At 73.2% G+C, this 54,752-nt stretch carries 58 protein-coding genes and 2 pseudogenes (2 of these 60 running past the window's edge); 34 read left to right on the forward strand and 26 right to left on the reverse strand.

Features of this window, described 5'->3' with window-relative positions; genetic code table 11:
* Positions 1 to 49, reverse strand: the beginning of a protein-coding gene (locus OOJ98_RS00500) for an exopolysaccharide biosynthesis polyprenyl glycosylphosphotransferase (RefSeq protein ID WP_267052609.1). Its footprint begins 1,385 nt before the window's first position; only the first 49 of its 1,434 coding nucleotides appear in the window; its start codon is at positions 47 to 49; the stop codon falls past the left edge of the window.
* Positions 50 to 96: 47 nt separating this feature from the next.
* A complete protein-coding gene (locus OOJ98_RS00505; RefSeq protein WP_267052610.1) occupies positions 97 to 1,263 on the reverse strand; it encodes a glycosyltransferase in 1,167 nt (388 codons plus the stop codon).
* A 587-nt stretch (positions 1,264 to 1,850) separates the two neighbouring features.
* Here OOJ98_RS00505 and OOJ98_RS00510 point away from each other — a divergent pair.
* From OOJ98_RS00510 to OOJ98_RS00545, 8 genes are all read left to right on the forward strand, one after another.
* Positions 1,851 to 2,090: a chaplin gene (locus OOJ98_RS00510; RefSeq protein WP_267052611.1), complete on the forward strand. Its 240-nt coding sequence runs from the start codon at positions 1,851 to 1,853 to the stop codon at positions 2,088 to 2,090.
* Positions 2,091 to 2,313: 223 nt separating this feature from the next.
* Positions 2,314 to 2,976 (forward strand): hypothetical protein, encoded by a 663-nt coding sequence (locus OOJ98_RS00515; protein WP_267052612.1) that lies wholly within the window; start codon positions 2,314 to 2,316, stop codon positions 2,974 to 2,976.
* Between the two features lie 315 nt (positions 2,977 to 3,291).
* A complete protein-coding gene (locus OOJ98_RS00520) occupies positions 3,292 to 3,591 on the forward strand; it encodes a hypothetical protein (protein ID WP_267052613.1) in 300 nt (99 codons plus the stop codon).
* Positions 3,592 to 3,818: 227 nt separating this feature from the next.
* Complete coding sequence (locus OOJ98_RS00525; RefSeq protein ID WP_267052614.1) at positions 3,819 to 4,061, forward strand: chaplin; 243 nt, start codon at positions 3,819 to 3,821, stop codon at positions 4,059 to 4,061.
* A gap of 191 nt (positions 4,062 to 4,252) precedes the next feature.
* Positions 4,253 to 4,753 (forward strand): DUF5949 family protein, encoded by a 501-nt coding sequence (locus tag OOJ98_RS00530; RefSeq protein ID WP_267052615.1) that lies wholly within the window; start codon positions 4,253 to 4,255, stop codon positions 4,751 to 4,753.
* Between the two features lie 36 nt (positions 4,754 to 4,789).
* Entirely contained in the window at positions 4,790 to 5,440 is a 651-nt protein-coding gene (locus tag OOJ98_RS00535) for a vitamin K epoxide reductase family protein (RefSeq protein ID WP_267052616.1), read from the forward strand.
* Between the two features lie 344 nt (positions 5,441 to 5,784).
* On the forward strand, positions 5,785 to 6,333 hold the full coding sequence (locus OOJ98_RS00540; RefSeq protein ID WP_267052617.1) for a tyrosinase family oxidase copper chaperone: 549 nt from the start codon (positions 5,785 to 5,787) through the stop codon (positions 6,331 to 6,333).
* A complete protein-coding gene (locus tag OOJ98_RS00545; protein WP_267052618.1) occupies positions 6,317 to 7,186 on the forward strand; it encodes a tyrosinase family protein in 870 nt (289 codons plus the stop codon). The genes OOJ98_RS00540 and OOJ98_RS00545 overlap by 17 nt, the downstream gene beginning before the upstream one ends.
* Positions 7,187 to 7,288: 102 nt before the next feature.
* Here OOJ98_RS00545 and OOJ98_RS00550 read toward each other — a convergent pair whose 3' ends face one another.
* From OOJ98_RS00550 to OOJ98_RS00575, 6 genes and pseudogenes are all read right to left on the reverse strand, one after another.
* The gene (locus OOJ98_RS00550; RefSeq protein WP_267052619.1) at positions 7,289 to 7,564 is read right to left on the reverse strand and encodes a chaplin; all 276 of its coding nucleotides are present in this window, start codon (positions 7,562 to 7,564) and stop codon (positions 7,289 to 7,291) included.
* Positions 7,565 to 7,701: 137 nt separating this feature from the next.
* Entirely contained in the window at positions 7,702 to 8,007 is a 306-nt protein-coding gene (locus OOJ98_RS00555) for a hypothetical protein (RefSeq protein WP_267052620.1), read from the reverse strand.
* 176 nt (positions 8,008 to 8,183) lie between these two features.
* Positions 8,184 to 9,008, reverse strand: a pseudogene (locus OOJ98_RS00560) (glycoside hydrolase family 26 protein); the annotation flags it as partial.
* Between the two features lie 200 nt (positions 9,009 to 9,208).
* Positions 9,209 to 9,445, reverse strand: coding sequence for a hypothetical protein (locus OOJ98_RS00565; RefSeq protein WP_267052621.1), 237 nt, complete (start codon positions 9,443 to 9,445; stop codon positions 9,209 to 9,211).
* 59 nt (positions 9,446 to 9,504) lie between these two features.
* Positions 9,505 to 10,785: a cytochrome P450 gene (locus tag OOJ98_RS00570; protein WP_267052622.1), complete on the reverse strand. Its 1,281-nt coding sequence runs from the start codon at positions 10,783 to 10,785 to the stop codon at positions 9,505 to 9,507.
* Between the two features lie 43 nt (positions 10,786 to 10,828).
* A complete protein-coding gene (locus OOJ98_RS00575; RefSeq protein WP_267052623.1) occupies positions 10,829 to 11,107 on the reverse strand; it encodes a hypothetical protein in 279 nt (92 codons plus the stop codon).
* Positions 11,108 to 11,273: 166 nt separating this feature from the next.
* Between OOJ98_RS00575 and OOJ98_RS00580 the strand changes: the two genes are divergently transcribed.
* The 3 genes from OOJ98_RS00580 (at position 11,274) to OOJ98_RS00590 (ending at position 12,968) form a co-directional block, all read left to right on the forward strand.
* Positions 11,274 to 11,774 (forward strand): hypothetical protein, encoded by a 501-nt coding sequence (locus OOJ98_RS00580; RefSeq protein WP_267052624.1) that lies wholly within the window; start codon positions 11,274 to 11,276, stop codon positions 11,772 to 11,774.
* Between the two features lie 68 nt (positions 11,775 to 11,842).
* Complete coding sequence (locus OOJ98_RS00585) at positions 11,843 to 12,526, forward strand: hypothetical protein (protein WP_267052625.1); 684 nt, start codon at positions 11,843 to 11,845, stop codon at positions 12,524 to 12,526.
* A gap of 148 nt (positions 12,527 to 12,674) precedes the next feature.
* Complete coding sequence (locus OOJ98_RS00590) at positions 12,675 to 12,968, forward strand: hypothetical protein (protein WP_267052626.1); 294 nt, start codon at positions 12,675 to 12,677, stop codon at positions 12,966 to 12,968.
* Positions 12,969 to 13,056: 88 nt separating this feature from the next.
* On the opposite strand, the gene OOJ98_RS00595 is transcribed toward OOJ98_RS00590, so the two are convergent.
* Together OOJ98_RS00595 and OOJ98_RS00600 are read right to left on the reverse strand one after the other, a co-directional pair.
* Positions 13,057 to 13,260 (reverse strand): hypothetical protein, encoded by a 204-nt coding sequence (locus tag OOJ98_RS00595; protein WP_267052627.1) that lies wholly within the window; start codon positions 13,258 to 13,260, stop codon positions 13,057 to 13,059.
* 158 nt (positions 13,261 to 13,418) lie between these two features.
* A complete protein-coding gene (locus tag OOJ98_RS00600; RefSeq protein ID WP_267052628.1) occupies positions 13,419 to 14,537 on the reverse strand; it encodes a citrate synthase 2 in 1,119 nt (372 codons plus the stop codon).
* 272 nt (positions 14,538 to 14,809) lie between these two features.
* Between OOJ98_RS00600 and pdxH the strand changes: the two genes are divergently transcribed.
* A complete protein-coding gene (pdxH, locus tag OOJ98_RS00605; RefSeq protein ID WP_267052629.1) occupies positions 14,810 to 15,466 on the forward strand; it encodes a pyridoxamine 5'-phosphate oxidase in 657 nt (218 codons plus the stop codon).
* A 605-nt stretch (positions 15,467 to 16,071) separates the two neighbouring features.
* On the forward strand, positions 16,072 to 17,340 hold the full coding sequence (locus OOJ98_RS00610; protein WP_267055448.1) for a PAS domain-containing protein: 1,269 nt from the start codon (positions 16,072 to 16,074) through the stop codon (positions 17,338 to 17,340).
* A gap of 611 nt (positions 17,341 to 17,951) precedes the next feature.
* On the opposite strand, the gene OOJ98_RS00615 is transcribed toward OOJ98_RS00610, so the two are convergent.
* Positions 17,952 to 18,707 (reverse strand): SIS domain-containing protein, encoded by a 756-nt coding sequence (locus OOJ98_RS00615; protein WP_267052630.1) that lies wholly within the window; start codon positions 18,705 to 18,707, stop codon positions 17,952 to 17,954.
* Between the two features lie 203 nt (positions 18,708 to 18,910).
* On the opposite strand from OOJ98_RS00615, the gene OOJ98_RS00620 reads away from it, so the two are divergent.
* Positions 18,911 to 19,603, forward strand: a complete 693-nt coding sequence (locus tag OOJ98_RS00620) for a metal-dependent transcriptional regulator (protein ID WP_267052631.1) — start codon at positions 18,911 to 18,913, stop codon at positions 19,601 to 19,603.
* 546 nt (positions 19,604 to 20,149) lie between these two features.
* The gene (locus OOJ98_RS00625; protein ID WP_267052632.1) at positions 20,150 to 21,010 is read left to right on the forward strand and encodes an alpha/beta fold hydrolase; all 861 of its coding nucleotides are present in this window, start codon (positions 20,150 to 20,152) and stop codon (positions 21,008 to 21,010) included.
* A 401-nt stretch (positions 21,011 to 21,411) separates the two neighbouring features.
* Here the strand turns inward: OOJ98_RS00625 and OOJ98_RS00630 are convergent, their stop codons facing one another.
* The 3 genes from OOJ98_RS00630 to OOJ98_RS00640 form a co-directional block, all read right to left on the reverse strand.
* Complete coding sequence (locus tag OOJ98_RS00630) at positions 21,412 to 23,052, reverse strand: transporter (protein WP_267052633.1); 1,641 nt, start codon at positions 23,050 to 23,052, stop codon at positions 21,412 to 21,414.
* Positions 23,049 to 23,873, reverse strand: coding sequence for an ABC transporter ATP-binding protein (locus OOJ98_RS00635; protein WP_267052634.1), 825 nt, complete (start codon positions 23,871 to 23,873; stop codon positions 23,049 to 23,051). The genes OOJ98_RS00630 and OOJ98_RS00635 overlap by 4 nt, the downstream gene beginning before the upstream one ends.
* Before the next feature lie 66 nt (positions 23,874 to 23,939).
* Positions 23,940 to 24,629, reverse strand: a complete 690-nt coding sequence (locus OOJ98_RS00640) for a bifunctional DNA primase/polymerase (protein ID WP_267052635.1) — start codon at positions 24,627 to 24,629, stop codon at positions 23,940 to 23,942.
* 259 nt (positions 24,630 to 24,888) lie between these two features.
* On the opposite strand from OOJ98_RS00640, the gene OOJ98_RS00645 reads away from it, so the two are divergent.
* Together OOJ98_RS00645 and OOJ98_RS00650 are read left to right on the forward strand one after the other, a co-directional pair.
* On the forward strand, positions 24,889 to 26,271 hold the full coding sequence (locus tag OOJ98_RS00645; protein ID WP_267052636.1) for a transcriptional regulator: 1,383 nt from the start codon (positions 24,889 to 24,891) through the stop codon (positions 26,269 to 26,271).
* Between the two features lie 112 nt (positions 26,272 to 26,383).
* Positions 26,384 to 27,988, forward strand: a complete 1,605-nt coding sequence (locus OOJ98_RS00650; RefSeq protein ID WP_267052637.1) for a hypothetical protein — start codon at positions 26,384 to 26,386, stop codon at positions 27,986 to 27,988.
* Positions 27,989 to 28,028: 40 nt separating this feature from the next.
* Here OOJ98_RS00650 and OOJ98_RS00655 read toward each other — a convergent pair whose 3' ends face one another.
* Entirely contained in the window at positions 28,029 to 29,369 is a 1,341-nt protein-coding gene (locus tag OOJ98_RS00655) for an ABC transporter substrate-binding protein (protein ID WP_267052638.1), read from the reverse strand.
* A 173-nt stretch (positions 29,370 to 29,542) separates the two neighbouring features.
* Between OOJ98_RS00655 and OOJ98_RS00660 the strand changes: the two genes are divergently transcribed.
* Positions 29,543 to 29,989, forward strand: coding sequence for a hypothetical protein (locus tag OOJ98_RS00660; protein WP_267052639.1), 447 nt, complete (start codon positions 29,543 to 29,545; stop codon positions 29,987 to 29,989).
* A gap of 80 nt (positions 29,990 to 30,069) precedes the next feature.
* Positions 30,070 to 30,921 (forward strand): formyltetrahydrofolate deformylase, encoded by an 852-nt coding sequence (purU, locus tag OOJ98_RS00665; RefSeq protein ID WP_267052640.1) that lies wholly within the window; start codon positions 30,070 to 30,072, stop codon positions 30,919 to 30,921.
* A gap of 15 nt (positions 30,922 to 30,936) precedes the next feature.
* Here purU and OOJ98_RS00670 read toward each other — a convergent pair whose 3' ends face one another.
* Together OOJ98_RS00670 and OOJ98_RS00675 are read right to left on the reverse strand one after the other, a co-directional pair.
* Entirely contained in the window at positions 30,937 to 32,100 is a 1,164-nt protein-coding gene (locus OOJ98_RS00670) for a zf-HC2 domain-containing protein (protein WP_267055449.1), read from the reverse strand.
* 203 nt (positions 32,101 to 32,303) lie between these two features.
* The gene (locus OOJ98_RS00675) at positions 32,304 to 32,888 is read right to left on the reverse strand and encodes a sigma-70 family RNA polymerase sigma factor (RefSeq protein WP_267052641.1); all 585 of its coding nucleotides are present in this window, start codon (positions 32,886 to 32,888) and stop codon (positions 32,304 to 32,306) included.
* A 210-nt stretch (positions 32,889 to 33,098) separates the two neighbouring features.
* Between OOJ98_RS00675 and OOJ98_RS00680 the strand changes: the two genes are divergently transcribed.
* Both OOJ98_RS00680 and OOJ98_RS00685 read left to right on the forward strand, forming a co-directional pair.
* A complete protein-coding gene (locus OOJ98_RS00680; protein WP_267052642.1) occupies positions 33,099 to 33,473 on the forward strand; it encodes an STAS domain-containing protein in 375 nt (124 codons plus the stop codon).
* A gap of 80 nt (positions 33,474 to 33,553) precedes the next feature.
* A complete protein-coding gene (locus OOJ98_RS00685; RefSeq protein WP_323177871.1) occupies positions 33,554 to 34,093 on the forward strand; it encodes an EF-hand domain-containing protein in 540 nt (179 codons plus the stop codon).
* A gap of 28 nt (positions 34,094 to 34,121) precedes the next feature.
* On the opposite strand, the gene OOJ98_RS00690 is transcribed toward OOJ98_RS00685, so the two are convergent.
* Both OOJ98_RS00690 and OOJ98_RS00695 read right to left on the reverse strand, forming a co-directional pair.
* Positions 34,122 to 35,087, reverse strand: coding sequence for a phosphatidylinositol-specific phospholipase C (locus tag OOJ98_RS00690; protein WP_267052643.1), 966 nt, complete (start codon positions 35,085 to 35,087; stop codon positions 34,122 to 34,124).
* 84 nt (positions 35,088 to 35,171) lie between these two features.
* On the reverse strand, positions 35,172 to 36,707 hold the full coding sequence (locus tag OOJ98_RS00695) for a class I adenylate-forming enzyme family protein (protein WP_267052644.1): 1,536 nt from the start codon (positions 36,705 to 36,707) through the stop codon (positions 35,172 to 35,174).
* A 194-nt stretch (positions 36,708 to 36,901) separates the two neighbouring features.
* Between OOJ98_RS00695 and OOJ98_RS00700 the strand changes: the two genes are divergently transcribed.
* The 3 genes from OOJ98_RS00700 to OOJ98_RS00710 all read left to right on the forward strand — a co-directional run bounded on the left by OOJ98_RS00700 (position 36,902) and on the right by OOJ98_RS00710 (position 39,892).
* A complete protein-coding gene (locus OOJ98_RS00700) occupies positions 36,902 to 38,065 on the forward strand; it encodes an acyl-CoA dehydrogenase family protein (RefSeq protein ID WP_267052645.1) in 1,164 nt (387 codons plus the stop codon).
* Complete coding sequence (locus tag OOJ98_RS00705; protein ID WP_267052646.1) at positions 38,065 to 38,940, forward strand: acyl-CoA dehydrogenase family protein; 876 nt, start codon at positions 38,065 to 38,067, stop codon at positions 38,938 to 38,940. Before OOJ98_RS00700 ends, OOJ98_RS00705 begins: the two co-directional genes overlap by 1 nt.
* A 430-nt stretch (positions 38,941 to 39,370) precedes the next feature.
* Entirely contained in the window at positions 39,371 to 39,892 is a 522-nt protein-coding gene (locus tag OOJ98_RS00710; protein ID WP_267052647.1) for an ATP-binding protein, read from the forward strand.
* Positions 39,893 to 40,153: 261 nt separating this feature from the next.
* On the opposite strand, the gene OOJ98_RS00715 is transcribed toward OOJ98_RS00710, so the two are convergent.
* Positions 40,154 to 41,080: a cyclase family protein gene (locus OOJ98_RS00715; protein WP_267052648.1), complete on the reverse strand. Its 927-nt coding sequence runs from the start codon at positions 41,078 to 41,080 to the stop codon at positions 40,154 to 40,156.
* A gap of 87 nt (positions 41,081 to 41,167) precedes the next feature.
* On the opposite strand from OOJ98_RS00715, the gene OOJ98_RS00720 reads away from it, so the two are divergent.
* The 3 genes from OOJ98_RS00720 (at position 41,168) to OOJ98_RS00730 (ending at position 44,705) form a co-directional block, all read left to right on the forward strand.
* Positions 41,168 to 42,079, forward strand: a complete 912-nt coding sequence (locus tag OOJ98_RS00720) for an SDR family NAD(P)-dependent oxidoreductase (protein ID WP_267052649.1) — start codon at positions 41,168 to 41,170, stop codon at positions 42,077 to 42,079.
* Positions 42,080 to 42,498: 419 nt separating this feature from the next.
* The gene (locus tag OOJ98_RS00725; RefSeq protein WP_267055451.1) at positions 42,499 to 43,659 is read left to right on the forward strand and encodes an acyl-CoA dehydrogenase family protein; all 1,161 of its coding nucleotides are present in this window, start codon (positions 42,499 to 42,501) and stop codon (positions 43,657 to 43,659) included.
* Positions 43,656 to 44,705, forward strand: a complete 1,050-nt coding sequence (locus OOJ98_RS00730; RefSeq protein WP_267052650.1) for a Zn-dependent alcohol dehydrogenase — start codon at positions 43,656 to 43,658, stop codon at positions 44,703 to 44,705. The genes OOJ98_RS00725 and OOJ98_RS00730 overlap by 4 nt, the downstream gene beginning before the upstream one ends.
* Before the next feature lie 113 nt (positions 44,706 to 44,818).
* Here the strand turns inward: OOJ98_RS00730 and OOJ98_RS00735 are convergent, their stop codons facing one another.
* Positions 44,819 to 45,856 carry a hypothetical protein gene (locus tag OOJ98_RS00735; protein WP_267052651.1) on the reverse strand — a complete coding sequence of 346 codons (1,038 nt, stop codon included), beginning with the start codon at positions 45,854 to 45,856 and terminating at the stop codon, positions 44,819 to 44,821.
* A gap of 180 nt (positions 45,857 to 46,036) precedes the next feature.
* On the reverse strand, positions 46,037 to 47,053 hold the full coding sequence (locus tag OOJ98_RS00740; protein ID WP_267055452.1) for a GlxA family transcriptional regulator: 1,017 nt from the start codon (positions 47,051 to 47,053) through the stop codon (positions 46,037 to 46,039).
* Positions 47,054 to 47,114: 61 nt separating this feature from the next.
* On the opposite strand from OOJ98_RS00740, the gene OOJ98_RS00745 reads away from it, so the two are divergent.
* Positions 47,115 to 48,410: an MFS transporter gene (locus OOJ98_RS00745; protein ID WP_267052652.1), complete on the forward strand. Its 1,296-nt coding sequence runs from the start codon at positions 47,115 to 47,117 to the stop codon at positions 48,408 to 48,410.
* Positions 48,411 to 48,452: 42 nt separating this feature from the next.
* On the opposite strand, the gene OOJ98_RS00750 is transcribed toward OOJ98_RS00745, so the two are convergent.
* On the reverse strand, positions 48,453 to 48,887 hold the full coding sequence (locus OOJ98_RS00750) for an ATP-binding protein (RefSeq protein WP_267052653.1): 435 nt from the start codon (positions 48,885 to 48,887) through the stop codon (positions 48,453 to 48,455).
* Positions 48,888 to 49,042: 155 nt separating this feature from the next.
* Here OOJ98_RS00750 and OOJ98_RS00755 point away from each other — a divergent pair, with 155 nt between their 5' ends.
* From OOJ98_RS00755 to OOJ98_RS00780, 6 genes and pseudogenes are all read left to right on the forward strand, one after another.
* Positions 49,043 to 49,921 (forward strand): helix-turn-helix transcriptional regulator, encoded by an 879-nt coding sequence (locus OOJ98_RS00755; protein ID WP_267052654.1) that lies wholly within the window; start codon positions 49,043 to 49,045, stop codon positions 49,919 to 49,921.
* A complete protein-coding gene (locus OOJ98_RS00760) occupies positions 49,918 to 50,127 on the forward strand; it encodes a DUF397 domain-containing protein (protein WP_267052655.1) in 210 nt (69 codons plus the stop codon). The genes OOJ98_RS00755 and OOJ98_RS00760 overlap by 4 nt, the downstream gene beginning before the upstream one ends.
* 61 nt (positions 50,128 to 50,188) lie before the next feature.
* Positions 50,189 to 50,389: pseudogene (locus OOJ98_RS00765) on the forward strand (DUF397 domain-containing protein); the annotation flags it as partial.
* Positions 50,390 to 50,435: 46 nt separating this feature from the next.
* Positions 50,436 to 50,645 carry a DUF397 domain-containing protein gene (locus OOJ98_RS00770; protein ID WP_267052656.1) on the forward strand — a complete coding sequence of 70 codons (210 nt, stop codon included), beginning with the start codon at positions 50,436 to 50,438 and terminating at the stop codon, positions 50,643 to 50,645.
* Positions 50,646 to 50,792: 147 nt separating this feature from the next.
* A complete protein-coding gene (locus OOJ98_RS00775) occupies positions 50,793 to 52,100 on the forward strand; it encodes an MFS transporter (protein ID WP_267052657.1) in 1,308 nt (435 codons plus the stop codon).
* An 81-nt stretch (positions 52,101 to 52,181) separates the two neighbouring features.
* On the forward strand, positions 52,182 to 52,889 hold the full coding sequence (locus OOJ98_RS00780) for a hypothetical protein (protein ID WP_267052658.1): 708 nt from the start codon (positions 52,182 to 52,184) through the stop codon (positions 52,887 to 52,889).
* A 28-nt stretch (positions 52,890 to 52,917) separates the two neighbouring features.
* Here OOJ98_RS00780 and OOJ98_RS00785 read toward each other — a convergent pair whose 3' ends face one another.
* The 3 genes from OOJ98_RS00785 to OOJ98_RS00795 form a co-directional block, all read right to left on the reverse strand.
* Positions 52,918 to 53,559 (reverse strand): flavin reductase family protein, encoded by a 642-nt coding sequence (locus tag OOJ98_RS00785; RefSeq protein WP_267055453.1) that lies wholly within the window; start codon positions 53,557 to 53,559, stop codon positions 52,918 to 52,920.
* A gap of 101 nt (positions 53,560 to 53,660) precedes the next feature.
* Entirely contained in the window at positions 53,661 to 54,461 is an 801-nt protein-coding gene (locus OOJ98_RS00790; protein ID WP_267052659.1) for an enoyl-CoA hydratase/isomerase family protein, read from the reverse strand.
* Positions 54,462 to 54,580: 119 nt separating this feature from the next.
* Positions 54,581 to 54,752 carry the final stretch of an acetate--CoA ligase family protein gene (locus OOJ98_RS00795; RefSeq protein WP_267052660.1) on the reverse strand. 2,054 nt of this gene lie beyond the right edge of the window, so 172 of the gene's 2,226 nt are visible here — the last part of the coding sequence; its start codon lies off the right edge, out of view; its stop codon occupies positions 54,581 to 54,583.

A 54,752-nucleotide genomic window follows, 5' to 3' on the forward strand; every position in this document is an offset into this window, starting at 1 on the left:
GGTCCGGCGCCTCGCGGGGCGTGACCACCGAGACGGTTCCCGTTGACATCCCGGCGCCGTGGGGTCCCCCGGCGGACGGGACGATGCTTTCCGCGGTCACTGGCTGATGGGTTCCCTGTGCTCGGAGCGCTGCAGGGCGGCCACGTCGCGGTAGACCCGCGCGATGCTCCGGGCCGTCTGCCGCACGTCATGGGTGGTGGTCACGTGGTCGTGGCCCTGGCGGGCGAGGGAGGCGCGCAGCGGTGCGTCGGTGAGCAGCCGCGTCATGGCGTCGGCGAGCGCGCCGGGATCCTCCGGCGGTACGAGACAGAGCGGGGCGTGCCCCGGCGCGAGGCTCTCGGCGGAGCCCCCGACGTCGGTGACCACGACGGGGGTGCCGCAGGCCATCGCCTCCAGCGGGGCGAGCGCCATCCCCTCCCACCGCGAGGGCAGTACGACCAGGTCGGCCGCGCGGTACCAGGCGGCGGTGTCGGAGACCGCGCCGACGAGGGAGACCGACGCCGGGGCCGCCGCGCGCAGCGCCGCCAGGTCGGGGCCGTCGCCGACCAGGACGAGATGGGCGCCGGGCACCGCGCGGCGCACGTCCTGCCAGGCGCGGAGCAGGACGTCCTGGCCCTTCTGCCGGCAGAGCCGTCCGACGCACACCACGAGCGGCGCGTCCGTGGCGGCCGGCTTCTCGTCGGGTGCGCGGTACTGGTCGAGGTCGACGCCGTTGGGGATCACCGCGAACGACGCGAGGACCCCGGCGCGTTCCCCGGTGGCCCGCTCGCCCTCGCTGACGCACACGACGCGCGAGGTCCAGCGCACCGCGGCCCGTTCCCAACTCCGCGACAGCCGGGCGGTGATCCCGCCGACCGCCTCGAACGACCAGGCGTGCGGCTGGAAGACGGTGGGTACGGTGCCGCGTGCGGCGAGGCGTGCGGCGACCCCGGCCTTGGCGCTGTGCGCGTGGATCACGTCGGGGCGCACCTGCCGGATCAGCCGGGCCGCGCGCAAGGTCTCGCCGAGGAGGGCGGGGCCGGGGGAGCGGGTGGCGGGCCAGGGGCACATCCGGGCGCCCAGGCGCGACAGTTCGGTGCTCAACGGGCCTCCCTCGGGGCATGCCACGGTGACGCGGAATCCGCTGCGCAGCTGGTCCCGTACCAAGTCCGTGACGACTCGGGCTACGCCCCCCTCAACGGGCTGAACCAGGTGCAGGACACTCAAGTCGTCCTCGGGACCGGTCCCATCGGGTCCGCCGGGGGCGTTGGCTCTCGTGGGCATGCGCGGTCACTCCGGTCCTGGCGCTCGAAATGAAAGCTGGACAAAGATGGTGCGGGGCCGGCCCCGATGTGCGGCCCGCTCGTGAATTCCGCTTTACCGGTCGTGCGGTTGCTGTGCAGATACCGGGGTCCCCACGCGTCGAACGGCCCCGGGGCGAGGAGCACTGTAACCGTATTTACGACCCGGTCCCGTCATGAATGCGGGGGCCGGAGTGTCCCTTCGGGCGATTCGGCGTATCCCGTTGACGGTTGGCTCGTTATACCGACGGCTCTGTGGTCAGCCGAATGGAAAAACGATGCACCGCGAGGTCAGCCCGGTCGTGACGGCGTGCGCGGGTCGATCCGGGACGCGTCAACATGGGTGTCGAAAGTTAACTCGCCGGGGTGATGTTCTCCGGCCGTGAACGCCGCTCGTGGTCATGGTCCGGACCGGTCCCCTGGCCACGATTCCGGCTCCGGAAACCCGGGTTCACCCGTTAGGGGCAAAACCGGGCGGCCGGGTCCGCGTTGAGGTGTAGGTCGAGTGACAACACCCGGTCAATGCCTTTCTCAAGGTCAATGACTTTCTCAATCTAGGAGTGCTTCTCCATGTCGCGTACCGCGAAGGCCCTGGTCCTGTCCACCGCTGCCGTTGCCGCCATCGCAGGTGGGGCCGGCGTCGCCGCCGCCGACGCCGACGCGCACGGCGCGGCCACCCACTCCCCCGGCGTCCTGTCCGGCAACATGGCGCAGGTTCCCGTGCACGTGCCGGTCAACGTCTGTGGCAACACGGTCAACGTGATCGCCCTGCTGAACCCGGCCTTCGGCAACACCTGCGTCAACAAGTAGTCCCCCCGCGAAGCCCCGGCCGCCCCCACCCAGGGGGCTGCCGGGGCTTCGTGCTGCCCGGATGGCGCAAGGCCGGTGAGGCGTCCGCGTGCGGGGTTGTGCCAGCTCGGCCCGGCGCGTCGCGCACGGCGGCGGCACGCGGGGCGAGCACGCGGTTGCGGGGGGTACGGGGCCCGCGCACGGTGAGGGAAATTCGCATGTCCCAGCGAAGGAGAACCGTTTCATGCGTGCACGAACACCGCGGCGACTTGTCGCCGTGGCCCTCACGACCGCGATCGTCGCCGGATCCGCCGGAACCGCGCTGGCCGCCGATGCCCCACCCGCGCGCACGGTCCGCGCGGAGGCCCCCGTCCCGGGCGCCGACGCCGTGCTGAAGCAGGTCAAGACCCTGGCCGACCTGGGCGGAGTGCTCAAGCCCGTCACCGATGTGCTGACCGGCGCGCTGAACGGCGGGTCGCCCGCCGATGTCACCGCCCTCGCCGGCAAGGCGACGTCCGCCCTGGACGCGGTGAAGGCGGCGGCTCCGGCGGCCCCGGCCGTCCCCGCGCCCGCCGTCGCCGCCCCCGCCCTGCCCGCCACCCCGCCCGCCGCGCTGCCGGCGCTTCCGCTGGGCGGCCCGCAGTTCGCCGCCGGGCCGGCGGACATCAAGGCCGACGCCGTCGCGGCGCTCAAGAAGTCGCTCGACAGCCTCGTCAAGGCGGTCACCAGCGCCAACGTCGCGGGCATCGTGCCGGCGGCGACCGAGGTGGTCACCGGGCTCGTCGGGCTCGTCGTCGCCACGGTCCTCGGCGGCGGCCTGCCCGTGCCCAACCTGCCGGGCCTGCCCGCGCTGCCCAAGCTGCCCACGGACGCGCTGCCCGTGGCGCCGCCGAAGCTGCCCGCCTGAGCCGTCCCCCCCGAAAGCGCCGGCACCCGCGGAGGGAGCCGGCGCTTTCGGCTGTCCGGACCCGGGTGCGGTCCGAAGCCTGCCGCCAACTGCGCGTTGTCGGGCCGGAATTCATGAAATCGCATACGAATATCTGCGGGCATCCATAAATGGGGCGGGAGCCCATGAATCCGAGTCCGAAGGGTTTCCCAACCGTCCGGGAGTCGTTACCCAGGACGAAGCAGCGCACAGCATTGTCAGAAACGCGTACCGCACTGCCGTTGTGCGGTACGTGCAGATGATTCGGCGATCGAACTCGCCGCGGAAGGATTGATGATGAAGTCGATGAAGGTGGCCGCGGCGGTCGCCGGTTCTCTCGCGGTCATGGGTGCGGCGGCTCCGGCCTTCGCCACCGGCGCGATGCCGCCCATGAGCCTCAACGGCGGGCTCGACGCGCTCACCAGCCAGATGGCCTCGGCCCCCATGGTCGACGCGGCGCCCGTCCACACCACCCTGCTCGACCCGAAGTCGGACGACTCGCTGCTCCACACGGCGGCGGCCACCGCCAAGGACCTGAACAAGACGAACGGCCGGCCCGGCCAGGGCACCATGCTCGGCGGTCTTCCGATCGGCTGATCATCGGCTGATCGACGGCCGGGAATGCGGCCGGCGCACCCGCTGGACAATGCGCTGATCGTTCCGGCCCGATCCCGAACACATCTTTCACGGCAGCGAATTGACGGGCCTCCGGACCCCTCCGTGCGCTGTACGAGGGAAAGACAATAAACCCGGCGTGTTCGCTTCCGGCGGCTCCCGGACCCCTGCCTACGCTGAGGCAACCCCCGAATGGAAGGTTTTTCACCATGAACACTGCCAAGAAGACCGCGCTCGTCATCGCCGCCGCCGGGCTCGCCGCCGGTGCCGCCGCCGGTTCCGCTTTCGCCGACGCGGGCGCCGAGGGTGTCGCCGCCAACTCGCCCGGCGTCCTGTCCGGCAACATGGCGCAGGTCCCCGTGCACGTGCCGGTCAACGTCTGCGGCAACTCGGTCAACGTCATCGGCCTGCTGAACCCGGCCTTCGGCAACACCTGCGTCAACGACGACTGACGCGGCGCCGGTTCGCCACCGGTGCCCGAGCGGTACACGATGAGCGGCTCCGTGGAGTTGGGGATCCCGGGGCCGCTCCGCCATGTCCGCGCACGGCCCCTCGCCGCGTCCGGTGCGCCCCGCGAAGGACGGTTCATCCGGATGGGTGATGGCTGCGCGGGGCTCGGCCCGGAATGTCCTAGAGTCCCGGCATGACTTCAGCCACCAGCGCCGTACAGCCGTCCAGGGCAGCCCTGTTGGGCTCGCTCATCGTCATCGCGTGGAGCGGCGAACACCCCGACGCATCCGGCGACGTGCCGTTCCTCATGGCGTACTCCCTCGGCGACGGCGTCGAGGGTCCCGAGGGTGCGGAGGCCGCCGCGCGGGCGCTCCTCGACGAGATCGGCATGCCGGCCGGCAGCGTGATCGACCAGACGCAGGGCGGCTCGTTCCCGGTGACCCTCATCGTGCAGGGCGGCCAGGCCGTCCTGACCATGCCGACGCTGACCGCGCAGTGCCCGGTGCCGCCCGAGTGGCTCGCGGCCGCCGAGGAGCGCGGCGCCGTCCAGTTCATGTTCGCCACCCGCTCCTGGCCCGAGGCGGTGCCCGGCGTCGCCGTCGGGGACGAGCAGTTGAAGGCGTTCGCGGGTGACGAGGACACGATCTCCACGGCCGGCCACTGCGTGCTCCCCGTCCGCCGCCTGCGCGGCTGACCCCCGCCGGACGAGAACGGAACGGAGACGACAGCGATGCCCCTCAACGGGACGCTCCAGGAGCCGGCGCCGGTCACCGACTCGTCCGGACCCCCACCCCGGGCCGGCGCCGCCTTCGGCGCCGGCCGCGGCTTCGCCTGGCTGGTCGTGCTGACCGGCGCGGCCGGCCTGCTGGCCTCCTGGGTCATCACCCTCGACGAGTTCGAACTCCTGCGGAACCCCGACTTCGTCCCCGGGTGCAGCCTCAACCCGGTGATCTCCTGCGGCAACATCATGAAGAGCGCGCAGGCCTCCGTCTTCGGCTTCCCCAACCCGATGCTCGGTCTGGTCGCGTACGGGATCGTCTGCTGCGCCGGGATGAGCCTGCTCGGCGGCGGCCGGTTCGGGCGCTGGTACTGGCTGACCCTGAACACCGGGGCGCTGTTCGGCGTCGGGTTCGTCAGCTGGCTCCAGTTCGAGTCGCTGTACCGCATCGACGCGCTGTGCCTGTGGTGCTGTCTGGCGTGGGTCGCCACCATCGTGCTGTTCTGGCGCGTCACCGCGCTCAACCTGGTCAAGGGGGCTCTGCCCGCGCCCGGTTGGGCCCGCGGGCTCTTCGCCGAGTTCGGCTGGGCGGTGCCGGTGCTGCACATCGGGGTCGTCGCGATGCTGATCCTCACGCGCTGGTGGGACTTCTGGACCGGGTGACGGACACCCGCCCGGCCGGGGCGGTGACGCCCAGCAGGAACGTTGGGCCAACCGCGTGAATCGCCCCCGCACCCCGACACGGCTGCCCCGCGCGGGCGTTGAGCCCACCGACCAGTCGCATGGTTGAAGCCTCCCCGGGCCGTGCAACCAGTACCGGCCCGGGGAGCGCCCGGCGGGCGGACGCGGTGCGGAGACCGCAGCCGTTTCCTGGGCCCGGGGCGGTCGTTGAACCCGGCATCGGACGAGAAGAGCGGACGCTTGGAGGGGCCCCGGAACCAGGACGGTTTCCGGGGCCCACGCATGTGCCGGACCGGTCCGCGCGAGCGAGCACGAGGGAGACGCCGATGAACCACGCGACACACTTCTGGCACGCACGACGGGCGGGCCGCACCCGCCCCGAGGGCCGCGTCCCCGAGCCGACGAGACCCGGCACTCCGCCGCCCCGCACCGCGTGGCGTCCGACCCGCCGCGGTCTGCTGCGGACCCTGTTCGCCTCGGCGAGCGTCGCCTTCACCGGCGCGGCGCTCTCCCGCATCATCGCCGCCCCGCGCCAGGGCGGCGCGGCCGGGCCGGGCTCCGCAGCGCCGGCCGTGAGCGGCCTCGGGCTCGCCGAGGGGGCCGTCTTCGACGAGATGCACGCGGGCCACCGCGTCCAGGGCCGCGTCCTCGGAGCGGACGCCGCCGACGTCGCCGTGTTCGTGGACGGCAGGCAGCTGATGCTGATGCGCCGCGCCGACGGCAGCTATCTCAGCGCCGTCGACCACTACGACTCGTACGCCACCGCGCGCGAGGCCGCCCGCGCCGCCGCGGCCGAACTGGGCCGCGCCCGGCTCGCCGCGGTGCCGGTGCACGCGGGTCGCGAAGGGGGAGCGGCCCGTGGTGTACACGCGTAAGAACCAGCGCGACCTGACGAGCGCGGAGCGCAAGGCGTTCGTGAACGCCGTGCTCGAACTCAAACGGCGCGGAGAGTACGACGCGTTCGTGCGCACCCACATCGACTTCTACGTCTCGGACGGCGACCGTGGGCTGCGGGTCGCGCACATGGCGCCCTCGTTCCTGCCCTGGCACCGCCAGTTCCTGCTGGAGTTCGAGCGCGCCCTCCAGAGGGTCAACCCCCATGTGACGGTGCCCTATTGGGACTGGACGCGGGACAATTCGCCGGCCTCGTCGGTGTGGGCGGACGACTTCATGGGCGGCAACGGTCGCCGCGGCGACCTCCAGGTCATGACCGGGCCCTTCGCCTACGCGCACGGCAACTGGGAGGTGACGGTCAACGTCACCGAGGAGCGCTTCCTGACCCGCGACATGGGCCGCCCCAAGGACCCCATCAAGCTGCCCACCGCGGCCGACGTCGCCCATGCCCTCGCCGACCCGGTGTACGACGTGTCGCCCTGGAACTCGACCAGCGCATCCGGCTTCCGCAACAAGATCGAGGGCTGGACCACCGCCCGGGGCAACGCCCGCTTCCGTACGCACAACCAGGTGCACCGGTGGATCAGCGGGCTCATGCTGGGCGGCGCCGCCGTCAACGACCCCGTGTTCTGGCTGCACCACGCCTACGTCGACAGCCTCTGGTCGCGCTGGCAGGCCGCGCACCGCACGTCGAAGCAGTACCTGCCCGACGTGCCGCCGCCGTTGGGCGACCTCCAGCACGGCCGGGTGGCCGCGCTCGATACGCCGATGCCGCCGTCGGACGTGACGCCATCGGCGCTCCTGGACCACAGCCGCATCTACCGGTACGCCTGACACGGCGACGGCCTCCCGGGGGGAGAAATCCGGGAGGCCGCAGGCACGGATCACACACCCGGCCGGGCCGTCACAAGGACCGGCCGGCCGGGACCGGGGGTGTCAGCCCCCGTAGCCGCCACCGTCGTGGTGGTGGGAGTCGGCGTTGACGCAGGTGGTGCCGAACACCGGGTTCAGCAGACCGATGACGTTGACCGAGTTGCCGCAGAGGTTCACCGGGACGTGCACCGGCACCTGCAGCAGGTTGCCGGAGAGGACTCCGGGGGAGTTGGTCGCGACGGCCTCGGCGCCAGCGTCGGCAGCGGCAATACCCGCACCGGCGAGCGCCATGGCGCCCGCTCCGGCGACGACGGCGGCCGTCTTCGCGATACGAGACATCAAAGTTCTCCTTGAATGGACACGCGACCGCAGACTCGCAGTCGTCATTTCACTTCAACGTGTCGATCGGCCATAAGTAACGGACACTCGCGCCCAAATCGGTTCTGCAATCCATCCGGTGATGCGGAGCCGGCCGCCTACTCGCCGTCCGTCCCGCGCGAGGAGCGCCGGGACAGGGCGACCGCCGCGGCCCCCGTGACGACCGCGGTGGCGCTCACCGCGCCGAGCAGGGAGGCAGGGGCGTCGGCGCCGGTGTCGGCGAGCCGCGGCGGCGGTGCCGCGGGCGGGCGGGCGGCGATGGCGTGGCCGGTGGCGGTGTGGCCCGCGACGGGGTGGCCGAGGACGGGGTGGTCCGCGGCGTGTGCCGCGTACCCCGTGCTCAGCGCGGAGACCAGCCCCGCGACGAGGGCGGCCCGCGCCGCGGGACCCGAGAACTTGTCCATGCCTGCGACCCTTCAACAAGAAATCCGGAGGGGGGATCAGATGCTGATACGCATAATTGGGACCCGTGTCGTGGCGGCCCCCCGCCGACGCGGGCCGCCCCCGCCCAACCACCCGTCCGGCGCACCCCGCGTCCCCGCACGGCGCAGCGGGCCCGCCCCGCGCGCGGGCACCCCGGTCAGTGCGCGCGGTACGCCCGCGCCGCGTCGGGGTGGCCCGCGCACTCCCACACGCCGTGCGGGCAGTAGTCGGTGAGCGTCTGGTAGACGGGCCGGTACCTGCGGAACCAGGCGGTCATCCCGCGCACGTACGCGGCGTCGTCCCCGTTGCGGAAGAGCCCCCACTCCGGGTACGACACCGGTTTGCCGTGCCGGGCGGCGAAGTCGACCTGGGCCCGCAGTCCGTACGCCTCCTCGACCTGGTCGGGGAAGGACATCCCGGCCGGCTGGTCGTAGGAGTCCATGCCGAGGATGTCGACGAAGGCGTCGCCGGGGTAGCACGTGGTCCACGGCACGGCGTCGCGCCCCCGGTTCGGCGCGAAGTCGAAGCGGAAGCGCTGCCCCGCGACGGACCGCATCGCGGTGACCGCGCGACGCCAGTACGCCCGCCACGCGGCGGGGTCGGGTCCGCACCGGTGGGTATAGGTGGTGCCGTTCATCTCCCACCCCAGCACCACGACGGTGTCGGTGAGCCGGAGGGAGACGAGCCGTTCGGCGAGCGTCCTGAAGTGGCCGTCGAAGGCGCCCCGCGCGCCCTGTCCGAGCAGGTCGCGCACCGCGCCGTCGGGCAGACCGTCCTCGTTGCGGGCCAGCATCGGCACGTTGAGGACGAAGAGCCGGTCGGCGCGCCCGTGGCGCCAGCGGGCCCAGGGCGCCAGCAGGGCGGGCGGCCCCTCGATGCCGCTCCAGGTGTCGCCCGGCAGATAGGTGTGGCCGGCGCGCAGCACCCCGCGCCCGCGCCACTTCTCGACCGCGGCGAGCTTGTCGATGCCGGCCGCGCCGGACCCGGTGAAGACGCCCGCCGCGGTCCTCGACGCCGTCGGCAGCGGGCCCTGCGGCCGGTCGCCGGGCAGCTGGACCAGGGCCGAGACCAGCAGGACGAGCGCGCACAGCGCGGTCTGCCAGGAGGGCGGGGCGTGGCGGGACGCCGGGCGCGGCCCGCCCGGCCTGCGGCCTGCCGCGCCCTCCCGGCGGGGCCGGGCCGTCAGTTGCCCCCGGACGCGCCGCCGCGCTGGAGGGTGCCGCCGAGCGTGGCGACGCCCGTGGTGAGCGTCTCGGCGATCTTGCCCTGCCCGCCGAGCACCTTGGGCTGCCCGTACTCGGTGACGCTGCCGTGTCCGGCGCCCGAGTCGGCGGCCGCGACACCGGGCGCGGCGAGGAGCAGGAGCGAGGCGGCGGCGGTGACGGCCCTCAGGCGGCGCGGTGCGTGCGTGCTGTTCATGCCCGGTACAACGCCGTGCGTGCGGGGAGGGTACGCGCGAACGGGGTGCGGGCCGGGGCTCAGGGCTTGGTCACATCAAATGCGAAGTGCTGCTTGCGTACCCGGTGGTCGAAGTTGGAGGTGCCGAGCTCGGGCTCGCCGAGCGCGCGCACGGCGAGCGGCCGGGTCAGGAGCTCCCGGAGCACGGCCTTGATCTCCAGACGGGCCAGATGGGCGCCGAGGCAGAAGTGCGGGCCGCCGCCCCCGTACCCGAGGTGCGGGTTGGGGTCGCGGGTGATGGAGAAGGCGTCCGGGTCCTCGAAGACCGTCGCGTCGCGGTTGGCGGACGCGTACAGGAGCATCACCTTGTCGCCGGGCAGGAAGGTGTGTCCCGCCATCGTGTAGCGCGCGACGACCGTCCTGCGGAACTGGATGATGGGCGTGGAGTGCCGCACGATCTCGTCGACCGCGCCGTCGGCGTACCTCTCGAAGTCCGAGAGCAGCAGCGCCAGTTGATCGGGGTTGTCGGTCAGGAGCGCCAGGGCGTGGGCGATCGCGTTGCGGGTCGTCTCGACGCCGGCGACCAGCAACAGCGAGAAGAACGAACCCAGTTGACGGTACGTCAGGCGCTGGCCCTCGACGTCGGCACTGACCAGCGCCGAGATGAGGTCGCCGGTCGGGCGCCTGCGCCGTTCGCGGCCGAGCCGGGCCACCGTGAGCTCCATCCGGGCCAGGGCGCGCAGCCCCTTGCCGGGGCTCTTGAGGCGCGCCACGAGTCCGCGCCGTACACCGGCGTGCTCGGAGGCCCGGTCGATCTGGCGGGCGATGCGGTGGCGGTAGGCGTCGGGCACGCCCAGCATCGCGCAGATGACCTCGAACGACATCCGCCCGGCCACCGCGGAGACGAACTCGTCGGGCCGCTCGGCGACCATGTCGTCGACGATGCGGACCGCCAGCTCCTGGATGCTCGCCTCGGTCGCGGCGAGCAGCCGCGGGGTGAAGGCCTGCTGCACGATGCGGCGCAGCCGGGTGTGGTCGGCGCCGTCGAGGTTGACCATCGAGTCGCCGAACAACACCCGTACCCAGCCGGCCGGTTCGGGTGAGGTGGCGCCGGGCGCGCTGGCGAAGACCCGCGGCAGCCGGCTCGCCTTGAGGACGTCGGCGTGCCGGACCAGGGCGTAGAAGCCCTGCTCGGGGCGGCGCCGGCCGGCCCGGCGTTCGGTGAAGAACACCGGGCGCGGCTCCTGCCTCAACTCCGCGAAACGCGCCAGGCGTTGGGCGGGCGGCAGCTTCCAGAACGCCGGGTCGGCCAGATCGGCGGCGGGGCCGCGGCTGGTGGACACCGTCCGGGGGTGGGTCACGCTCGCACCGTCCTGCAGAGGGGGCCGGAGTGGGGGAGGGGGCTCAGCCCACCAGGTCGTGTCCGGCCTTGACCGCGTCGTTGGCGGCCTTGACCGCTTCGGCGCCGGCCTTGACCCCGCCCTTCACGGCGCCGACCTTCTGGCCCAGCTTGTCCCCGACGACGCTCTCGGCGGCGGGCTTGATCTGGGCGCCTGCGGCGCTCGTCGTGGTGGCGGCGCCGCTCAGGGTGGAGCCGAGGTCGAGGGCGTGCGCGGACGGGGACAGGGCGGCGGCGAGCGCGGTTCCGGCTGCGGCGGCGGCGAGGTATCGGCGTACGTTCATGTCGGCTACAACGCACGAGCCGCGCGGAGGGCACGCCCCGTCGCCGTGCGCCCCGCTGATGGCCTGCGCATTGCTGCAAGCAGGCGAACTTTGCAGTGATACCGCCGTCGGGATCGTTCTTTCAGAACGACACGGCCGAATAGGCCAGGGAAGGAAGAGAACACCCATGGGAATCACTTCACGCGCGGGCCTTGCGAGCATCCTGACCTGCATCGCGACGGCGGCGGCAGTGGCGCCGGCCGCGGCCGCCCCGGCCGTCCCCGTCGATCTGCCCCTCGGCGGCCTGAACACGGTCCTGCCGTTCGATGCCCCCACCGTGCACACCGGCATGCCGCTGCCCGTCCCCGGGGCTCCGGACGGCCCGCGCTACGTGAAGGGCAACCTGCTGCCCCACAACATGGTCCCGGCGCTGCCCATCGAGTCGGCGCTGCCCGACACCCACATCGGCACGCCGCTGCCCGACCCGATGAGCTCCCGCAACCTCGGCACCCCCGACCTGGTGAGCCCCGGCACCGCGCTGCACACCGTCACGCCGGGCGTGGACCTCGGTGCCCCGCTGAGCGAGCCGCGCGCCGCGCTGTTCGGGCTGCCCGCCGTCACCCTGCCGCAGGCCGGACTCACCGCGCCCGCGGTCCAGAGCGACCCCGCCGCCACCGCGACCTTCTGAGCCTGCGGCACCCCGGACGCCGGGGCCGCTGCCGTCCGTCCCGCCTGCCCCTGCCCAGGAGTTGACGCATGTCCCGTCCGTCCACGAGCGCCCGGACCGAGGCGCCGCCGCGGCATGTCCCGGCCGGCGCGCCGCCCCGGACCGTCCTCGCCGAGGCCCCGCTCGGCCGGGCCGTCGCCGCGCTGCTCGCCGTCGCCGCCGTCACCGCGCTGGCGGCCGGGGGCGCCTCGGCGGCGCCGGGCCGTCCCGACCCGCACGGCGTGGGGGCGGGGCAGGGCGCCCCGCCGTGGCCCGCGCCCGCCGACCCCTCCGCGGCGGCCAGGGCGGCGGGTCTGGAGATGATGTCCGCCGAGGGCATGGTGCAGCACACCCACACGCACCTGGACGTCCTCGTCGACGGCCGGCCGGTCACCGTCCCCGCCGCGATCGGCATCGACCTGCCGCGCCGTCTCATCAGTCCCCTGCACACCCACGACACCAGCGGTGTGATCCACGTCGAGTCGCCGAAGCGGGCCGACTTCACCCTCGGCCAGTTCATGGCCGAATGGCGCGTGCCGCTCGCCGAGGACCGCATCGGCGGCCTCCACGCGGGCCCCGGGCGCCGGTTGAGGGCGTACGTCAACGGGCGCGCGGTCGCCGGGAACCCCGCCGCGATCGTGCTGCGCGAGCACGACGAGATCGCCCTCGTCCTCACCAAGGACACCGACACCCGCCCGGTGCCGGCGAGCTACACCTGGTCGCGCGGGCTCTAGGAGCGAACGGGTTCCGCGAACAGCCACGGAGCGGCCCGTTCCCCAGCGGCCCGTTCCGGAGCCGGGCCGGGCCGGCCGGCAGGTACGCCTGTCGGGTGAGAGCGGGGGGCGGCCGTGTCCGGGGCCGCCGCTCCCCTGTTGTGCAGGCGTGATCTCAACTCGACGCATCGCCACTGTCCTCGCTGTCGCCGCCGGCGTCTCCGGTCTCGCCGTCACCGGCGCGAACGCCGCGGGCCCCCTCGACCACCTGGTCAAGCCGGTGAACCCGCTCAGCGAGCTGGACAACATCGCCACCAGCGGCATCCCCGCCCCGTACGCGGCCCAGCTCCCCAGCGTCAAGAACCAGCTGGCCGGGCTCAGTCACCTCAACGACCTGAGCCAGCTCCACCAGCTCACCGACCCGGTGACGCCGTTGATGGGTCTCGTGCCCTCGGTGGAGTGATCCGACGCCGCCGGAGATCCCACGCGACACGGGCGCGCGCCCGGAACCCAAGAGGTTCCGGGCGCGCGCCCGTGGCGGTGCTCCCCGGTCAGAGGAGGATGTAGAGCAGGCCGCTCAGCAGGCCGTAGTGGCGGTGCTGGTTGCCGTAGTTGTGGTTGTCGTTGTAGCCGTGGTTGTCGTGGGCGGCGACGCTCGGCGCGGTCAGCGGGGCGGCCTGGGCGACCGCGGCGGCGGGAACGGTCACGGCGACGGAGAGAACGGCCGCAACGGCGGCGCGTCGGATGAGGCTCACAGGGAACTCCACATTCGGGGTGGACGAATGGTACGAATCCGACGCTAGCCCGCACCTGACGCAGTGTCGCGTTCTGTCATCGGTCGGCTACGCCATGTGAGACCGCCGAGTTGTCCGCGCCCGCCCGCGGCTCCCGCCCGCGCGCCCGCCGCCCGCCCTCAGCCCGCGAAGTCGGCGACGCCCAGCGTGTCCGAGTACCCCTCGATCGACTGCGGCTCGCGCGAGCCGGGACCCACGTAGCGGGCCGAGGGACGCACCAGACGGCCCGTGCGCTTCTGCTCCAGGATGTGCGCCGACCAGCCGGCGGTGCGCGCGCAGGTGAACATCGACGTGAACATGTGCGCCGGGACCTCGGCGAAGTCCAGCACGATCGCCGCCCAGAACTCCACGTTGGTCGCCAGCACCCGGTCGGGCCGGCGCGCGTGCAGCTCTTCGAGCGCCGCCTTCTCCAGCGCCTGCGCCACCTCGAAGCGCGGCGCGGCCAGCTCCTGCGCGGTGCGCCGCAGCACGCGGGCGCGCGGGTCCTCGGCGCGGTAGACGCGGTGGCCGAAGCCCATCAGGCGCTCGCCGTTGTCGAGGGCGCGCTTCACGTACGCCGTCGCGTCCCCGGTCCGCTCGATCTCCTCGATCATGCCGAGCACGCGCGAGGGCGCTCCGCCGTGCAGCGGGCCCGACATCGCGCCGACCGCGCCGGACAGCGCGGCCGCGACGTCCGCGCCGGTCGAGGCGATCACGCGGGCGGTGAACGTCGAGGCGTTCATGCCGTGCTCGGCCGCGCTCGTCCAGTACGCGTCGACCGCCTTGACGTGCTTGGGGTCCGGCTCGCCGCGCCAGCGGATCATGAACCGTTCGACGACGGACTCGGCCTTGTCGATCTCGCGCTGCGGCACCATCGGCAGGCCCTGCCCGCGCGCCGACTGGGCCACGTAGGAGAGCGCCATGACGGCGGCGCGGGCCAGGTTGTCGCGGGCGGTCCGCTCGTCGATGTCGAGCAGGGGCTTGAGCCCCCACACCGGCGCCAGCATGGCCAGCGCGGACTGCACGTCCACCCGGATGTCGCCGGAGTGGACGGGGATGGGGAACGGCTCGGCCGGCGGAAGGCCGGGGTTGAACGCCCCGTCCACCAGCAGGCCCCACACGTTCCCGAACGAGACGTGTCCGACCAGGTCCTCGATGTCGACGCCCCGGTAGCGAAGGGCGCCGCCCTCCTTGTCCGGCTCGGCGATCTCCGTCTCGAACGCGACGACTCCCTCAAGTCCGGGTACGAAGTCGGACATCAGGCGGCTCCTCAGGGTGTGTGCGACGGGCTGCGGGCGGGCCGTGCCGCCCCGGGTCCCTCGGTCATGCCCCGTACGGCGGTCAGGAATCCCGCCGCGGGCTGAACGTGTGTATGGAGGCCACAGTGGCCCAGCCGAGAGTTTGGCGGGTCCCGACGACGCGGGGAAGCGTGACATCCGGCACACTGCCGCAATTCGGCGGTACAGGGTTAATGCCCCGCCGCCGCGGGCAGAATGGGCCACCGCCGGGCGCGGCGCGGCGGTGCGGCAGGATGGGCCGGGTGACCGACCTGGACCCCGCAGCGATGCGCGAGCAGTACCGCACCACCCTCCTCGTCGAGGAGGACCTCGCCCCCACGCCCATGGGGCAGTTCGCCCGCTGGTTCAAGGAGGCCGTCGCCGGCGGCCTGCACGAGCCCAACGCGATGGTCGTCGCCACCGCCACCCCCGACGGCCGCCCCTCGACCCGCACGGTGCTCCTGAAGTCGTACGACGAGCACGGCTTCGTCTTCTTCACCAACTACACCTCGCGCAAGGCGGCCGAGCTCACCGCGAACCCGTACGTCTCGCTGCTCTTCCCCTGGCACCAACTGGCCCGCCAGGTCATCGTGACCGGCACCGCGGCCCGCGTCCCGCGCGCCGAGACCGAGCGCTACTTCCGCAGTAGGCCGCACGGGTCCCGGCTCGGCGCCTGGGCCAGCGACCAGTCCACGGTGATCGCCTCGCGGGCCGAACTGACCGAGCGGTACGAGGAGTTGACGGCCCGTTACCCGGAGGGGAGCGAGGTCCCCGCGCCCGAGCACTGGGGCGGGTTCCGGGTCGCGCCGGGGAGCGTCGAGTTCTGGCAGGGCCACGAGAACCGGCTGCACGACCGGCTGCGGTACGCCGCCGAGGGCGACACCTGGCACGTGGAGCGCCTGGCGCCCTGAGGCACACCCGGGCCCGGACACGCAGAGACCCGCGGGCTCGGGTCCTCCGGAGAGGAGCCGGCCGGACGTACCGGCGAGCCCGCGGGTCGGTGACTGCTGGGAATTTCGGCCGACGTGACGCCGGCACCGCACTAAGAGTGCGACTGGCGGGCAGTCAGCCCGCAGTCACCTCACGCGTCCGGTTTGCATACATCTGTCAAACCACCTCCCTTCTCGTGTGCACCACACATTAGGCACCGCCCCGACGCCCCTCAACCCATTTATTCGCAGCGCTCCCGAGCCGGTCCCGAGTCGGTCCCGAGCTACTCCCGAGCCGCTCGCGGGCCCCCTCCGCCACCCCGACGTGGCCGGTACCGGCCGTTGGCCGAAAAGATTTCCGCGAAGCCGGTGTGGGCTGCGTCACGTTCCAGTTGAATGATCCCGCGCGGGTGACTCCGCGCGTCAGCCGTGCGACGCGGCGGCCACGTCCTGCAGGGGGTGCCAGGATGAGTGTTTCCCGGAGCGAGACCACCCGGGTCACGGACCCGGAGGGATCCGGTACGGAGCCCGCGGGCCCGCCCGCGCAGGAACCCGGCGGGGACCTCCTCGCCGCGCTCCTCGACGGGATGGACGCCGCGCTCTGCGCCTTCGACGCGGACGGCGTGGTCACCCACTGGAACCGCGAGGCCGAGCGGATCCTCGGCTGGCCGGCCGCCGAGGCCGTCGGCCGCAGGGGATTCGCGGGCTGGGCGGTGCGGGCCGCCGACGCAGAGGAGATCCACCGGCGCCTCATGGCGGTGATGGGCGCGCCGGGCCGCCAGGTCCACGAGTTCGCCCTGCTGCGCAAGGACGGCAGCCGCGTCCTGGTCCGTACGCAGTCGGCGGGCGTGCGGGGTGCGGACGGCGCCGCGGCCGGGGTGTACTGCGCGTTCAGCGAGGTGCACGCGCAGATCGACCTGGAGCGGTCGATCGCGCTGAGCGAGGCGCTCTTCGAGGACGGGTCCTGGGGTGTCGTCCTCGTCGACGTGGACCTGCGCCCCACCGTCGTCAGCGCCTACGCCGCGCGGGCGCTCGGCACCGCCCGCGCGACCCTGCTCGGGCGCCCGCTGGGCGAGCTGATCGTCCAGGGCGTCGAGGAGCTGGAGGGCGCGCTCCAGCACGTCCTGGCCGAGGGCCCGCCGGCCAGCCCCGCCGAGGTGTGGGTGGTGCTGCGTACCGCCGAGGGCGAGCGGCGGCGCTGCCTGCGCAGCGGGTTCCTGCGGCTGTCCTCACCGCTCGCGGAGGAGCCGGTTCCGCTGGGGGTCGGCTGGCTCTTCCAGGACGTGACCGACCAGAAGCTGGCGGAGCAGGAGGCGGACCGGCTCCGCTTCCGCTCCAACCAGCTGCACCGGGCCGCGCGCAACGCCGCGGAGTGCGAGGACCCGATGGAGGCGATCACCACGCACCTGGACTTCGCGGTGGCCGGTTTCGCCGACCACGCCCTGGTCGACCTGGTGGTGGGGGAGCGGCTGGTACGGACCGTCGCCACCCCGGCCGGCACGCCGGGCCCCGCGGCGCCGGTGGCGGGCGGCGGCATCCCGGTCCGCTACCCACCGGGCCACCCGGCCCTCCAGGCGGTGGACCGCACGGGCTCGGTACGGGCCTGCGCGGGCGGTTCGGGGGCCGAGGCGTGTGCGGCGGCCGAGGCGTGGGCGGCGGAACGCCAGTGGCCGCGGGACGCCGCGCACGCGCTGTGCGTGGTGCTGCGCAGCCGGGGCCGTACGCTGGGCGTCCTGACCTTCCTGCGCGGTCCGTCCCGCCCGGCCTTCGAGCGCCCCGACGCGGCGTACGCGGAGAGCGTGGCCTCCCACGTAGCCCTCGCGGCCGCCCTGACCGCCCCCGCCCACCCCCGCTGAGCCGCCCCGGGGGCGGGCGGCCCTTGCCAGAGTGCCTGGCATAGGCATCCCCTTCCCTCGGCAGGCCGCCCGACCGCGGCCTCTCCAGCCCGTCCGGCTGCTCAACCCCGGCCCATGCGGCCACCTCAGCCGGTCCGGCGTGCGAGGACGAGCGCGCTTCAGCCGGTCCGGCGTTTGAGGACGAGCGCGCCCTTTCAGCCGGTCCGGCGTTTGAGGACGAGCGCCTTTCGGGCGCGAACGGGGTCTGGGGCGGAGCCCCAGGGGTCTGTACCTCAGCCCGTTCATAACCCCCGGAGGGTTTCGGGAAGGGGCGGGGTGGGGTGACTCCCGGGGTCTGGGGCGGAGCCCCAGCAACCCAGCCTTCGTCTGCAGACCGTGCCCGCGTCTCGCGCAGTTCCCCGCGCCCCTGTAGGGCACCCGGAGTCGCAGCCACGACCCGCGCCCACCGCGGCGGAGCCGCGCAAAGTGCACAGCCCCGCGCCCCTGTAGGGCACCCGGTACCGAGCCACGCGGCCGCGCCCACCGCCGCGGAGCCGCGCAGAACACGCAGCCCCGCGCCCGACAGGGCACCCGGCGCCGAGCCCGCGCCCCCGCTCACCTCCGGCGGAGCCTCAGTGGCGGAAGAAGATCCGGTCCCCGTACTCCGCCATGACCCGCCCGTTCCACTCGTGGCCCCCATCGACGTTCCCCGAACGAAGAAGCGGAGGCTCCACCCCCCGGGCAACCAGCGCCTCCGCCGCCGCAGCCATCGTCGCCTGCATCAGCGCACTGGTGACCACGGTCGACGCGGGAGCGAAGGGCGCCGACACGCCCTCGTACGTCAGCTCCGCGTCCCCCACCGCGATCTTGCTGTCGAGCACGACGTCGCAGTGATCGCGCAGGAACGTCCCCGAGACGTGCCGGGACCGCGTGTTCTCCGCGTACGCCACCGACGTGACCCCGATGACCTTGAGCCCGAGCGCCCGCGCGTTCATCGCCATCTCCACGGGCAGCGCGTTGCGCCCGGACAGCGAGATGATCACGAGGACGTCGCCCGGCTTGGCGGGGCTGGAGTCGAGCACCGCGCCGGCCAGGCCGTCGACGCGTTCGAGGGCCGAGCCGAGGGTCGCCGGCATGACGTCGACGCCCACCACGCCCGGCACGGCGAGCAGGTTCATCAGGGCGAACCCGCCGGCCCGGTAGACCACGTCCTGCGCGGCGAGCGAGGAGTGTCCGGCGCCGAAGGCGAAGAGCCGCCCGCCCGCCTCCACGGTGTCGGCGATCACGGCGCCGGCGGCGGCGATGTTCAGCGACTCCTCGTCCCGCACCCGCCCCAGGAGCCCGATCGCGGCGTCGAAGAACTGACCGGCCAGCTTGCTCTCGTTCATCGCCGAGGACCCTTTCAGGGGTGGGTAAACGACCGTGCGCCGATCACGGTGCGGTCTGGACCTTTCCCCTGTCAATACGGTGTCCACGGCCAGTGGGTCAAGATGGGGAACGGTCGCGATGGCACGGTTGTCAGTGCGATGCGTCAGAATTGGTCCAGGGCCAGCGGCACGACGTTTTTATGTCACAGCATCGAGGGGCACGTATGTCCGGACTGATCGACACCACGGAGATGTATCTCCGCACCATCCTCGAACTTGAGGAGGAGGGTGTGGTCCCCATGCGCGCCCGCATCGCCGAGCGCCTGGACCAGAGCGGCCCGACCGTGAGCCAGACGGTGGCGCGCATGGAGCGCGACGGCCTGGTCCAGGTGGCGGGCGACCGTCATCTGGAGCTGACCGACGAGGGCCGCCGCCTGGCCACGCGCGTCATGCGCAAGCACCGGCTCGCCGAGTGCCTGCTCGTCGACGTGATCGGCCTGGAGTGGGAGCAGGTCCACGCGGAGGCCTGCCGCTGGGAGCACGTCATGAGCGAGGCGGTGGAGCGCCGCGTCCTGGAGCTCCTGCGCCACCCGACCGAGTCTCCGTACGGCAACCCGATCCCGGGCCTCGAGGAGCTGGGCGAGAAGACCGAGGCGGACGCCTTCCTGGAGGACGGCATCATCAGCCTGGGCGAGCTCGACCCGGGCCCGGAGGGCAAGACGGTGGTCGTGCGCCGGATCGGCGAGCCGATCCAGACCGACGCCCAGCTGATGTACACGCTGCGACGGGCGGGCGTGCAGCCCGGCTCCGTGGTGAGCGTGACGCAGTCGCCGGGCGGGGTCCTGGTCGGCAGCAGCGGCGAGGCCGCGGAGCTGGCGGCCGACGTCGCGTCGCACGTGTTCGTCGCCAAGCGCTGAGGCGGGCGCGGTACTGCCGCTCCCCCGCCCGTTGGCCCTCACGTGACGGAACGTCACCGGCCGTTCCCCGCAAGGGAGTTGACCGCACCTGTCGAAGGGTGCGGGAAGCCTGCGGGGAAGGCCGGTTTCCGGGCGGAACGGCAGCGGCCGGGCGGATCGCGTGCGAGGCTGTGGCGTGAGCCATTCGACCGCGAAGGCGGGCGGCAGGGGAGGGGGCGGCCATGATGACGCCGCATCCGCCCGTGTCGCGGGAGACTCCGCTTCGGGAAGACCAGGGCCCCGGCGCCTCGCGGCGCCGGGGCCTGTCCTCCCCGGTGTCGACCCGGAGCCCCGAGCTCCCAGGGTCGACCCCCGCGGACCGTCTTCCCCGAGCGGCCCGCCTCCCGGAGAAGATCTCCCCTCGGCACGTGACGTCAATCCTTGAGCGTGGTCACTCGAACGAGGGGTGTTGCGCGAGATGTGCGAGTTTTCGAATAGGGGTTCGATACTCTGCCGTGAACTGACCACGCGGGAGCTGTGCGGGGACTGAAGGGGGTGCCAGGGCACATGGTGCGGCGCATCGATGTGACGGGGACCGGCGGGGTTCGCCTCGCCGCCTGGGAGTTCGCGGAGCCCAAGGACCGCCCGGAGGCCGACGGCGCCCCCGGGGTCCTCCTGCTGCACGGCCTGATGGGCCGGGCCTCGCACTGGGCGTCCACGGCGCGCTGGCTCGCCGAGAAGCACCGGGCGGTCGCCCTCGACCAGCGGGGCCACGGCCGCAGCGACAAGCCGGCCGAGGGGCCCTTCACGCGCGAGGTCTACGTGGCCGACGCGGAGGCCGCCATCGAGCAGCTGGGCCTCGCGCCGGTGACGCTGATCGGCCACTCGATGGGCGCCCTCACGGCGTGGCAGCTCGCGGCGAAGCGGCCCGACCTGGTGCGCGCCCTGATCATCTGCGACATGCGGGCCTCGGCGCTCGGGGCGGCGTCGCAGCGCGAATGGGAGGACTGGTTCAAGGCGTGGCCGGTGCCGTTCGCGACGCTCGCCGACGTACGGAAGTGGTTCGGCGAGGACGACCCGTGGGTGGAGCGGCCCACTCCCTCGCGGGGCGAGTTCTTCGCGGAGGTGATGGCGGAGCGGGCGGACGGCTGGCGCCCGGTCTTCTCGCGCCGCCAGATGCTGACGTCCCGCGAGACGTGGGTGTACGACGCGCACTGGGAGGAGCTGGCCCAGGTCGAGTGCCCCGCCCTGGTCGTACGGGGCCTCGACGGCGAGCTGGGCCGCGCGGAGGCCCAGGAGATGGTGCGGGTGCTGCCGCGCGGGCAGTACGCGGAGGTGGCGGACGCGGGGCACCTCGTCCACTACGACCAGCCGGAGGGGTGGCGCGACGCGGTCCAGCCCTTCCTGACCACCGCGCTCACGCCGTAGCGCCGCCTACGCTATGCCGGGCAGCACGCACATCCCCAGCCCGTCCGGCGTTTGAGGACGAGCGCGCCCTTTCAGCCGGTCCGGCGTTTGAGGACGAGCGCCTTTCGGGCGCGAACGGGGTCTGGGGTGGAGCCCCAGGGGTTTGGACCTCAGCCCCTTCTCCCGCCCCCGGAGGGTTTCGGGAAGGGGCGGGGTGGGGCATCCCCCGGGGTCTGGGGCAGAGCCCCAGCAACCCCGCCCCGGCCTTCGTCTGCACACCGTGCTGGGGCGCCCGCGCAGTTCCCCGCGCCCCCAGGTGGGCCGGCCTCGGCGGGATGCCGAGCCGGGGCAACCCCGGCCCCCGCCCGGCGGGTTGGAGCCGGGCGGCGTGGACACCCTCAGCCCACCCCGGCCCCGTGGGGTCAGCCGGTGCTGACCGCGGAGAGGATTTCCGGGAGGCGGTCGGCCGTGCGCGGCGCCGCCACCTTCAGCCCCGCCCAGCACACGAGCCCCCCGTACACCGCCCCCAGCGGCAACAGCAGCCACAGCCCTGCATGGTTGCCCGACACGTGCAGCCAGATCGCGAGGGCGATCATCGGCGCACACAGCACCGCGCTCACCACCATCCCGCCGAAGATCGACAGCGCCGCGATCCCGCCCTGCCCCGGCGCCACGTTCTTCCGGCTGTCCTGCGGGATGGAGTACGCCAGCGTCGCCGACGCCACCGAACCCGTCGCCAGCATCGCGCCGAGCAGCGACAGCGCGAGCCCGATGACCTCGGGCAGCTTCGCCCAGTCGTCGAGCATGCCCGCCGTGACCGCCGCCACGAGCACCGTGTACGGAAGCGTCACCATGAGCAGCGCCAACGCCCGCGCCCGCAGCTCCAGATAGGCGTCCCGGGTCGAGGAGATGCTCAGGAGCACCATCCAGAACGCCGAGGTGTCCTGCCCGAACTGGTTGTACATCTGCATGCCGAGCATGCCCGTCGCGAAGCACGCGAAGTAGACCGTGCCGGCGCCCTGGAGCGCGTTGAAGACCGGCACGATCAGGCCGATCGCCAGCGAGGTGATCCACGCCGCCTTCGTCTTGGGGTCCCGCCAGGCGTAGCGCAGCGTACGCAGGATCGCGGTGCCGGTGCGGCCGTCGGGGAGCAGCGAGGTGAGGCCCCGGCCCGTGGACTCCTTGCGGGAGGCGTCGGACGCGGCGAGCGTCGAACCGTCCGGCGTCGTCATCAGCTTCACGAGGGAGCGCTTCCACGCGTACAGGAGCAGCCCCAACGCGCCCATAGACAGCAGGAGTTGAGCGGCAGCGCGCACGTACGCGCCCTCGCTCACCGAGTCGACCGCGCCGATCGCCGAGGCCGGCGGCAGCCAGCGGACGACATCCGCGACCGGGTCGAGCGCGGTGATCCCGCCGGACCTGCCGAGCCGCTGCATGCCGAAGTTCACGAACTGGATGCCGACCGCGATGATCAGGCCGCTCAGAACCGCGAGGTCGCGGCCCTTGCGGGAGGTGAGCAGCCGGGTGTTGGCGGCGGCCACCGCGCGGGCCAGCGCCAGGCACACGAGCAGCGCGAGCGGCACCGCCACGACGGCGAGCAGGGCCGCGCCCAGGCCGTGGGTGACGGCGATCGCCGAGCCGAGCACCAGGCAGAGCGTGAACAGCGGCCCGATCCCCACCAGGGAGGCCACGAGCAGCGCGCCGACGAGCGGGCCTGGCCGCAGCGGCAGCATGACGAGCCGGGTCGGGTCCAGGGTCTCGTCGCCGCTCGGGAAGAACAGCGGCACGACGGTCCAGCCCACCGCCAGCACCGTCACGCCGAGCACCGCCACGGTGGCGGCGTGCGCGTTGCCGTGCAGCGCGATCAGGCCGACGAGTTGCAGCGCGGCGAAGAGCAGGGCGAGCACGGCGGAGGTGATGTACGCGGCCCGGCGCCCGCCGGAACGCCGCAGCCCGTTCTTCAGGAGCGACAGCTTGAGGCGTACGAAGACGGGCATCAGGGCGGCGGTGCCCATCGTGGGCGGGGCCGAAGGCGCGGCCACGGAGGTCGGGGGCCGGCTCATCGCGCACCGCCGCCGAGCCAGTCGAGCGAGTCCCCCGTGGTGCGGCCGCCCGCGCCGACGAGTTCGAGGAACGCGTTCTGGAGCGAACCGGCGTCGCCGCGGACCTCGGCCAGGGTGCCCTGCGCCCGGATGCGGCCCGCGGCCATCACGGCGACCCAGTCGCACAGCGACTCGACGAGCTCCATGACGTGGCTGGAGAAGACGACGGTGGCTCCGGAGCCGGTGTAGCGCTCCAGGACGCCCCGGATGGTCTGTGCGGAGACCGGGTCGACGCCCTCGAACGGCTCGTCGAGGAAGAGGACTTCGGGGTTGTGGAGGAGGGCCGCGGCGAGCCCGATCTTCTTGCGCATGCCCGTCGAGTAGTCGACGACCAGCTTGTGCTGGGAGCCGGCGAGGTCGAGCACGTCGAGGAGTTGCGCGGCCCGCTTGTCGACCTCGGCGCCGGGCAGCCCGCGCAGCCGGCCCGAGTAGCCGAGCAGTTCGCGTCCCGAGAGCCGCTCGAACAGGCGCAGCCCCTCCGGCAGTACGCCGATGCGGGACTTGACCGCGACCGGGTCGCCCCACACGTCGTGCCCCGCGACCTCGACCTTCCCCTGGTCCGGCCTGAGCAGCCCGGTCACCATCGACAGGGTGGTGGTCTTGCCCGCGCCGTTCGGTCCGACCAGACCGATGAACTTGCCCGCGGGCAGCTCCAGATCGATCCCCGCCACCGCGATCTGCTCGCCGAAGCGCTTCCACAGCCCCTGTACGCGGACGGCGGGCGGTGCGCTCCGCGCTCCGCCCGCCGTGTCCGACGATCCTTCGAATGCCTGGTCCGGCATGGTGGTGCCTCTCATCCCCGTGGTGATGCCTACCCGCACACCATAGGAGCCGAGGCCGCAGGGACCCTAGGGGCGTCGCGCCCTCGCGTCGGCGGCCTCGCGTCCGCAGGCGTAGGCGAGCGGGCTGATCAGCTCCTCCGCGTCCGGCAGCCAGCGGTTGGCGGGGGTGGGGCGGCGCGCCCACTGCACGGCGCCGGAACCGCCGACCCGGGTCGGCGGCGCCGCCACGTAGTCGCCCTCGCCGCGGGTGACCAGGTCGACCGCGGCCGGCGACCACCCCAACTTCCGTACCAGGTCGGGGACCTTGGCGCCCGCGCCCGGCAGCACGAAGAACAGCATCCGGCGGTCGGGGGTGCAGGTGACCGGGCCGAGCGTGAGTTCCATCCGCTCCATGCGGGCCAGCGCGAGGAACCCGGCCGACTCCGGCACGTCGATGGCGTCGAAGGTGCGCCCGGTGGGAAGCAGGATCGAGGCGCGGGGGCTCTTGGACCACAGCCGGCGGGCCGCGACGGCGCTGCCCGTCGCCTGGGTCGCCCAGTCGGGCCGCGCGGGGTGCGCACCCGGCTTCGGGCACGCCGTGTCACCGCACGAGCAGCGCTCGACCCCCTCGTCGGCTTCGAGGAACGTACCGGGGAAGACGTCCCAGTGCCGCTCCTCCGCGTACCGTACGGCGCTGTCCAGGAGCTGTTCGCCGCGCTGCTTGGGGATCTGTGCGGATTCCGTATCCGTGCCCGTGCCTGTGATGGTTTCTTCCACGACGGACTCAACGGGGGCCACCACCCAGGGTTACGGGCTCGGTGACGGCGGGATCAGGGGTATCGGTCCTGCATATGGGGCGCATGGGTGCATGGGCGGGGGCGCGCGTGCGGCTGTGCGTCGGCGGCAGGGTAGCCCTATGCGGGGGAAGCAGCCGGGAATTTGGGCAATGACGCCATATTCCCGATTCTCCTCGTTTCTCTGCATATTCGCAGGGCAATGATCAGGGTGCTGATCACTGCCGCTCCAGGGGGTTTTCATGGCAGCCAGGCCTCTCGTCGCCCGCCAGCCCAACGAACGTCTGCAGGCGCTCATCCAGGAAGCCGGATGTTCCAACGCCGGCCTCGCCCGCCGCGTGAACATGGTCGGAGCGGAGCGGGGCCTCGACCTCCGCTACGACAAGACGTCCGTGGCGCGGTGGTTGCGCGGACAGCAGCCGAGGGGAAGGGCGCCCGGCATCATCGCGGAGGCCCTCGGCCGCAAACTGGGCCGTACGGTCACGATCGACGAGATCGGCATGGCCAACGGCAAGAACCTCGCGTCGGGCGTCGGGCTCCAGTTCTCGCCCACCGTGCTCGGCGCGATCGAGCAGGTCTGCGAGCTGTGGCGCAGCGACGTGGGCCGGCGCGACTTCCTGTCCGGCTCCACCGTCGCGGCCTCCGCGCTCGTCGAGCCCAGCCGGGACTGGCTGATCACCGGCGCCGACTCCCAGGTCGCGCGCAGCGCGGGCCAGCGCGTCGGGGCCGCCGACGTCGAAGCGGTCAAGGCGATGACCGACGCCCTCATCCGGCTCGACCACCGCTTCGGCGCCGGTCATGTGCGGCCGGTCGTCGTCCACTACCTCAACAGCGTGGTGTCCGGGCTGCTCGCCGGGTCCTACCGGGAGTCCGTGGGGCGGCAGTTGTTCGCCGCGGTGGCCCGGCTCACCGAACTCGCCGGATACATGGCCGTCGACACCGGCCAGCCGGGCCTCGCCCAGCGCTACTACATCCAGGCGCTGCGCCTGGCCCAGGCCGCCGACGACCGGGGCTACGGCGGCTACGTCCTGGCCGCGTCCATGAGCCATCTCGCGGCCCAGCTCGGCAATCCGCGCGAGATCGCCCAACTGGCGCGCGCCGCACAGGAAGGCGCCCGCGGCCGGGTCACCCCGCGCGCCGAGGCGATGTTCTACGCGGCCGAGGCGCGCGGGCACGCCCTGCTCGGCGACGCGCGCACCTGCCAGCTCGTCTCGGGCCGCGCCCTGACCGCGCTGGACGCCGCGGACCCGGACTCGGGCGACGACCCGCCGTGGATCGCCCACTTCGACCACGCCTACCTCGCCGACGAACTCGCCCACTGCCACCGGGATCTGGGCCAGTCGGAGGCGGCCGCCCGGTGCGCCGAGGAGTCGCTCGCCGGGCACCCCGAGTCGCGGGCGCGACGCCGCGCCATCGGTCTCGTCCTGCTGGCCACCGCCCAGGTGCAGCAGCGCGAGGTGGAGCAGGCGTGCGCGACGGGCACCCGCGCCGTGGAGCTCCTGTCCACGCTGCGCTCCCACCGGGGCGCGGACTATCTGGAGGACCTGCAACAGCGCCTGGAGCCGTACGCGGACGAGCCCGCGGTGCGGGAGTTCGGGGAGCGCGTGGAGGTGCAAGCAGCCTGAGCGTCTGCCGTCAAGGGCGCCTGAGCAGGGGGTCTGGGGAGGGCTTGGCAAGGGCGTGGGGGGACCCGGTAGCGTGAACCGACGATTCCTAGGTCCACGTACAGGAGTTCCGGTGACGCAGCAGAGCCGACAGGGTGACGAGCCGCAGCTTCCGGCTGTGCGGCCCGCGCACGAGGGCGTCGTGCTGCCCGCCGACGGGAGCGGCCCGCTCCCCGGCCCCGGGCGGCCCGCCCCGCCCGGCGCCCAGCCGTGGGGGCAGCCGTGGGGCCCGCAGGGCCACGGCGCGCAGCCCGGCCAGGGTCCGGCCACCTTCGGGCAGCCGCTGCCGCCCGAGAACGGCGGCCGCGACGCGGACGCGACGCAGTACATCGCCCCCGTCCCGGGCGGCCACGGCGGTCCCGAGGGATACGGCGGCAACGGCGGCAACGGTGCCCACGGCGGCCTGGGCACCTCGGGCAGCGAGGCCACGCAGTACCTCGCGCCGGTGCCGCCCGGGAGCGGCGACTCCGAGGCGACCCAGTACATCGCGCCCGTGCCCGGCGGCACCGGAACCTTCGGCGGCGAGGCCACGCAGTACCTGGCCCCGGTCCCGGGGGCCCCGGGCAACCCCGGCATTCCGGGCGCTCCCGGCACCTCGGGCAGTGAGGCCACGCAGTACCTCGCCCCCGTGCCCGGCGCGATGCCGCCCGAGGGCGCCGGCCATCAGGGCTTCCCGGGCGCCCAGGGGCACGCCCAGGGCTCCGGCGCCGACCCGACGCAGTTCCTGCCGCCGGTGCCGCCGGCCCCGCAGGACGCCCCGTACGGCATACGGCCGGGCGCGCCGGGCGACCGGCAGCCCCCCGCCGAGTTCGACAGCCTCTTCCGGGCGAACGGCGCGAACGGTGCGCCCCAACAGGCCACCGAGGGCGCGCAGTTGCCGCGCTTCCAGCCGTCCGTCCCGCTCAACCGGCAGCAGCCGGCGCCCTATCCGGCCGCGGGAACCCAGGGCGGCCAGTTCCAGCCGCAGTTCGCCGCGCAGCCCCCGCACCAGGACCCGCCGGGGCAGCAGTCGGCGTACGAACCGGAGCCGCGGCGGCGCAGGTCGCCGGTCGCGCTCATCGCCGCCGTGGTCGTCGGGTGCGCGGCCATCGGGCTCGGCGCGGGCGCCCTGCTCAGCGGCGGTGACGACGGCGCCTCGAAGGACGACAAGCAGCCCGCGGGCGTCAGCTCGCCCGTCGCCAAGGGCTCCGGCGACGCCAAGGACGACGCCGCCGACCCGGCGAAGGCGCAGGCACAGGCGCTCGACAAGGTGCTCGCCGACAGCGGCAGCAGCCGGGACGCGGTGATCGGCGCGGTCGCCGAGATCCGCGCCTGCGACAAGCTCGACCAGGCGTCCACGTCGCTGCGCTCCGCCGCCAAGCAGCGCGGCGACCTGGTGACCCGGCTCGGCGCGCTCTCCCTGGACAAGCTGCCCAACCACGACCGGCTCTCCGCCGCGCTCACCAAGGCCTGGCAGTCCTCGGCCTCCGCCGACAACCACTACGCGGCGTGGTCCGACGCGGTCGCCGCCGACAAGGGCAAGAACTGCAAGGACGGCCACGCCAAGCGCACCAAGGACGCCGGCCAGGGCGACAAGGCGAGCGGCGAGGCGACGAAGTCCAAGCAGGAGGCTTCGGGCCTGTGGAACGCGATCGCCGCCAAGTACCAGCTGACCAAGCGCGGAGCCACCCAGCTGTAGGCCGGGACGGCGACCGCCCCGGCGGCCCCGCGCGCCGGGGTCAGCCGTTGGCGGCGGACGCCTCCATGGTCGAACTCACGTCGGTGAAGCCCTTCTTGAGGGCGACGAGCCGCCCGTCGCGCACCACCTGGAAGGTGACCTGACGGTTGACGATGCGCGGGAAGTCCGCCGCGGCGAGCATGTCCTCGAAGCGCCAGCGCAGGACGGGCGTGAGCCCGCCGGTGTCCACGGTGACGCCCTTGTTGAGCGCGCGCACCAGGTCGAGGGCGCGGACCGAGTCCTGGTGGAGGGATTCGACGAGCTTCTTCAGGGCGGTGTACGCGATCCAGGTGGTCTGCACCCCGGAGTCGGCGGCGTCGATCGCGTCGTCCCCGAAGGCGTGCTCGCGGATGACCCGCTTCATCGGCTCCCACCGCGGATCGTCGGACTCCGGGTACCAGCCGGTGACGTACGCGCCCTCGAAGGGGCCGTCCGCGCCGCCGGTGCGGTCGAGGAGCGGCTGGTTGATCGAGCCGATGACGGAGGCGACCCGTACCTTCCCCGGGTCGTCCGCCACGCGCCGGAAGGAGTCGAAGAACGTCTCCGTGCGGTCGCCGAGCACCGCCGTCACACAGCCCTTGCCGCCCTTCTGCCCGGCCCCCTTGCGGCCGCCCCCGCTCCCGGCGGGGTCCGCCCCGGCCTGTTCGAGCGCGCGCTTCGCCTCGTCGGTGTAGTCGCCGGCGTCCTCGGCGGTACGGATGTCCGCGGCCGGGCGGTGCCGTGCGGCGGTCAGTCCGGCGTCGAGCAGTGTCGGCAGCACATCCCCCGCGAGGGTGTCGGGGCGGACCAGGGACACCTGGTCGCAGGCGGCGGCGAGCTCCTGCCCGCTGCCCGCGATGAGCGCGGCCTGGCCGCCGTTGACGGGGTAGGAGAGCGCGCTGGTGAACTCCCGGTCGGATATGCCGTACCCGCCGAGGTAGGGGATGCCGGCCACTTCGAGCGGCGGGATGAACGCGCTGTCGTACTGGCTGTACGAGCCGACGACGGCCGCCGCCTTCTCCTTCACCGCGCGCCGCGCGCAGTCGGATGCGCCGGTCGCGGTGTTGTGCTCGTTGCAGGTGAGGACCCGCAGTTCGTGGCCGTCGATGCCGCCGTCCGCGTTGACCCAGCGCGCGAACGCCTTGGCCATGGCCGGCATGCCGGGGGCGTTGGTGGCGGCGCTGCCCTCGGGCGCCCAGGTCATGACCGTGATGGGCTCCCTGGAACCCCCCGAGACCCCGGGGAGCCCACCACAGCCGGACAGGAGGGTGGCGCCGACCGCCGACCACACGGCGACCACGGTGGCCGTGGTGCCGAACGAGCGCGACGGGCCGTGCGAACGCCGCCATCCGTAACCGGTCATGAACCCGCACACTTCCGCCTCACGGGTAACGGAGATGCGAACACACCTCAACACAGGGTGAGATGCGGGTGAATTGCGGGGGCCGGGCGGGCGGCGGCCGCGGGGAACGTACGATCGCAAACGTGCAGCAAGGTTCAGCAGGCTCTTCCCGTCGCGGCCGTCGCTCCTCCACCATGGGCGGCATGCCATCGAATGACATGCCGTGGTGGCGCTGGCGTACGAACGTACGGTCCGCGCTGCACATGCTCTCCGACCCGGTCTTCCACGAGGAGACCTGGCTGGCCGGACGTGAAGGGTTCGGGGACGTCACCGACGCCGTGTACCGGCTCGTCGAGGACACCTGGCTGGACAACTGGTCCGCCGAGAAGTACGTCGGCACCATCTTCCGCGACTCCGGTGAGGCGGCCCTCGTGGACGCCGCCGTGCTGCGGGTGCTGCGGATCATGCACCAGGTCGGCGCGGACGCCCCCGTCTCCGCCTACCTCGCCCACGAGGCGTGGCCCGAGGCCGTGCAGGCGGCGCGCGAGGCGCACGTACGGCTCGCGCAGAGCGACGGCGAGGACCCCGACGCCCCGCCGCGCTCGCTCGACGTGCTGAGGATCCTGACCCGCTCGGCCTAGGGTCTGTCCGGCGGACGGGCCCTGCGTCCGGACCCTGGGCGGCGGGCCGCCGGAGCGCCCGTCTGTGGCATCCTTCCTGGATGACTGACCAGTACGTCCTCACGCTCTCCTGTCCGGACAAGCAGGGCATCGTGCATGCCGTGTCGAGCTATCTGTTCATCACGGGCTGCAACATCGAGGACAGTCAGCAGTTCGGGGACCGCGACACCGGTCTCTTCTTCATGCGCGTCCACTTCTCGGCCGAGTCCCCGGTGACCGTCGACAAGCTGCGCGCCAGCTTCGCGGCCGTCGGCGACTCCTTCCAGATGGACTGGCAGATCCACCGCCCCGAGGAGCGGATGCGGATCGTCCTGATGGTGTCGAAGTTCGGACACTGCCTGAACGACCTGCTGTTCCGCTCGCGGTCGGGCGCGCTGCCCGTCGAGATCGCGGCGGTCGTCTCCAACCACACCGACTTCGCCGAGCTCGTCGCCTCCTACAACGTGCCCTTCCACCACATTCCGGTCACCCGGGAGACCAAGGCCGCCGCCGAGGCGCGCCTGGTGGAGCTGGTGCGCGAGGAGCGCGTCGAACTGGTGGTGCTCGCCCGGTACATGCAGGTGCTCTCGGACGATCTCTGCAAGCAGCTCAGCGGCAAGATCATCAACATTCACCACTCGTTCCTGCCGAGCTTCAAGGGCGCCAAGCCCTACCACCAGGCGCACGCGCGCGGGGTGAAGCTGATCGGCGCGACCGCGCACTACGTGACGGCCGACCTCGACGAGGGGCCGATCATCGAGCAGGAGGTGGAGCGCGTCGGACACGAGGTCACCCCGGCGCAGCTCGTCGCGATCGGCCGGGACGTCGAGTGCCAGGCGCTCGCGCGGGCGGTCAAGTGGCACGCCGAGCACCGCATCCTGCTCAACGGGCGGCGCACGGTCGTCTTCGCGTAGCCCGCGCGCTCCGCGTCACAGCCGGCTCAGCGAGGCCGCCGCGAACAGCACGTCGCTGATGGCCTCGCGGTCGCCGAGCTGGCCGACCGCCGCCTCCTGCGGCGAGACGTGCCCGGCGGCCAGCTTGCAGAACTCCACGCCGTCCAGGGCCACATGGGCCACCTCGTGCGCGGGTGAGGCGAGGGCGGCGGGCGAGTCGAGCGCGATGTACCAGTCGCCGCCGCCCACGCCCTCGATCTCCAGGCGCAGCGAGCGGCCGGGGGAGCCCGCCGTGACGAGCCCGCGCGGCGGCGAGGCGAGCCCGGCCCGGCGCCGCCCGGCCAGCGTGGCGGGCAGGATCCGCGCCGCCAGGTCGATCATGCCGTGCAGATGCGCGCCGGACGGCGGGTCGTACGGGTAGTCCACCGCGTCCGCGATGTCACCCGCGTGGATCCAGCACTCGAAGGCCCGGTCGAGCATCGCGTCCTGCAGCGGCAGCGCGAACTCCCCGTACGGCACGTCCAGTTCGGCCACGCCGCCGCCCGCGAAGGACACCGTGCGGATCAGCGCGTGGGACTGCTCGCGCCACGGCTCGCGGACCGTACGGGTCAGCGGGTACTGGGCGGCGCGCCACAGGGCCTCGGTGCGCGCGGTGGGCCCGGCCGCCGCGGCCCCCGCGTCGAGCGGCACCGGCTCGTCGAGCCCGAGGGCGGTCGCCACCATCGCGTCCACCGTCATCAGATGGCCGATGACGCCGGCCACCGTCGTCCTGCGGCCGGCCCGCCGGTCGTCCTCGAACCAGGTGAGGCGGACCGGCGCATGCCATTCGGCGTCGCCGAAGTCGTTGAGCAGCGCGTCGAGCCGGGCGGCCTCCGCGTCGTAGGGCGCCGCCCAGACGGGCACCGGGATGCGGGCCGGGCGCCGGCCCAGGCAGTTCTCCAGGACCCGGGCGCGCAGCAGCGGATCGAGGTCGAGGGTGCGCTCCGCCTGGAGCAGGCCCACCGCGTCGCGCAGCCGCAGCGCCTCGTCCGCGCAGGGCGCGCACTCGGTGAGGTGCGCCTCGACGGCGTCGGTCTCCTCGGTGGAGCAGGCGGCCAGCGCCCAGGCGCCGAGCAGCGACTTCAGGACGGTGTGCGAGGGCGGGACGTGCGAGGGCGGGACGGCGGGGGAGCCGAGCCCGGCGGGGGCGTCCGCGCGCACGGTCCCGGTGCGCTCCGGCGGAACGTCACGCCCGGTCTCGCGCGGGCCGGGCACGAACGGGAGGGAGCCGCCGCGCTCGCCCTGCGCGGGGTCGCCGGGCGCACGGTCGCCGTCCGGCAGGTCGTCGCCCGCCGCGCGCGGCGCCGGTATGCGCGGGGTGTTCTCGTCGTCGGGCACGGGCTCGCCGCGCTCCACGGGCCCCGTCACAGCGCCCGTCCGTATCCGGGCGGCGCGGCCCCGTCGGGCGGCCGGACGGTCGCCGAGGAGAGCAGTTGCAGACCGAGCCGCAGGCGCCGGCGGGCCTCGTCCTCGGTGATGCTGAGGTCGGCGGCGGCCTGCCGGTAGTCGCGGCGCTGGAAGTAGGCGAGCTCCAGCGCGGCGCGCAGCGGGGCCGGCATCGACGTGACGATGTAGTCGGCGCGGGCCGCCGCGGAGGCGCGCCGCACCATCAGTTCGAGCTCCTCGGTCGAGCATCCGCCGTTCGCGGCGCGTGAGGCCGCCTCGGAGGACTGGCGCAGCCGCTGCACGGCCTGGCGCTGGGTGAGCTTGGCGACCCAGGAGCGCATCGAGCCCTGCTTGGGGTCGTAGGCGTCCGGGTTCTCCCACACGTATCCGAAGACGTCGCGGGTGATCCGGTCCGCCTCGTCCTCGTCGCTGAGGACCCGGTGGGCCAGGCTGTGCACCAGGGAGGCGAACCGGTCGTACAGCTCGCCGAGGGCCGCGGCCTCGCCGCGCGCGAGTCGCTGCTGCATCCGGCGGTCCCACCGAGGTGGTGCGTCCTTCGGCATAGGCTCCCCAACCCTGTCGTTCCCCGCGTGTGCCCCTGTGCGCCCGTCTCTGCGTATCTACGAATGTAATGCGACGGGCTGACAATGCACGCAGGTTTGCCTCAAGTGCGCCCCCTCGGGGCCGACCGGTGGTAATGGCGGTGTTTCGCGTGGGCCGGCATGGGCAGCCGCGCCCCAGGGGGCAGGGCAGCACAGAGAGGGACCGGTGGCGTGACGCTGAGAGTGGACGAGTCCGAACAGGGCACCTGGACGGTGCTGCGGGTCAGCGGTGAGCTGGATCTGGTCACCTCGCCGAGACTGCGGCGCCAGGTGCACGAGGCGGTGGCCGAGGGCCGCCGGGATCTGGTCCTGGACCTGTCGGGGGTGCAGTTCTGCGATTCGAGCGGGGTGGGCGTGCTGATCGCGGCGCGCCGCCTGATGCGCTCCTGTCAGGGGCGGCTGCGGCTGATCCTGCCGGCCCGCGGCGCCCTCGACGGCAGCCATGTGAACAAGGTGCTCGCCGCGCTCGGCGTGCGCCGTCTCTTCGAGGTGTACGGGGATGTCGGTTCGGCCTCCGACGACCTGGCCGAACCGCTCTCCGCGTAGCCGGGGCCCCGCCCGCCACGGCCGGGGCACGCGTCCGCGTATCGCCCGCGCGCGGGCCCCATCGGTCGTACGCTCTGGCCATGGCCAGTATGGACAGCATGGAAAGTCCCGACAGCGACGCGTACGAGCGGAGGGTCGCGGCCCGGTTCGCCTCCTTCGACCAGGACGGCAACGGCTGGATCGACCGGGCGGACTTCTCGACCGCGGCGGCGGCCCTGCTCGCCGCGTTCGGCACGACCGCCCGCTGCGACAAGGGTCAGGCCCTGTACGGCGGCGCGGAGGCGCTGTGGCAGGGGCTCGCCGGGATCGCGGACGTGGACGGCGACCAGCGGGTGACGCGCAAGGAGTTCGTGGGCGGCGCGATGAAGCGGCTGCGCGACCGCACCAGCGGGTTCACCGAGATCGCGCGGCCGTTCCTGCACGCCGCGTTCGCGGTGGCCGACACGGCCGGCGCCGGCACGGTCTCCGTGCGCGACGCCGAGCGTGCGCTGTGTGCGTTCGGCGTGGCGCCCGGCGTCGCGGCCGACGTGGCCGCGGCCCTCGACAAGGACGCGGACGGCCGCATCACGGAGCCGGACGCGGTGAGCGCCTTCGCCGCCTACTTCACGACGCTGCCGTAGCCGCCGGGCCGCACCGGTGCGGTGCGGCTCAGTGCCAGTTCCAGTCGATCAGGGTGCGCAGCGTGTCCGCGTGGAAGTCGGGGAAGTCCATCGGGACGACGCCCAGATGGGTCCGCTCGCCGAGCCGCGCCGTCAGATAGCTCTGTACGCCCGGCATGATCGCGTCCGCGTTGACCTTGGGCCAGCCGCCGCCCGCGTAGCTGGTGAAGTTGATGTAGAGCTGCGCGGAGTCCTGGTCGTAGAAGGCGTTGTCGAACTGCTGGGTGACCTTGGCGGTCTTCTTCGACGGCCAGGACAGGCCCTGGTAGACGTCCTGGAGCTTGATGTACTGGTTGGAGAGGAAGTCGTTGTCGCCGCCGGGCCACTGGAGCACCGGCCAGTCGTTGTCGAACTGGGCGATGAGGACGATCTTCCCGCGTGCCTCGCCGAGCGTGGGCACCCGGTCGGTGAGCAGGAACCGGGAGCGCCAGCCCTTCTGGTCGAGGTAGACGTTGAGCACGTTCTTGAAGTTGGCGCCGACCTCGTTCTTGGTGCCGCCCTCCTTCTTGAGCCGCATCAGGAGGACTTCGCCGGGGTGGCTGTCGAGGAAGGCCGCGCTCTGCGTGAGCACGTCGCCGAAGGTCATGCCCTGGTAGTACGCGGCGTGGTAGATGCCGAACGCGTCGTTCAGATGGTCCTGGAGCCCGTTGGCGCGGATGTCGAAGAAGCGGACGCCTTCCTGCAACTGCTGGGTGAGGCCCCAGTTCTGGGTGTGCGACCACTCGGTGCCGTTGTTCGGGTTGGTGCAGCAGGAGTCGTGGGTGCCCGGGATCGTCATGCGCAGCAGGGAGAGGCCGTCGGGGAGCCCGGCCATCCAGTTGGCCGGGTCGGCGCTGCCGAGGGACCGTACGGCGGTGCGTGCGGGCCGCACCGCGGCGCGTGCGGTGCCCGGCAGGAGCGCGGTGGCGGAGACCGCGGCGGCGCCCAGTATGAGGTGTCTGCGGGTGAGTTCCATGGGTCCGTCCTTGGGGGAGAGCGGCGGGACCACCCTCGGGGGGTGGCGGACCCCAGGGCCGTGCCCCGGGGGCGAACCCCAGGGTCATGCCCCGCCGAACCGCTCCCGCAACGTGTATTTCAGCACCTTCCGCAGCGTCTCGTTCCTCGGCAGCGCCGCCACCACTTCGAGCCGCTCGGGCAACTTGTGCACCGACAGGCCCTGTTCGCGCAGGTACGCGGTGACACCCGGCAGCGTCAACTCCGCGGCCCCCGGCGGCTGTTCGACCACCGCGCACACCAACTCGCCGCGCTCGGCGTCGGGGAGGCCGATCACGGCGGCGTCGCCCACGTCCGGGTGGGTGTGCAGCAGGTCCTCGATCTCCTTCGCGGAGATGTTCTCGCCCTTGCGGATGATGATGTCCTTGATCCGCCCGGTGAGGACGAGGTGCCCGGACTCCCGTACGTGCCCCACGTCCCCGGTGATCAGAAACCCGTCGGCGTCGAAGACGGACCTCGACTGTGCCGGGTCGAGATAGCCCCGGCACACCGCCTCGCCGCGCAGCCGCACCTCGCCGTCCACCCCGTACGGCAGGAGCGCGCCCGAGGGGTCGGTGATGCGGATCTCCATGCCGGGCGGGGGGCAGCCCTCGGTGGTGGCGAGGTGCTCCGCGGTGTCGTCCGGGGCGCCCATCGTGATCATCGGGACTTCCGTCATGCCGTACCCGTGGGTGAGCTGGACGCCCATCTCGCGGACGACCGCGTGGTAGACCTCGGGCGGTTTGGGCGCGCCGCCGCCGGCGAGCAGCCGCAGGGTGGGGACGACCTTCTCGCCGGGCCGTTTGCGCTGCTCGGCCAGGAACATGGAGTAGAACGCGGTCGAGCCGCCGGCCACCGTCACGCCGTGGCGCCGGTACTCGGCCAGCGCCTCCGGCAGTGCGAAGTGCTCGAACATCACGGCGGGGAATCCGTAGAGCAGCAGCATCACCGTGTAGTCGGGGCCCGCTATGTGGGCGAAGGGGAACGCCATGGAGCCCACGTCGGCCTCGGACAGGTGTAGGGCGTGCGCGAGGCAGGAGCCGCCCGCGATCAGTGAACGGTCCGTGTGCAGCACGCCCTTGGGGTCGGAGGTGGTCCCGGAGGTCCAGTAGATCCAGCGCACGGAGGTGCCGTCGGCCGGCGCGGGCGGCAGCGACTCCGGCTCCGCGTCCGGCAGTTCGTCGTACGCCTCGAAGACGCCGCGCGCGCCGAGCCGGTGCGCCATCGCGGTGTGGTCGAAACCGCGCCATACGCCGGGCACCGCGAAGAACTCCGCCTTGGACTCGCGCAGCGCGAAGCCGACCTCGCGGTCCCGGTAGAACGGGATCACCGGGGACTGGACGGCGCCGAGCCGGGCGAGGGCGAAGGAGAGGACCGCCGTCTCGATGCGGGTCGGCAGCTGCCAGGCGACCACCGTGCCGGCCCGCACGCCCATGCCGTACAGGCCCGCCGCCACCCGCTCGCACCGGTCGCGCAGGGCGCCGAAGGTGAGCGTGCGCTCTCCCTGGAGCAGCACCGGGCGGTCCGGGGTGAGCCGGGCGCGGCGTTCGATCAGCTCCCAGAGCGTGCGCGAGGAGCCCAGTGCGTGTGCGGTGCCGGTCATGCCGAACCCCCAACTGACGGCCCATCAGATACGGCGGAGAGCGTAGGCCCCCGCTCCTTGCTGGTCCAGAGGCGCGGGGCTAGCCTGAAATCTGACGCTGCATCAGATACGTATCGGATACATGGAGGCCCCCTCGTGACCGGACTGCCGCGGATCTCCGGCGTCGACGACCACAGCCCAGAGCCCACCCGCTGATGGACCTCACCTGCACCGAGGAGGAAGAGGCCTTCCGGGCCCGGCTGCGCGCCTGGCTCGGCGTCGCCCTGCCGAAACTCCCGCCCAGGCCGGACCCGTTGGACTGGCCGGCGCGACGCGCGTACGACACTGCCTGGCAGCGGATGCTGTACGACGCCGGGTACGCGGGGCTGCACTGGCCCGAGGCGGCAGGCGGCCGGGGCGCCACGCCGACCCAGCACCTCATCTACCTGGAGGAGACCGAGAAGGCGGGCGCGCCCTACGTCGGCGCCAACTTCGTCGGCCTGCTGCACGCCGGACCCACCATCGCCGCCGAGGGCACCCCCGCCCAGCGGGCCCGCTGGCTGCCGCCGGTCCTGCGCGGCGACGAGATCTGGTGCCAGGGCTTCAGCGAACCGGACGCGGGATCCGACCTCGCGGCGCTGCGCACCCGCGCGGTCCGCGACGGCGACGACTACGTCGTGACGGGCTCCAAGATCTGGACCTCGCACGCCGAAGTGGCCGACTGGTGCGAGCTGTTGGTGCGGACCGCGCGCATCGGCGAGGACGTGCCCAAGCACCGGGGCATCACCTGGCTCGCGATGCCGATGGACGCGCCCGGCATCACGGTCCGCCCGCTGCGCACCCTCGCCGGCTCGGCGGAGTTCGCCGAGATGTTCCTCGACGAGGTGCGCGTGCCCGCCGCCAACCGGGTCGGCGCCGAGAACGACGGCTGGCGGGTCACCATGGTGACGCTCTCCTTCGAACGCGGCACCGCCTTCGTCGGCGAAGTGGTCGCCTGCCGGCGGACCCTCGCCGAACTCGCCGCAGCCGCGCGCCGCAACGGCAGCTGGGACGACAGCGCGCTCCGGCGCCAACTCGGGCGCCTGAACGCAGAGTTCACGGCGCTGTGGCGGCTCACGCAGTGGAACGTCGGCGCGTCCCAGCGCGGCGGGGGAGTGCCCGGCGTCGGCGGCTCCGTCTTCAAGCTCCGCTATTCGCACGCACGTCAGGAGCTGTACGACACCGCCGCCAAGGTCCTCGGGCCCGACGCGTTCGACCTCGGCCACGACTGGACCCTCGACCGGCTCTCCTCCCTCTCGTACACCATCGCCGCCGGCACCTCGCAGATCCAGCGGAACATCGTCGCCGAGCGCATCCTCGGCCTCCCCAAGGGGCGCTGATGGACTTCCAACTCACCGCTGACCAGAGCGCGTTGAAGGCCGGGATGCGTGAACTCCTCGAAGCGCGCTTCGGCCGGGAGGCGCTGCGGGCGGCCGTGGACCGGTCGGCGCTCGACCGGTCGCTGTGGCGGGCGCTCGGGGACGCCGGGTTCTTCGCGCTGCGGCTGCCCGAGCGCGAGGGCGGCGTGGGGCTCGGGCTCCCCGAGGCGGTCCTCGTGTTCGAGGAGGCGGGGCGGGCGCTCCTTCCGGGCCCGCTCGTCGCCACCCACCTCGCGGCCGGCACGGTGGCGGGCGCGGCCGGCGGCGAGACGGTGGTGACCCGGGTGGACGGGCCGCTCACCGGCTGGCTGGACGAGGCCGACCACGTCCAGGGTGACACCGAAGGCGCCGTCCCGCTGCGCTCCGTCGACCCGCTGACCCCGCTGCACCGTACGCGCGGAACCCGTACGTACGTGCCTGAAGCGGCCCTGCTCGCCGCGGCGGAACAGCTCGGCAGCGCGTCCCGCACCATCGAACTCGCCGTCCAACACGCCAAGGGGCGCGAGCAGTTCGGGCAGCCGATCGGCGCGTTCCAGGCGGTCAAACACCTCTGTGCCGACATGCTCGTACGGACCGAGGTGGCGCGCGCCGCGGTGTACGCGGCGGCCGTCACGGCGGACCCCGACGAGATCGCCGGAGCCAAACTCCTCGCCGACGAGGCGGCCGTGCGCGGCGCGCGCGACTGCCTCCAGATCCACGGCGGCATGGGCTTCACCTGGGAGGCCGATGTGCATCTGCACCTCAAACGGGCCTGGGTGCGCGCCGGGCAGTGGCAGTCCGCCGACGAGGCGGCGGAGGTCCTGGCGGGGGCGCTGGGGGCCGCCGCGCGGCGCTGAGGGGCGTGGCGGGCGGCACCCGGACGGAGCGCGCTCCCCGCAGCCGGGCGGTCACGATGCGTGGACAAGGGCGGCCCGGCGCACCCGTCGCGAGCCGGAGTCGGGGGCGCTCTCCGGTACTCTCCGTGGGATGCGAGTGGTGGTGTGGCGCGGTCCTCCCGGTGTTGCCAGTGCGGCGGCTCCGGGCCGGGGAACGCACGCCGCCCGCCCCGCACGGGGGCGTCGTACGCGCTCCCGTTCGGTTTCCCGCAAAGTGAGCCGCACAGTATGCACCACGCATACTCCTTCGCGCTGGAATATGCCCGAAGCGCTTGTTGCGGTGACTGTACGTCAACCATGCTGTCTCTCACGGGAATCACGTTCCGTGACCCCGATGGTGGTCCCTGTGAGGCGCGAGGCGATGTGTCCGCCGGTTCGGATGGTGTGAACGGTGCAGGTGCTTCAGGTTCAGTTGGAGGTCGGTCCCGATCCCGCCGAGGTGGGCCGGGCCCGCAGGTGGGCCCGCTCGCGGCTGGCGGGTTCCGGAATAGGGCTCGATGAGCCGGTCGCCGAGACGTTGATCCTGCTGATCTCGGAGCTCGTCACCAACGCCGTGGTGCACACGGGCTGTCCGGCGGTCCTGCGGATGCTGCTCGGGCCCGCCGAGGGCGGCACCGTCCGCGTCGAGGTGGCCGACGCCAGCTGCCGGCCGCCCGAGCCGCGCCACGCGCAGGGCGACGACACCAACGGCCGCGGCCTCGAACTCGTCGACGGCCTCGCCGACCGCTGGGGCTGGCGGGCCGAGGCCGGCGGCAAGGCCATCTGGTGCGAGGTGGACCGCGGCGCGCCCGGTCTGCCCCAGGGGCCGGAGCTTCTGGGTCACTCGGGGCTCAAGGAGCATGCGGGGCGCATCGACGGGGCGTGCGAAAGTACGACATACGTGCCCCCGCGCGCTGTCACCAATAGGGCATAACTCCCAAAACCCCTAGTGGGTGTTGACGGGTGGTGGCCTCCTGATCACCCTGGGATGAGCGATTCGTCGCGAGGGGACGCCGAGACACTGCACTGCCTCGGCGAGTGCGGGTCGTGGCGCGGCGTCGGCTTCACCAGGGCGCCGCTCCCCCCGGGGTCGGGGGAGCGGAGCGGGGCGCGCCGCTGCCGGGGTGGCGGCGACGGTGCCGTGCTCGGGGCGCGCAGGCGCCGCCGCCACCCGTGAAGCACCCCGTTCCGGCCCCTACAGGACGGCCACCGGGGCGACGGGGGTGCCCACGCCCCCGACGAACGGTTCCGGCATCGCGCTCAGCCAGAACGCGTACCGCCCCTCCTCGGCGCACGCCGTGGACAGCTCCTCCAGGTTCCAGTTCTGGCCCTGGAGCATCCCCATCTCGACCAGGTCCAGCGCGTGCACCGGCAGCCACAGGTCCTCGATCTCCGGCGGGAAGACCTCGAAGGTGAGGGTGTCGTTGGCGACCGCCGCGACGTCCCGCGCGTGGAACCACTCGGGCGTCCGCACGGAGAGCCCCGGCGAGGGGTACGCGTAGCCGTGCCTGTCCCCGGCCAGATACGCCTGGATCTGCCCGGTCCGTACGAGGACGACGTCCCCGGCGCGCACGGTGACCCCCGCGAACTCCTCCGCCTCCGACAGGTCCTCCGGGGTCACCGCGTGACCGCCCGCCAGACGGTCCAGGCCCTTGGCGCGGGCCACGTCGAGCAGCACCCCGCGCGAGACCACGTGGCGCGGCTTGTCGATGCCGCTGAACTCGGCGCCGCCGTGCGCGGTGATGGTGGTGGCCGGCCGGCCGTTGTAGATCTTCCCCGAGTGCGACACATGGGTCAGCGCGTCCCAGTGGGTGGCCGACTGGAGCCCGAAGGTGACCGCGTCGTCGCTGCACGCGATGGTGCCGGGGCCGAAGAGTTCCTGGTTGATCTGGACCATGGTGTGCAGCGGGTTGACCCGGCCGGGGATGACGCCGGTCTGCACGCCGTCCTGCCGGAGCGGCAGCGCGAGCGGGATGCGGCGGCCCCTGCGGATGTGCCCGGCGGCCTCCCTGACGACCTCGTCGGTGATGAGGTTGAGCGTGCCCCGCTCGTCGTCGGACCCCCAACGGCCCCAGTTGTTCACGCGTTTGGCGATTTCGTGGAACTCGGGCGGCAGTGACATACCCGTCCCTCCCGGGGGCTTGTGGTGAAGCATCTGACGGGTCATAGAATCTAACGGTCCGTCAGAAACCGCGGGAAGGGGCCGGACGTGGGGAACTTCTTGGCAGGCAGGGTCGTCGCCGTGACGGGGGCCGGCCGGGGCATCGGCCGCGCCGTCGCGCTCGCCGCCGCCGCCGAAGGGGCCAAGGTCGTCGTCAACGACTACGGGGTCTCGATCGAGGGTGGCGAGCCGAGCAGCGAGGTCGCCGAGGCGGTGGTCAAGGAGATCGTGGCCGCGGGCGGTGAGGCGGTGGCCGTCGCCGACGACATCTCGACGATGGCCGGCGGCCAGCGCATCGTGGACACCGCGCTCGCCCGGTTCGGGCGGATCGACGGGGTGGTGTGCGTCGCGGGCATCCTGCGCGAGCGGATGCTGTTCAACATGGGCGAGGACGAGTGGGACCCGGTGGTCGCCACCCACCTCAAGGGCACGTTCACCGTGTTCCGGGCGGCCTCCGCGGTCATGCGCAAGCAAGGTTCGGGCACGCTGATCGGCTTCACCAGCGGCAACCACCAGGGCAGTGTGGCGCAGGCCAACTACAGCGCGGCGAAGGGCGGGATCATCTCCCTGGTGCGCAGCGCGGCGCTCGGCCTGCACAAGTACGGCGTGACGGCCAACGCGGTCGCCCCGGTCGCCCGCACCCGGATGTCCGCGAACGTGCCGATGGAGCTGAAGGAGATCGGGTCGCCGGAGGACGTGGCGGCGCTGGTGGTGTACCTGCTGTCCTCGCGGGCCCGGGACGAGGGGATCACCGGGCAGGTGTACACGATCGCCGGACCCAAGATCGCGGTGTGGGCCCAGCCGCGGGAGCTCCGTGCGGGGTACGCGGAGGGGGCGTGGACCCCGGAGCGGATCGCGGACTTCCTCCCCGGGACGGTGGGGGTGGACCCCATGCCGCTCCTGACCCAACTCGAAGCGATGGCCCAAGCGGCAGCCACCCAGTCCCGCCCCAACAAGTAGCACTCCTCTCACTTCCTGGGGCTCCGCCCCAGACCCCGTTCGCGCCTGAAGGGCGCTCGTCCTCAATCGCCGGACGGGCTGAGGTGGCCGATGCTGGGCATGCCGCCAAGGCCAACCCCGCCAGGGGCGCGGGGAACTGCGCGAGACGCGGGCACGGTCGGCAGACGTAAGCGGGGTTTCCTGGGGCTCCGCCCCAGACCCCGTTCGCGCCTGAAGGGCGCTCGTCCTCAATCGCCGGACGGGCTGAGGTGGCCCGGGATGGGCATGCCGCGAAGGCAAACCCACCTGGGGGCGCGGGGAACTGCGCGAGACGCGGGCACGGTCCGCAGGTGAAGGCGGGTCAAGACGCGCGGCAACGAGCACGCCGCAAGCACGAGCGGGTCAAGGGGCGCGGGGAACTGCGCAGAGAGGAGACCGGCGTGGAGTTCGGGTTCGGCGCCGACGACACCGCCTTCCGGCAGGAGGCACGGGCCTGGCTCACCCAGCACACCCAGCACACGCGGCACACGCGGCACACGCAGAGCCAACCACCCGACTGGGAAGCCGAGTTGGGCAGGGCCGGATGGATCGGCCTGGGGTGGCCCGAGGCCGCGTACGGCAACCGCACAGCCACCCTCACCCAACAGGTCATCTGGGCGGAGGAGTACGCCCGAGCAACCGCACCCCCCAGAACCGGCCACATAGGCGAAAACCTCCTCGCCCCCACCCTGATCACCCACGGCACCCCCGCCCAGAAGCACCGCTTCCTGCCCCCCATCGCCCGCGGCGAGGAGCTGTGGTGCCAGGGCTACAGCGAACCCGGCGCGGGCTCCGATCTCGCCGGCATCCGCACGGCCGCCCGCCGCGACGGCGGCACCTACCGCGTCACCGGCCAGAAGATCTGGACCTCCCTGGCCCACGAGGCCGACTGGTGCTTCGTGCTGGCCCGCACCGAGGAGGGCTCGCGGCGCCACCGCGGCCTCTCCTTCCTGCTCGTGCCGATGGACCAGCCGGGCAGGATCGAGGTCCGGCCGATCCGGCAGATGACCGGGACCAGCGAGTTCAACGAGGTGTTCTTCGACGGCGCCGAGGCCCGCGCCGAGCACCTCGTGGGCGGCGAGGGCAACGGCTGGCGGGTCGCCATGAGTCTGCTCGCCCTGGAACGAGGGGTGTCCACACTGGCCCAACAGATCGGCTTCGCGGCGGAGTTGGAGCGGGTCGTGGCCCAGGCGCTCACGGGCCCCTTGGACCCCGCCCTGCGCGCCCGCCTCACCGACCAGTGGGCCGAGCTGAAGGTCATGCGCTGGAACGCCCTGCGCACCCTCGGCGGCGCGGACGACCCGGGCGCGCCCAGCGTGGCCAAGCTGCTGTGGGGCGGCTGGCACCGCAGGCTCGGGGAGCTGGCGATGGCGGTGCGCGGCGCCGCGGCCACCGTGGCGCCCGGCGACTGGGACGCGTCGGCACCGTACGCACTCGACCCCTTCCAGCACCTGTTCCTGTTCACCAGGGCCGACACGATCTACGGCGGCTCGGACGAGATCCAGCGCACCATCATCGCCGAGCGGGTGCTCGGCCTGCCCAGGGAGGTCCGTGTTCCGTGAGAGGTGTCCTGTTCGACGGTAAGCAGAGCCAGGTCGTCGACGACCTGGAGGTCAGGGACCCGGGGCCGGGGGAGGTGCTGGTGGCGGTCGCGGCCGCGGGCCTGTGCCACTCGGACCTGTCGGTCGTCGACGGCACGATCCCCTTCCCGGTGCCGGTGGTCCTCGGCCACGAGGGCGCGGGCGTGGTGGAGGCGGTCGGCTCCGGCGTCACCCATGTCGCGCCGGGCGACCACGTCGCGCTGTCCACGCTCGCCAACTGCGGCGCGTGCGCGGAGTGCGACCGGGGCCGCCCCACGATGTGCCGCAAGGCGATCGGCATGCCGGGCCGCCCCTTCTCGCGCGCGGGCGAACCGCTCTACCAGTTCGCCTCCAACTCCGCCTTCGCGGAGCGCACGGTGGTGAAGGCCGTGCAGGCGGTGAAGATCCCCGAGGACGTGCCGCTCACCTCGGCCGCGCTCATCGGCTGCGGAGTCCTGACCGGCGTCGGCGCGGTCCTCAACCGGGCCCGCGTGGACATCGGCGAGAGCGTCGTCGTCATCGGTACGGGCGGGATCGGCCTCAACGTCATCCAGGGCGCGCGCATCGCCGGAGCCTCGGTGATCGTCGCCGTGGACAACAACCCGGCGAAGGAGCCGCTGGCCCGCCAGTTCGGCGCGACGCACTTCCTGCCCTCGGTGGAGGGCGTACGCGACCTCCTCCCGGGCGGCGCCGACCACGCCTTCGAATGCGTGGGCCACCCCGCCCTGGTGCGCGCCGCGATCGACCTCCTGGACCGGCACGGCCAGGCGGTCCTGCTCGGCATGACCGCCCCCACCGTGGAGGCGTCCTTCCTGCCCGCCGCACTCTTCCTCGACAAGTCCATCCTGGGCTGCCGGTACGGGAGTTCACGCCCACAACGCGACATCCCGCGCTACTGCGCCCTGTACCGCAAGGGCGCCCTGCTCCTCGACGAACTCGTCACGAGGACCTACCCCGTGGAGGACTTCGCGAAGGCGGCGGAGGACCTGCACGAGGGGCGGGTGGCGCGGGGGGTGCTCACCTTCTAGCCGCGGGCGGCCCGGCGGCGTACGGGACTGCCCGGCGTGCGCAGGGGCGGCACCCCCCGTCGGCCTGCGGAATCCGGCCGGCCGCCCTGCGTCAGGCGGCCGGCCGGACCGTGTCAGGCGGCGGGGACCACGCCGGTGACCGTCGGATACGCCGTGCCGGACGCCGGGTCGGGCGCGGTGCCGGTGCCCTTCCACACGACGAGCCGCTGCTGTGCGTCGACCGCCCACAGGTCGGGAACGCCGTCGCCGGTGAGGTCTCCGTCGGAGCCCACGCGCGGGTAGGCCGCCGGGTCGACGGTGCCGGAGAGCAGCCCCTGGGAGGGGTCGGCGAAGGCGCTGAATTCCGGGTTGTCCGGGGTGCCGCCGATGCCGAACGCGTGCAGGGAGCCGTCGTGCTTGGACCGCGCCCACAGGGTGGGGAAGTCCGTGCCCCGTGCGCGGCCGGGGGCGATCAGGTCGTAGTCGTCCCACCGCGTGCTGTCGGACAGGAGGATCGCGGGGTCGTCGACCTGGTTCGTGGCGCCGGCCAAAGCCAGCCAGAGCCGGCCGTTCTCCACGAACACGAGCGACGTCCTGGGCAGGGCGTAGTAGCCGGTGCCGGTGACCTGTCCGCTGTCGCCGATCGGGGAGCCGAAGGCGACGACCTGGGTGACGGCGGACCAGTCGCTGCCGTACCCGGCGTCCGCGCACGGCAGCGAGGACCAGTCGGCCCGGACGCAGGCGGACGGCTTCTGCACGAGGCTCGGCCCCTGGCCGTCGAAGACGCCGCCGTCGTTCCTCAGAAGGAAGAGGCCGGAGCCGCCGGGTGCGTGGGCGATCAGCTCGTCGACGTTCGCGTAGCCGAGGCTTCCCCGGTGGGTGAACTGGACCTCGCCCCAGCCCTTGCCGCCGGGTGCGGAGGGGAACCGCGCGTTCGCCGGCGCGGCCGGGTCGGCGCCGGGCCCGGCGCGGCGGAGGTCGCCCGCGCTGTCCGGCAGCAGGACGTCGGGCGTGCCGTCCCCGTCGACGTCACCGAAGACGGGCGTGGGGGCGGCCGGTGCGGCGGCAGCCCCGGGGGCGGCGAGGAGGCCGGCGCCGAGCGCGAGGGCCACGGCGGACAGGACGGCGGCGGGCCGCCGGAAAGCGTGGAGCGCGGGTCGAAAGTGCCTCAACTGGTCTTCCCCCTGATGCTGTTCGGCCTCGCGAGGGGCGGGCCGACCGGAACCTTGTGTCGGAGATCTTTCCAGATCCGACCGTCAGGCGTCGAACATTTGGGCTATTCGACGGGTCGGTTCGGCGGGCCCGCGCCCCCGCTGCGGGGCCCGCGCCCCGCTGCCCTGCCGGGGCCGGCGCTACCCCGTGTTCCCCGCGCGGAACGTGCGCCGGTAGGCGGTCGGGGGGACGCCGAGGGCGGTCTGGAGGTGTTGGCGCAGGGAGGTCGCCGTGCCGAAGCCTGCCGCGCGGGCTATCGCGTCCACCGACAGGTCGGTCGATTCCAGGAGCTGGCGGGCGTGTTCCACGCGCTGCTGGGTGAGCCACTGGCCGGGGCTCAGGCCCACCTCCTCGCGGAAGCGACGGGTGAAGGTGCGGACCGACATCGCCTCCTGCTCGGCCATGTCGCGCAGCTGGATCGGCTCGTGCAGCCGTCCGAGCGCCCATGCCCGCGCGGCGGTCGTCGTCGCCAACTGGGGCTCCGGAACCGGGCGTTCGATGAACTGCGACTGGCCCCCGGCCCGATGCGGGGGGACCACCGTGCGCCGGGCCACGTCGTTGGCGACGGCCGAGCCGTGGTCGCGCCGCACGATGTGCAGGCACAGGTCGATCCCGGCGGCCACGCCCGCCGAGGTCAGCACGTCGCCGTCGTCGATGAACAGCACCTCCGGGTCGACGTCCACCGCCGGGAAGACCCGCTGGAAGTGGTCGGCGCTGGCCCAGTGCGTGGCGGCGGGCCGCCCGTCGAGCAGCCCGGCCGCCGCGAGGACGTAACCCCCGGTGCAGATCGCCACCATGCGGGTGCCGGGGCGTACGAGGGCGAGCGCGGCCTCCAGTTCCGGGGTGAGGACGCCCTCGTCGAAGACGGGGCCGAGTTCGTACGAGGCGGGGACCACGACCGTGTCGGCGGTGGCCAGCGCCTCGGGGCCGTTCTCGACGAGGATCGAGAAGTCCGCGTCGGTGAGCACGGGGCCGGGGGGCCGCACCGAGCAGGTGACCACCTCGTACAGCGGACCGCGCTCCGGGTCCTTCGCGCGCCCGAAGATCCGTTGCGGTATGCCCAGTTCGAAGGGGAGCAGCCCGTCGAGCGCGAGCACGACGACGCGGTGCGGGCGGTCGCCCGGGGGCCCGCCGTCACCGCCACGGCCCGTATCCATCGCCACGCCCTCCCGATATGCGGTGGTGGTATAGACCAGCACCTGGTACACCTGCCGTCTTGTGACAGACAAGTCCGCATGCGCGCAGGACATTCCCGAAGCGACAGCCCCGGCGCGGCACGAGCCGCCCCCGCCCGGCCCGTCTCCGGCGCCGCCCGCCGGGCAGCCCCTGTGGAACCACCGGTTCAAGCTCTTCTTCACGGCCCGCACGGTCGCCCTCTTCGGCGACGGCATGGTCCCCGTCGCGCTCGCCGCGGGCCTGCTCGGCGCGGGCCGCCCCGCCTCCTCCGTCGGTTACGCGCTCGGCGCGTGGATGGGGCCGTTCGCCGCGCTCGTCCTGTTCGGCGGGGTGCTCGCCGACCGGTTCACGCCGCGCCGCATGATGGTGATCGCGGACGCCCTGCGGCTCGTCGGCGCGAGTGTGCTCGCCGTCTCCTTCATGGTGCTCGACGGCGGCCCGCCGCTGGGGGAGGTGTACGCCCTGAGTGCGCTCTCCGGCGTCGGCGCGGCCCTCTTCCAGCCCGGCGTCGCCTCCACGGTGCCGCGCATCGCCTCCGACGTGCAGCGCGCCAACGCCGTCCTCGGCGTCTCCGAGGCCCTCATGGCCATGGCGGGCCCCGCCTTCGCGGGCACGGTCGCCGGCCTGTGGGGCGCGGGCGCGGTCTTCGCCGTCAACGCTTCGACCTTCGCCGTCAGCGGGGTGTGCCTCTTCCTGCTCCGGCTCGGCGCGAGCGGTCCCGCCGGAGCGCCGCGCGGGGGTTTCTTCGCCGAACTCGCGGGCGGCTGGCGGGAGTTCACGGCGCGCGGCTGGCTGTGGGGTGTCATCACCGTCTGGACGGTGTACGGCCTGACCGTGCTCGGGCCCGCCACCCCGCTCACCGCGATCCTCGTCACCGAGGGCCACGGCGCGGGAACGTACGGCGCGCTCATGGCCGTCAACGGTGCGGGCAGCGTTCTCGGCGGCCTGCTGGCGCTGCGGCTGCGCCCCGCCCGGCCGCTCGCAGCCGGGGCGCTCGCCCTCCTCGGAGTCTCGGTCGCGCTCCTCTCGCTCGGGCTCGACCTGCCCGTGGCGGCCCTGGGCGTCGGCCAGTTCACGGTCGGCGCGGCCTTCGCGTTCTGGCTCGTGATGTGGTCCACGACCGTCCAGACGCATGTGCCGCCAGAGGCCCTTAACCGGCTGCACGCCTACGACGTCGCCGGATCCCTGCTGATGCTGGCGGCGGGCCGCGCGCTCGCGGGCCCGGTCGCCGAAACGGTGGGGGCGGAGAAGGTGCTGCTCGTGGGCGCCGGCCTCAACGTGGTGGCGGTCGCGGTCCTCCTCGCCGTGCCGGCGATCAGCGGGCTGCGGCGCGTCTGAAACCGGGCCCCGCGGACCGCCGCCGTGCTCCGGTGGCGCCGGTCATGCGCGGGGGTGCAGGTCGACTTCGGCCCAGACGGTCTTTCGGGGGACGGGGCCGAGCTCCACGCCCCAGCGGTCGGCGAACGCCTCCACGAGGACCAGCCCGCGTCCCGAGACGGAGTCCGGGGCCGGTGACCGGCGCCGGGGCAGGTCGCCGCCGCGGGTGTCCGTCACTTCCATGCGGAGCACGTCGGTGGTGGCGTGGAGGGCGAGCCGGATGTCCCGGCCGGGAAGCCGCCCGTGGGTGGCCGCGTTGGCGGCGAGTTCCGCGACGAGGTGTGCGGCGGTGTCGATGGCGCCGGGAGGCAGGCCCCAGGTGCGCAGCCACTCCGTGGCGAGGAAGCGGGCCAGCCGGGCGCCGCGTGGCGTGGAGGACAGCAGCACACCGAAGTGCCGTTCCCCGGAGCCGACTTGGGTGGAGTTTTCCTGGTTCACGTCGCTGAGCGTGGCGGTGCGCGCCTACCGTGAACAGTGACTCGCCCGGTCCGTACGGTGACTGTCCGGAGTTTGTCCGGCGCTGTCGTGGCTGTCGGCACGGGCTCCACGGGTACGGGCCGGTGCGGCGTGGACGTACGAAGGAGGGGTTCGGGATGCGGCAGGCGGACGGTGACACGGGCCGGCTCAAAAGCGAGGCGGACGAGCCGGGCTGGGAGGTGGACCCGGACGACGACTGGGGTATCGCGGTCATCGCCACGGTCGGACGGCAGCTGAGGCTGCGGCGCGAGGCGAAAGGGATGAGGGCCGCGGAGTTCGGGGTGGCCGTGGGGTACGGCGAGGACATGGTCTACAAGATCGAGGGAGGCAAGCGGATCCCCAAGCCCGAGTACCTGGACAGGGCGGACGAGGTTCTGGGGGCGGGTGGGTTGATCTCGGCGATGAAGGCGGACGTCGCGAAGGTTCGGTACCCGAAGAAGGTGCGGGAGCTGAAGAAGCTGGAGGCCAAGGCGATTGAGATCGGCGTCTACGAGTGCAACATCATCGCGGGGTTGTTGCAGACGCCGGAGCATGCTCGGACCGTGATCGGGGCAGCGCAGCCGCCGTACTCGCCGGACGATGTGGAGCGCATGGTGGCCGCCCGATTGTCCCGGCAGGCGGTCTTCGAGCGCGACCCGGCTCCCTCGATTCACTTTGTGCTGGAAGAGGCCCCGCTGCGGCGACAGGTTGGGGGCACAATGGTCTGGGGGCAGCAGCTCGAACGGCTTTTGGAGGTGGGGCGGTTGCGCAACGTCACGCTTCAGGTCATGCCGACGAACACCGAGGCGCATCCAGGCTTGGACGGCAGGATCGAGTTGCTGAAGTTCCCCGACGGAACGGCGGTGGGGCGTGCCGACGGCGAATTCAACGGGCGACCGACCACTGACCCGAAACAGCTTCGCATCATCGAGCTGCAATATGGCACCATCCGGGCGCAAGCCCTCCCGCCACGGGAGTCGCTGGCCTTCATTGAACGACTGCTGGGAGAGACATGATCCGTAGTACGCCCACCAGGAACCCCTCCGGTCTGGCGTGGTTCAAGAGCAGCTACAGCGGCGGCACCAACGGCGAGTCCTGCGTCGAGGTGGCTACAGCCCCCGGCACGGTCCGCGTCCGCGACTCCAAGGCCACCAATGGTCCCCAGCTTGCGCTCACTCCGGCTGCCTGGGCGGACTTCGTGTCGTACGCGTCGAAGGGCTGACCCTTCCCCTGGTCGCACCGCGAGAGTCAAGTGCCGCTATCAACCGGACGCTTGGAGAAGCATGATCCGCACCTCTGCCACTCGGGACGCCTCCGCATGCGTGTGGTTCAAGTCCAGCTACAGCAGCAGCAGCGAGGGCGACTCCTGCGTCGAGGTCGCCCTCGCACCCGGCACCGTCCGCGTCCGCGACTCCAAGACCGTCGGTGGCCCACAGCTCGCGCTCACCCCAGCTGCCTGGGCGGACTTCGTGTCGTACGCGTCGTACCGCGAGAGTCAAGTGCCGCTATCGACCGGACGCTTGGAGAAACATGATCGGCATCCCCACCACTCGGGACGCCTCCGCGTTCGAGTGGTTCAAGAGCAGCTACAGCGACAGCAGCAACAGCAACGAGTGCGTTGAGGTCGCGACCGCGTTGGGCGCTGTGCACGTCCGCGACTCCAAGAACGTGGGCGGTCCCCAGCTCGCGCTCGCCCCGGCCGCCTGGGCGGACTTCGTGGCGTACGCGTCGGGCAGCTGACCCACCCCGCTCGCGCCCCGCACCTGATCGCCCGGAACCGGGGCGCGGCAGCCGTCCGGGGCCGAGCGGGGGGCGTGGCCCGATCCCTGCGAAGGGTGACCTCCGGGCCACTCGTACGGAACCGCCCGTACCGCGACGCTGAATGACGTGACCCAGACAACCGACAGCCCCCACGTCGCCCCCGCGCCGCCCCAGAAGGCCCCACCCCGCATCCACCGCGCGTGGTCCGTCGCGGCCGTCGCGTTCGTCACGATCATCGGCGCCGCGGCCTTCCGCTCGCTGCCCGGACTGCTCATCGACCCCCTGCACCAGGAGTTCCACTGGTCGCGCGGCACGATCGGCGCCGCGGTCTCCGTGAACCTCGCCCTCTACGGCCTGACCGCGCCCTTCGCCGCCGCCCTGATGGACCGCTTCGGCATCCGCAGGGTCGTCGCGGTCGCCCTCACCGTGATCGCGGTGGGCTCCGGGCTCACCGTCTTCATGCACGCCGCCTGGCAACTGATGCTGTACTGGGGCCTGTTGGTGGGTCTCGGCAGCGGATCGATGGCGCTCGCGTTCGCCGCGACCGTCACCAACCGCTGGTTCACCGCACGCCGGGGCCTGGTCACCGGCATCCTCACCGCGGCCTCCGCCTCCGGCCAGCTGATCTTCCTGCCGCTGCTCTCCTGGATGGTCGAGGCCCACGGCTGGCGCCCGGCCGCCATCACGGTCGCCCTGGCCGCGCTCGCCGTCGTCCCGTTCGTGTGGCTGCTGCTGCGCGACCACCCCGCCGACGTGGGCATCGCGCCGTACGGGGCGAGCGCGCCCGTCCCCAAGCCCGCACCCGTCACGGGCGCCGCGCGCCGCACCCTGACCGTCCTCGCCAAGGCCGCCCGCACCGGGCCGTTCTGGCTGCTCGCCGGCACCTTCGCGATCTGCGGCGCCTCCACCAACGGCCTGGTGCAGACCCACTTCGTGCCGGCCGCGCACGACCACGGCATGCCGGTCACCGCGGCCGCCGGGCTCCTCGCCGTCATCGGCGTCTTCGACGTGGCCGGCACGATCTTCTCCGGCTGGCTCACCGACCGCTTCGAATCCCGCCGCCTCCTCGCCACGTACTACGCCCTGCGCGGCATCTCGCTCCTCTTCCTGCCGATGCTGCTCGCGCCCACCGTGCACCCGCCGATGGTGTTCTTCATCGTCTTCTACGGGCTCGACTGGGTCGCCACCGTGCCGCCGACCATCGCGCTGTGCCGCAAGCACTACGGCGAGGACAGCGCCATCGTCTTCGGCTGGGTGCTCGCCTCCCACCAGGTCGGCGCGGCCGTCGTCGCCTTCCTCGGCGGGGTGGCCCGGGACGTCTTCGGCAGCTACGACGTCGTCTGGTACGCCTCGGGCGCGCTGTGCGCGGCGGCCGCCCTGATGGCCCTCGTCATCCGGCACCGCGGCCCCGGCGGGGAACCACTCGCGGCGTGAGCCCCTCTTCCTCCCCGGGAGCCGGATGCCTCCCCGCGGGGGAGCGGACGTTCCCCCGCGCCGGACCGAGGGGAGTGTGCCGTGAAAGCGAGCAACAAGCGGGGCGCCGCGGTGATCGCCGCCCTGCTGTGCGCGACCGTGGCCGCCTGCGGGACGGCCCGCCCCGGCGACTCCCCGGCCGCGGACGCGGCGAAGCCGGCCACCGCCACGTCCACGACCCCGGGCGCGAAGTGCGGCGGCGACCGCACGGACGGTACGGACGGTACGGCCCCCGACATGGGCACCGACGTGGACACGGACGCCGGCGACCCCGGCCCGCCCACCGACGTGGACACGGACGCCGGCAACCCGGGCCCGCCCACCGACGCCGATGCCGGTGACCCCGGCCCGCCCACCGACGGGGACGGCGGCGCGGGCGGCCCGGGGGCCGCCACGGACACCGGCGCCGACGCGGGCTCGCCCGGCCCCGCGACCGACGGTCCCGCGCGCCCCTGCCTTCCGGCGGGCTGGTTCGACATGACGCAGGGCTTCGTCGACTACTACGGCCAGCACCTCACCAAGGCCGACGACGGGATGTGGCCGTCGGTCGTCGCGGTACGGATCCGCAAGCAGGGCGGCGCCGAGAAGGCCGTCGTCACGGTCAACTTCGTCCCGCTGGGCGAAAGCGACTGGCAGGGCCGCAGGGTGGCCGAGGTGTTCGGCGACTGGCGTCTCAACGAGTACGGCGACCGGGGCGCGCTCCGGGTGGAGACGCGCAGCGGCGGCCTCATCACCGAGCAGTCCTGGTGAACCGGGCCGCGGCGGCGGCGTGACCGGGTCAGTCGCTGAAGCGCCCGAACCGTCCCCGGTGGAAGAGCAGCGGACCGCTGTCCTCCGCTTCTCCTTCACCGCCCCCGCCCCCGCCCCCGCTACGGTCCCCGTCCCCGCTCTCGCCGAGCGCCTCGACGCGTCCGACCACGATGAGGTGGTCCCCGCCGGTGTGCACGGCGTGGATGCGGCAGTCGATCCACGCGGGTACGCCGTCGAGCCGGGGTGAGCCCGTCGCGGGCGCGGCGTCGTGGGTGACGCCCGCGAACTTGTCGGCGCCGCTGACCGCGAACCCCCGGCACAGCGGGCCCTGTTCGGCCCCCAGGATGTTCACGCAGAACACCCCGGCCCGCGCGATGCGCGGCCAGGTGGTCGAGGTGCGGGCCACCATGAAGGCGACCAGGGGCGGGTCGAGGGAGAGCGAGGCGAAGGACTGGCAGGCGAACCCGGTGGGCCCGGCCGCGTCCTCGGCGGTGATGACGGTGACCCCGCTGGCGAACCGGCCCAGCACGCGCCGGAACTGCCCGGGGTCGACGGGTGCCCGTTCGTCGTCCCGTACGGCCCGCAGGTCCGGCCGCGGCAGGAACTCGACGGGCTCGGCGGCCGTGGCGGCGCCGACGGACCTGAGGTATCGGACGACGGTGGCCGCCATCCCTGCGTGTCCCATCACACCACTCATTGAACCTGACGATGCGTCAGATGAGAAGCCTCGCGGCGGTCCCGCCGAAACCGGCGGCGTCCGCACCAAAGGGCTTACAGGCCGCGGTACTTGGGGGTGCGGCGCTCGACGAATCCGGCGACGCCTTCGTTGGCGTCCCGGGTGGTCATGTTGATCTCCTGGGCCCAGGCCTCAGCGGCGAACGCGGTGGCGCGGTCGGAGTCCAGGGAGGCGTTCACGAGGTGTTTGGTGAGGGCGATGGCGCGGGTCGGCCCGGTGGCGAGCCGCTCGGCCCACTCCTTCGCCGTCGCGGCGAGCGCGGTGTCCGCGACCACCCGGTTGACCAGCCCCATGCGCTCGGCGTCGGCGGCGCCGAGCGCGTCACCGAAGAACATCAGCTCCTTGGCGCGCTGCGGTCCGACGAGGCGCGGCAGCAGATAGGCGCCGCCGCCGTCCGGCACCAGGCCCCGGCGGACGAACACCTCGATGAAGCGGGCCGATTCGGCGGCCAGGACGAGGTCGCAGGCGAACGCGAGATGGGCGCCGAGGCCCGCGGCGGTGCCGTTGACCGCCGCGATCACCGGCTTCTCGCAGTCGAGCACGGCGCCGATCAGGCGTTGCGCGCCCTGCCGGATGGTGCGCGCGACGTCGCCCGCCACCCGCTCGCCGCCGGTCGCGGGCGCGCCGCGCAGATCGGCGCCCGCGCAGAACCCCTTGCCGCTCGCGGTGATCACGACGGCGCGTACCTCGGGGTCGGCGGAGGCGGTCCCGAGCAGCGAGATGACCCGTTCGCGCTGGTCCCAGGTGACGGCGTTCATGGCATCGGGACGGTTCAGGGTGATCCACGAGACGCCGTTGTCAGTGGCGTGCAGTACCAATGAGTGCAGGGGGTCCATGGCGGGGCTCCAGGCGAGGCGTCCGGGTGCGGGGGTCCAGGTGTACGGGGGCACGGGGGTGCGGGATGGGCGGCACGGGGGTCGGCGGCGACGGGGCGTGGGGCGCGGGGGCGCCCGGCTCAGCGGCAGACGGCGAGGGCGTCGAGCGCCACGGCGCCCTGGCCGCGCGGGAGCACCACGAGCGGGTTGATGTCCAGCTCGGCCAGCTCGTCGCCGAGTTCGAGGGCCATGCGCTGCACGCGCAGGACCACCTCGACGAGGGCGTCCACATCCAGTGGGGGCCCGCCGCGT

This window comes from Streptomyces sp. NBC_00083 (assembly GCF_026343295.1).
Lineage (GTDB): Bacteria > Actinomycetota > Actinomycetes > Streptomycetales > Streptomycetaceae > Streptomyces.

Coding starts and splice junctions, on each gene's coding strand:
- OOJ98_RS00540 (WP_267052617.1), top strand. CDS start 5,785: ATGAACCACGCGACACACTTCTGGCACGCACGACGGGCGGGCCGCACC.
- OOJ98_RS00645 (WP_267052636.1), top strand. CDS start 24,889: ATGGCAGCCAGGCCTCTCGTCGCCCGCCAGCCCAACGAACGTCTGCAG.
- OOJ98_RS00610 (WP_267055448.1), top strand. CDS start 16,072: ATGGACGCCGCGCTCTGCGCCTTCGACGCGGACGGCGTGGTCACCCAC.
- OOJ98_RS00660 (WP_267052639.1), top strand. CDS start 29,543: ATGGGCGGCATGCCATCGAATGACATGCCGTGGTGGCGCTGGCGTACG.
- OOJ98_RS00675 (WP_267052641.1), bottom strand. CDS start 32,888: ATGCCGAAGGACGCACCACCTCGGTGGGACCGCCGGATGCAGCAGCGA.
- OOJ98_RS00580 (WP_267052624.1), top strand. CDS start 11,274: ATGGGAATCACTTCACGCGCGGGCCTTGCGAGCATCCTGACCTGCATC.
- OOJ98_RS00635 (WP_267052634.1), bottom strand. CDS start 23,873: ATGCCGGACCAGGCATTCGAAGGATCGTCGGACACGGCGGGCGGAGCG.
- OOJ98_RS00695 (WP_267052644.1), bottom strand. CDS start 36,707: ATGACCGGCACCGCACACGCACTGGGCTCCTCGCGCACGCTCTGGGAG.
- OOJ98_RS00555 (WP_267052620.1), bottom strand. CDS start 8,007: ATGGACAAGTTCTCGGGTCCCGCGGCGCGGGCCGCCCTCGTCGCGGGG.
- OOJ98_RS00705 (WP_267052646.1), top strand. CDS start 38,065: ATGGACTTCCAACTCACCGCTGACCAGAGCGCGTTGAAGGCCGGGATG.
- OOJ98_RS00530 (WP_267052615.1), top strand. CDS start 4,253: ATGACTTCAGCCACCAGCGCCGTACAGCCGTCCAGGGCAGCCCTGTTG.
- OOJ98_RS00630 (WP_267052633.1), bottom strand. CDS start 23,052: ATGAGCCGGCCCCCGACCTCCGTGGCCGCGCCTTCGGCCCCGCCCACG.
- OOJ98_RS00565 (WP_267052621.1), bottom strand. CDS start 9,445: ATGAACAGCACGCACGCACCGCGCCGCCTGAGGGCCGTCACCGCCGCC.
- OOJ98_RS00535 (WP_267052616.1), top strand. CDS start 4,790: ATGCCCCTCAACGGGACGCTCCAGGAGCCGGCGCCGGTCACCGACTCG.
- OOJ98_RS00620 (WP_267052631.1), top strand. CDS start 18,911: ATGTCCGGACTGATCGACACCACGGAGATGTATCTCCGCACCATCCTC.
- OOJ98_RS00740 (WP_267055452.1), bottom strand. CDS start 47,053: ATGGATACGGGCCGTGGCGGTGACGGCGGGCCCCCGGGCGACCGCCCG.
- OOJ98_RS00760 (WP_267052655.1), top strand. CDS start 49,918: ATGATCCGTAGTACGCCCACCAGGAACCCCTCCGGTCTGGCGTGGTTC.
- OOJ98_RS00585 (WP_267052625.1), top strand. CDS start 11,843: ATGTCCCGTCCGTCCACGAGCGCCCGGACCGAGGCGCCGCCGCGGCAT.
- OOJ98_RS00755 (WP_267052654.1), top strand. CDS start 49,043: ATGCGGCAGGCGGACGGTGACACGGGCCGGCTCAAAAGCGAGGCGGAC.
- OOJ98_RS00550 (WP_267052619.1), bottom strand. CDS start 7,564: ATGTCTCGTATCGCGAAGACGGCCGCCGTCGTCGCCGGAGCGGGCGCC.
- OOJ98_RS00575 (WP_267052623.1), bottom strand. CDS start 11,107: ATGAACGTACGCCGATACCTCGCCGCCGCCGCAGCCGGAACCGCGCTC.
- OOJ98_RS00715 (WP_267052648.1), bottom strand. CDS start 41,080: ATGTCACTGCCGCCCGAGTTCCACGAAATCGCCAAACGCGTGAACAAC.
- OOJ98_RS00690 (WP_267052643.1), bottom strand. CDS start 35,087: ATGGAACTCACCCGCAGACACCTCATACTGGGCGCCGCCGCGGTCTCC.
- OOJ98_RS00525 (WP_267052614.1), top strand. CDS start 3,819: ATGAACACTGCCAAGAAGACCGCGCTCGTCATCGCCGCCGCCGGGCTC.
- OOJ98_RS00655 (WP_267052638.1), bottom strand. CDS start 29,369: ATGACCGGTTACGGATGGCGGCGTTCGCACGGCCCGTCGCGCTCGTTC.
- purU (WP_267052640.1), top strand. CDS start 30,070: ATGACTGACCAGTACGTCCTCACGCTCTCCTGTCCGGACAAGCAGGGC.
- OOJ98_RS00700 (WP_267052645.1), top strand. CDS start 36,902: ATGGACCTCACCTGCACCGAGGAGGAAGAGGCCTTCCGGGCCCGGCTG.
- OOJ98_RS00510 (WP_267052611.1), top strand. CDS start 1,851: ATGTCGCGTACCGCGAAGGCCCTGGTCCTGTCCACCGCTGCCGTTGCC.
- OOJ98_RS00615 (WP_267052630.1), bottom strand. CDS start 18,707: ATGAACGAGAGCAAGCTGGCCGGTCAGTTCTTCGACGCCGCGATCGGG.
- OOJ98_RS00520 (WP_267052613.1), top strand. CDS start 3,292: ATGAAGTCGATGAAGGTGGCCGCGGCGGTCGCCGGTTCTCTCGCGGTC.
- OOJ98_RS00600 (WP_267052628.1), bottom strand. CDS start 14,537: ATGTCCGACTTCGTACCCGGACTTGAGGGAGTCGTCGCGTTCGAGACG.
- OOJ98_RS00625 (WP_267052632.1), top strand. CDS start 20,150: ATGGTGCGGCGCATCGATGTGACGGGGACCGGCGGGGTTCGCCTCGCC.
- OOJ98_RS00790 (WP_267052659.1), bottom strand. CDS start 54,461: ATGGACCCCCTGCACTCATTGGTACTGCACGCCACTGACAACGGCGTC.
- OOJ98_RS00770 (WP_267052656.1), top strand. CDS start 50,436: ATGATCGGCATCCCCACCACTCGGGACGCCTCCGCGTTCGAGTGGTTC.
- OOJ98_RS00505 (WP_267052610.1), bottom strand. CDS start 1,263: ATGCCCACGAGAGCCAACGCCCCCGGCGGACCCGATGGGACCGGTCCC.
- OOJ98_RS00515 (WP_267052612.1), top strand. CDS start 2,314: ATGCGTGCACGAACACCGCGGCGACTTGTCGCCGTGGCCCTCACGACC.
- pdxH (WP_267052629.1), top strand. CDS start 14,810: ATGGGCCGGGTGACCGACCTGGACCCCGCAGCGATGCGCGAGCAGTAC.
- OOJ98_RS00785 (WP_267055453.1), bottom strand. CDS start 53,559: ATGGCGGCCACCGTCGTCCGATACCTCAGGTCCGTCGGCGCCGCCACG.
- OOJ98_RS00685 (WP_323177871.1), top strand. CDS start 33,554: ATGGCCAGTATGGACAGCATGGAAAGTCCCGACAGCGACGCGTACGAG.